37 protein-coding genes and 3 tRNA genes are annotated in these 49,805 nt (G+C 68.1%); 29 read left to right on the forward strand and 11 right to left on the reverse strand.

Annotated features, from left to right (window positions below):
• Positions 1 to 7,097: type I polyketide synthase (locus A5787_RS02905; protein ID WP_156763728.1), on the forward strand; the 7,097-nt coding region annotated here is incomplete at its 5' end.
• 245 nt (positions 7,098 to 7,342) lie between these two features.
• A complete protein-coding gene (locus tag A5787_RS02910) occupies positions 7,343 to 8,080 on the forward strand; it encodes a DUF732 domain-containing protein (RefSeq protein WP_066961332.1) in 738 nt (245 codons plus the stop codon).
• A 13-nt stretch (positions 8,081 to 8,093) separates the two neighbouring features.
• Here A5787_RS02910 and A5787_RS02915 read toward each other — a convergent pair whose 3' ends face one another.
• Entirely contained in the window at positions 8,094 to 8,777 is a 684-nt protein-coding gene (locus A5787_RS02915) for a cutinase family protein (protein WP_197506943.1), read from the reverse strand.
• 109 nt (positions 8,778 to 8,886) lie between these two features.
• Between A5787_RS02915 and A5787_RS02920 the strand changes: the two genes are divergently transcribed.
• A complete protein-coding gene (locus A5787_RS02920; RefSeq protein ID WP_066961337.1) occupies positions 8,887 to 9,486 on the forward strand; it encodes a cutinase family protein in 600 nt (199 codons plus the stop codon).
• On the opposite strand, the gene A5787_RS02925 is transcribed toward A5787_RS02920, so the two are convergent.
• Together A5787_RS02925 and A5787_RS02930 are read right to left on the reverse strand one after the other, a co-directional pair.
• Complete coding sequence (locus A5787_RS02925; RefSeq protein WP_369829076.1) at positions 9,483 to 10,178, reverse strand: thioesterase II family protein; 696 nt, start codon at positions 10,176 to 10,178, stop codon at positions 9,483 to 9,485. The genes A5787_RS02920 and A5787_RS02925 overlap by 4 nt on opposite strands.
• Entirely contained in the window at positions 10,175 to 10,594 is a 420-nt protein-coding gene (locus A5787_RS02930; RefSeq protein WP_066961340.1) for a hypothetical protein, read from the reverse strand. The genes A5787_RS02925 and A5787_RS02930 overlap by 4 nt, the downstream gene beginning before the upstream one ends.
• 503 nt (positions 10,595 to 11,097) lie before the next feature.
• On the opposite strand from A5787_RS02930, the gene A5787_RS02935 reads away from it, so the two are divergent.
• The gene (locus A5787_RS02935) at positions 11,098 to 11,442 is read left to right on the forward strand and encodes a hypothetical protein (protein ID WP_066961346.1); all 345 of its coding nucleotides are present in this window, start codon (positions 11,098 to 11,100) and stop codon (positions 11,440 to 11,442) included.
• 23 nt (positions 11,443 to 11,465) lie between these two features.
• Here A5787_RS02935 and A5787_RS02940 read toward each other — a convergent pair whose 3' ends face one another.
• On the reverse strand, positions 11,466 to 11,897 hold the full coding sequence (locus A5787_RS02940) for an Hsp20/alpha crystallin family protein (RefSeq protein WP_066961351.1): 432 nt from the start codon (positions 11,895 to 11,897) through the stop codon (positions 11,466 to 11,468).
• Positions 11,898 to 12,003: 106 nt separating this feature from the next.
• Complete coding sequence (locus A5787_RS02945; RefSeq protein WP_156763729.1) at positions 12,004 to 12,291, reverse strand: hypothetical protein; 288 nt, start codon at positions 12,289 to 12,291, stop codon at positions 12,004 to 12,006.
• A gap of 135 nt (positions 12,292 to 12,426) precedes the next feature.
• On the opposite strand from A5787_RS02945, the gene A5787_RS02950 reads away from it, so the two are divergent.
• On the forward strand, positions 12,427 to 12,759 hold the full coding sequence (locus tag A5787_RS02950; RefSeq protein WP_066961357.1) for a hypothetical protein: 333 nt from the start codon (positions 12,427 to 12,429) through the stop codon (positions 12,757 to 12,759).
• A 68-nt stretch (positions 12,760 to 12,827) separates the two neighbouring features.
• Here the strand turns inward: A5787_RS02950 and A5787_RS02955 are convergent.
• A tRNA-Arg gene (locus A5787_RS02955) sits at positions 12,828 to 12,901 on the reverse strand.
• Positions 12,902 to 13,085: 184 nt separating this feature from the next.
• Between A5787_RS02955 and A5787_RS02960 the strand changes: the two genes are divergently transcribed.
• From A5787_RS02960 to A5787_RS03005, 10 genes are all read left to right on the forward strand, one after another.
• The gene (locus A5787_RS02960) at positions 13,086 to 14,333 is read left to right on the forward strand and encodes an alpha/beta hydrolase (RefSeq protein WP_066961360.1); all 1,248 of its coding nucleotides are present in this window, start codon (positions 13,086 to 13,088) and stop codon (positions 14,331 to 14,333) included.
• Positions 14,334 to 14,472: 139 nt separating this feature from the next.
• Positions 14,473 to 15,942: a wax ester/triacylglycerol synthase family O-acyltransferase gene (locus A5787_RS02965; RefSeq protein WP_066961366.1), complete on the forward strand. Its 1,470-nt coding sequence runs from the start codon at positions 14,473 to 14,475 to the stop codon at positions 15,940 to 15,942.
• Positions 15,939 to 17,630 (forward strand): HAD-IB family hydrolase/lysophospholipid acyltransferase family protein, encoded by a 1,692-nt coding sequence (locus tag A5787_RS02970; protein WP_066961369.1) that lies wholly within the window; start codon positions 15,939 to 15,941, stop codon positions 17,628 to 17,630. Before A5787_RS02965 ends, A5787_RS02970 begins: the two co-directional genes overlap by 4 nt.
• Positions 17,627 to 19,978 (forward strand): glycerol-3-phosphate 1-O-acyltransferase, encoded by a 2,352-nt coding sequence (locus tag A5787_RS02975; RefSeq protein WP_066961371.1) that lies wholly within the window; start codon positions 17,627 to 17,629, stop codon positions 19,976 to 19,978. The genes A5787_RS02970 and A5787_RS02975 overlap by 4 nt, the downstream gene beginning before the upstream one ends.
• A 27-nt stretch (positions 19,979 to 20,005) precedes the next feature.
• Positions 20,006 to 22,039, forward strand: coding sequence for a cytochrome c oxidase assembly protein (locus A5787_RS02980; RefSeq protein ID WP_066961373.1), 2,034 nt, complete (start codon positions 20,006 to 20,008; stop codon positions 22,037 to 22,039).
• Between the two features lie 203 nt (positions 22,040 to 22,242).
• The gene (locus A5787_RS02985; RefSeq protein ID WP_066961376.1) at positions 22,243 to 22,725 is read left to right on the forward strand and encodes a single-stranded DNA-binding protein; all 483 of its coding nucleotides are present in this window, start codon (positions 22,243 to 22,245) and stop codon (positions 22,723 to 22,725) included.
• Positions 22,726 to 22,805: 80 nt separating this feature from the next.
• Positions 22,806 to 24,482: an energy-dependent translational throttle protein EttA gene (ettA, locus tag A5787_RS02990; protein WP_066961379.1), complete on the forward strand. Its 1,677-nt coding sequence runs from the start codon at positions 22,806 to 22,808 to the stop codon at positions 24,480 to 24,482.
• Positions 24,483 to 24,558: 76 nt separating this feature from the next.
• Positions 24,559 to 29,388 (forward strand): NAD-glutamate dehydrogenase, encoded by a 4,830-nt coding sequence (locus tag A5787_RS02995; protein ID WP_066961382.1) that lies wholly within the window; start codon positions 24,559 to 24,561, stop codon positions 29,386 to 29,388.
• Positions 29,385 to 29,801 (forward strand): thioesterase family protein, encoded by a 417-nt coding sequence (locus tag A5787_RS03000; protein WP_066961419.1) that lies wholly within the window; start codon positions 29,385 to 29,387, stop codon positions 29,799 to 29,801. Before A5787_RS02995 ends, A5787_RS03000 begins: the two co-directional genes overlap by 4 nt.
• On the forward strand, positions 29,786 to 30,457 hold the full coding sequence (locus A5787_RS03005) for a hypothetical protein (RefSeq protein ID WP_066961385.1): 672 nt from the start codon (positions 29,786 to 29,788) through the stop codon (positions 30,455 to 30,457). The genes A5787_RS03000 and A5787_RS03005 overlap by 16 nt, the downstream gene beginning before the upstream one ends.
• 11 nt (positions 30,458 to 30,468) lie before the next feature.
• On the opposite strand, the gene A5787_RS03010 is transcribed toward A5787_RS03005, so the two are convergent.
• Both A5787_RS03010 and A5787_RS03015 read right to left on the reverse strand, forming a co-directional pair.
• On the reverse strand, positions 30,469 to 32,037 hold the full coding sequence (locus A5787_RS03010; protein WP_066961388.1) for a glycoside hydrolase family 13 protein: 1,569 nt from the start codon (positions 32,035 to 32,037) through the stop codon (positions 30,469 to 30,471).
• Positions 32,038 to 32,055: 18 nt separating this feature from the next.
• A complete protein-coding gene (locus A5787_RS03015) occupies positions 32,056 to 32,445 on the reverse strand; it encodes a globin (RefSeq protein ID WP_066961420.1) in 390 nt (129 codons plus the stop codon).
• Between the two features lie 133 nt (positions 32,446 to 32,578).
• On the opposite strand from A5787_RS03015, the gene A5787_RS03020 reads away from it, so the two are divergent.
• From A5787_RS03020 to A5787_RS03030, 3 genes are read left to right on the forward strand one after another with little or no spacing between them, the layout of a single operon-like run.
• Positions 32,579 to 33,226 (forward strand): HNH endonuclease, encoded by a 648-nt coding sequence (locus A5787_RS03020; protein WP_066961391.1) that lies wholly within the window; start codon positions 32,579 to 32,581, stop codon positions 33,224 to 33,226.
• Positions 33,227 to 33,281: 55 nt separating this feature from the next.
• On the forward strand, positions 33,282 to 33,518 hold the full coding sequence (locus tag A5787_RS03025; RefSeq protein ID WP_066961422.1) for a hypothetical protein: 237 nt from the start codon (positions 33,282 to 33,284) through the stop codon (positions 33,516 to 33,518).
• Positions 33,505 to 33,972, forward strand: coding sequence for a DUF5130 domain-containing protein (locus A5787_RS03030; protein WP_066961394.1), 468 nt, complete (start codon positions 33,505 to 33,507; stop codon positions 33,970 to 33,972). Before A5787_RS03025 ends, A5787_RS03030 begins: the two co-directional genes overlap by 14 nt.
• Positions 33,973 to 34,041: 69 nt before the next feature.
• Here the strand turns inward: A5787_RS03030 and pepN are convergent, their stop codons facing one another.
• Complete coding sequence (pepN, locus tag A5787_RS03035) at positions 34,042 to 36,615, reverse strand: aminopeptidase N (RefSeq protein WP_066961397.1); 2,574 nt, start codon at positions 36,613 to 36,615, stop codon at positions 34,042 to 34,044.
• 91 nt (positions 36,616 to 36,706) lie between these two features.
• On the opposite strand from pepN, the gene A5787_RS03040 reads away from it, so the two are divergent.
• The 3 genes from A5787_RS03040 (at position 36,707) to A5787_RS03050 (ending at position 38,683) form a co-directional block, all read left to right on the forward strand.
• Entirely contained in the window at positions 36,707 to 37,318 is a 612-nt protein-coding gene (locus A5787_RS03040) for an Rv2466c family mycothiol-dependent reductase (protein ID WP_066961400.1), read from the forward strand.
• A gap of 82 nt (positions 37,319 to 37,400) precedes the next feature.
• On the forward strand, positions 37,401 to 37,880 hold the full coding sequence (locus tag A5787_RS03045; RefSeq protein WP_066961402.1) for a ribose-5-phosphate isomerase: 480 nt from the start codon (positions 37,401 to 37,403) through the stop codon (positions 37,878 to 37,880).
• A gap of 2 nt (positions 37,881 to 37,882) precedes the next feature.
• The gene (locus A5787_RS03050; RefSeq protein ID WP_066961405.1) at positions 37,883 to 38,683 is read left to right on the forward strand and encodes an Fpg/Nei family DNA glycosylase; all 801 of its coding nucleotides are present in this window, start codon (positions 37,883 to 37,885) and stop codon (positions 38,681 to 38,683) included.
• Here A5787_RS03050 and A5787_RS03055 read toward each other — a convergent pair whose 3' ends face one another.
• Entirely contained in the window at positions 38,684 to 39,877 is a 1,194-nt protein-coding gene (locus tag A5787_RS03055) for a serine hydrolase domain-containing protein (RefSeq protein ID WP_156763730.1), read from the reverse strand.
• A gap of 29 nt (positions 39,878 to 39,906) precedes the next feature.
• A tRNA-Gly gene (locus tag A5787_RS03060) sits at positions 39,907 to 39,977 on the reverse strand.
• Between the two features lie 144 nt (positions 39,978 to 40,121).
• Between A5787_RS03060 and A5787_RS03065 the strand changes: the two genes are divergently transcribed.
• The 8 genes from A5787_RS03065 (at position 40,122) to mobA (ending at position 48,738) form a co-directional block, all read left to right on the forward strand.
• Positions 40,122 to 40,198 (forward strand) — tRNA-Pro (locus A5787_RS03065).
• Positions 40,199 to 40,235: 37 nt separating this feature from the next.
• A complete protein-coding gene (gene tig / locus A5787_RS03070; protein ID WP_066961409.1) occupies positions 40,236 to 41,639 on the forward strand; it encodes a trigger factor in 1,404 nt (467 codons plus the stop codon).
• A 126-nt stretch (positions 41,640 to 41,765) separates the two neighbouring features.
• Positions 41,766 to 42,356, forward strand: a complete 591-nt coding sequence (gene clpP1, locus A5787_RS03075; protein ID WP_066961410.1) for an ATP-dependent CLP protease proteolytic subunit ClpP1 — start codon at positions 41,766 to 41,768, stop codon at positions 42,354 to 42,356.
• Complete coding sequence (clpP2, locus tag A5787_RS03080; RefSeq protein ID WP_066961413.1) at positions 42,353 to 42,988, forward strand: ATP-dependent CLP protease proteolytic subunit ClpP2; 636 nt, start codon at positions 42,353 to 42,355, stop codon at positions 42,986 to 42,988. The genes clpP1 and clpP2 overlap by 4 nt, the downstream gene beginning before the upstream one ends.
• A 405-nt stretch (positions 42,989 to 43,393) precedes the next feature.
• Positions 43,394 to 44,677: an ATP-dependent Clp protease ATP-binding subunit ClpX gene (gene clpX / locus A5787_RS03085; RefSeq protein WP_066961415.1), complete on the forward strand. Its 1,284-nt coding sequence runs from the start codon at positions 43,394 to 43,396 to the stop codon at positions 44,675 to 44,677.
• A 413-nt stretch (positions 44,678 to 45,090) separates the two neighbouring features.
• Complete coding sequence (locus A5787_RS03090; RefSeq protein WP_156763731.1) at positions 45,091 to 47,055, forward strand: 2-oxoacid:acceptor oxidoreductase subunit alpha; 1,965 nt, start codon at positions 45,091 to 45,093, stop codon at positions 47,053 to 47,055.
• Positions 47,052 to 48,131 (forward strand): 2-oxoacid:ferredoxin oxidoreductase subunit beta, encoded by a 1,080-nt coding sequence (locus A5787_RS03095; protein ID WP_066961418.1) that lies wholly within the window; start codon positions 47,052 to 47,054, stop codon positions 48,129 to 48,131. The genes A5787_RS03090 and A5787_RS03095 overlap by 4 nt, the downstream gene beginning before the upstream one ends.
• A 13-nt stretch (positions 48,132 to 48,144) precedes the next feature.
• Positions 48,145 to 48,738, forward strand: coding sequence for a molybdenum cofactor guanylyltransferase (mobA, locus tag A5787_RS03100; RefSeq protein ID WP_066961424.1), 594 nt, complete (start codon positions 48,145 to 48,147; stop codon positions 48,736 to 48,738).
• Positions 48,739 to 49,805 lie beyond the last annotated feature (1,067 nt).

The raw sequence follows: 49,805 nt of genomic DNA on the forward strand, positions 1-49,805 counted from the left end.
GGGTGGAGGGGTATGCGCTGACTGGCCTGTCGACCAGTGTGGCGTCGGGGCGGGTGGCCTACGCGTTGGGGTTGCAGGGCCCGGCCATTACGATCGACACGGCGTGTTCGTCGTCGTTGGTGGCCACGCATTTGGCGTGTCAGTCGCTGCGCAACGGCGAGTCGACTCTGGCTCTGGCCGGTGGTGTGACGGTGATGACGACGCCGTCGGTGTTCACCGAGTTCGCCCGCCAGCGCGGGTTGGCCGCTGATGGGCGCTGTAAAGCGTTTTCGGCCGACGCCGATGGCACCGGCTGGGGCGAAGGGGCCGCGGTGCTGGTCCTGGAGCGGCTGGGCGATGCCCAGCGCCACCGCCACCCGGTGTTGGCGGTGATCGCGGGATCGGCGATCAACCAAGACGGCGCGTCGAACGGGTTGACCGCCCCCAACGGGCCCGCCCAACAGCGGGTGATCGCCCAGGCGGCGGCCAACGCCGGTGTGGGGCTTGATCAGGTCGATGTGGTGGAGGCCCACGGCACCGGCACCTCGCTGGGTGATCCGATCGAGGCCGGCGCTCTGCTCGCCACCTACGGCACCGCCCGTGATGCCGGGCAGCCGTTGTGGTTGGGGTCGATCAAATCCAACATCGGGCACACTCAGGCTGCTGCCGGTGTGGCGGGGATGATCAAGATGATCGAGGCGCTGCAGCACGACATGCTGCCCCCGACGCTGAACGTTGATCGTCCCAGCCCGCACGTGGATTGGTCGGCGGGCACGGTGCGCCTGCTCACTGAGGCGGTGCCGTGGCCGGTCACCGATCATCTGCGCACCGCGGCGGTGTCGTCGTTTGGGATCAGCGGCACCAACGCGCACGTGATCCTGCGACAGGCCCCGGAGATCGAACCGGACCGGGCGACCCAGGAGGGTGTCGAGTTCGGGGTGGCGTTGTGGGCGGTGTCGGCGCGTACCGGCGCGGCGTTGAGCGCGCAGGCCGACCGGCTGCACCAACACCTGCTCGGCCACCCCGAGCTGGATCTGAGCGAGGTGGCCTACAGCCTGGGCGCCACCCGCACCCACCACCCGTATCGGGCGACCATCACCGGATCGGCACAGAGTGCTGACCCGCGCCAAGGGCTGCTGGAGGCGCTGGATGCCCTGCGCGACGGCGGGCCGCACCCGCAGCTGACCCGCCACCATTACCTGGCTCACCTGCGGGGTAAGACCGTGTTCGTGTTGCCCGGCCAAGGTGCCCAGTACCCGGGCATGGGGCGGCAGCTTTATGAACACCACCGCGTGTTCGCCGCCACCGTCGACGCCTGCGATGAGGCGTTGCGCCCGTTCACCGACTGGTCGGTGCGCGACGTCTTACGCCAGGACCCGGGCGCTCCGGGGTTGGAGCGCGTCGAGGTGGTGCAGCCGGTGTTGTTCACCCTGATGGTCTCGCTCGCCGAGGTGCTCAGCCACTACGGCATTGTTCCCGACGCGGTGATCGGTCACTCCCAGGGCGAGATCGCCGCGGCGTATATCGCCGGGGTGCTGGCGTTGCCCGAGGCCGCCAAGGTGGTGGCGCTGCGCAGCCAGGCGCTGCGCGACCTGCGCGGCACCGGCGGCATGGCGTCGGTGCTGCTGGCCGCCGAACAACTGCAGCCACGCCTGCAACCCTGGGGCGAAGCGCTGAGCATCGCGGCGATCAACGGCCCCTCGCACACCATCATCAGCGGCGACCCCACCGCGCTCGAGGAGTTCGCCGCGGCCGGTGAGCGCGACGGCCTGCACATCCGCCACATCGCCGTCGACTACGCCTCGCACTCGGCTCAGGTGCAACCGGCACGCGAGCGCCTGCTGGCCGGGCTGGCCGGCCTGACTCCGGTACCCGCACGCATCCCACTGTATTCCACCGTGGGACAAGCAGTTTCGGCCGAACCGCTGGACACCACCACCATGGACGCCGACTACTGGTATCGCAACCTGCGCGAGCCGGTCGGATTCCACGACCGGGTCCTTGAGCGCCTGGGCGCCGGCGAATGCACCTTCGTCGAGCTCTCCCCACACCCGGTGCTCGCCCCGGCGCTCACCGACACCCTGGCCCAGGCCGCCGGGCGGACCCAATCATCGGTGATCATCACCCTGCACCGCGACCGCCCCGACCACGACAGCCTGGCCACCACCCTGGCCCAGCTACACAACCACGGCCACAGCCCATCATGGACGGCCCTCTACCCCCACGCCCACACCGTCGCCCTGCCCACCTACCCCTTCGAGCACCGCCGCTACTGGCTGGCCCCCACTCCGGCCGGCGACGCCGGCGGCCTCGGGCTGGACCGCGCGGAACACCCGTTGTTGGGCGCCGTCGTCGGGCTGGCCGACCAAGACCAGTTCATGGTCAGCGGGCGGCTGTCGACCGGCACCCAGGGCTGGCTGGCCGGCCATCAGGTCAACGACACCGTGCTGTTCCCCGCGACCGGCTTCGTCGAGGTGCTCCTGCGGGCCGGTGAGCTGGCCGGCTGCCCGGCGATCGACGAGCTGGTCCTGCATACCGCCCTGATTCTGTCGGAGCAGGCCCCGGCCGATCTGCAGATCCTCGTGCAACCGCTCGACGAGCAGGGGCGGCGCCCGTTCACCGTGCACTCGCGCACCGGCGGTCAACTTGCCGACGCGTGGACGCTGCACGCCAGCGGCGCGCTGAGCGCCGATCAGCCCGCCGCGGGCCCGCCCACGCCCTCGCCGGGGGTCGAGGCGCTCGACCAGGACGATTTCTACGACAGGCTGGCCCAGCGCGGCTACCACTACGGCGGTCCGTTCCGGTCGGTGCGGGGCATCGGCGCCGACCCGGCCCGGCCCGACGTCGTCTACGCCGAGGTGGCGTTGCCCGCCGGGACCGATGTCGCCGGCTACGGCATCCACCCCGCCCTCCTCGACGCCGCCCTGCACCCGCTGGCCGCCGTGTTGGACCGCACCGACGGGGCGGACCCGGCGTCGCTGCGGGTGCCGTACGCGTTCACCGGGGTCACCCTGTATGCCACCGCCGCCAGCCAGCTCCTTGTGCAGCTGACCCGCACCGCCGAGGACACGTTCGAGCTGCGCGCCACCGACCCCACCGGCGCGCCGGTGATCACCATCGGCGCGTTGACGCTGCGCGCCGTCTCCGACCAGATCGGGCGGCCTTCGATGGCCGGGCTAGCCGACAGCCTGTTCGAGCTGACCTGGCCGCCGGCGCCCGAGCTGGCCGCTGCGTCGACGTCCCAGCCACCGGCGTGGGCGGATAACGACCTCGCCTCGGTGACGGCGCCCCCGGAGCTGGTGATCTGGCCGCTGCCGCACGCCGACGAACGCGATCCGCTGCGGCGCGCGCACACCCTCACCCGCGACGTCCTGGCCCAGCTTCAGGGCTGGCTGGCCCGGCCCGACGCCGCCCACGCTCACCTGGTGGTCGTCACCCGTCGCGCAGTCAGCATCGGCGCGTACGACGGCGTTCCCGATCCGGCGCACGCCGCCGCCTGGGCGTTGATCCACACCGCCCAGAACGAGAACCCCGACCGCATCACCTTGCTCGACACCGACGGCTCCGGGGACATGCTGGCGGCCATCGCCTCGGCTCGACCGGCCGGCGAGCCGCAGCTGGCCCTGCGCAACGGGGCGCTCCACATTCCCCGCCTGGCCCGCACCCCGATCCTGGCGCCGCCGGATACGCCCGACTGGCAGTTGGGTACCGCCCGCAAGGGTGACCTGGCCAACCTGACGCTGCTCCCCACCGACCCACCAAACACGCTGGCGCCGGGGCAGATTCGCGTCCAGGTACGCGCCGCCGGGCTGAACTTCCGGGACGTGGTCGTGGCGTTGGGCGCCATCGCCGACGACGGCCTGGGCAGCGAAGCCGCCGGGGTGGTCCTGGAAGCCGCGCCCGGGGCATCGGTGCGTCGCGGGGATGCGGTGATGGGGCTGTTCCCGCACAACGCGTTCGCGCCCACCGCGATCGCCGACGAGCGCATGGTGGTACCCGTCCCGGCCGGATGGTCGTTCACCCAGGCCGCATCCGCGCCGATCGTCTATCTGACCGCCTACATCGCTTTGGTCGAGATCGCCGGGCTGTCCGCCGGACAGCGGGTGCTCATCCACGCCGGCGCCGGCGGCGTCGGGCAGGCCGCCATCCAGATCGCCCGCCACGTGGGTGCCGAGGTTTTCGCGACCGCGCACCCCGACAAACAGCACGTGCTGACCGGGCTAGGGGTCGACCCGGCTCACATCGCGTCGTCGCGCACGCTGGATTTCGTCGACACCTTCAAGGCGGCCACCGACGGGCAGGGCATGGACGTCGTACTCAACAGCCTCGCCGGGGATTTCGTCGACGCTTCGCTGCAATTGCTGCCCCGCGGAGGCAGTTTCGTCGAAATCGGCAAGACCGACATCCGCGTCGCCGCCGACATCGCCGCAGCCCATCCCGGAGTCGACTACCAGGTCTACGACTTGTCCAGTGCGCCACCGGAATCCCTGCAACCGGCCTGGGCGGCCCTGATGAAGCTGTTCGACGCCGGTGCGCTCAAGCCGTTGCCCACCACCAGCTACGGTCTGGTGAACGCGCCCCAGGCCTTCCGCGACATGAGCCAGGCCCGCCATACCGGGAAGATCGTCCTGATCCCGCCCCCGGTGTTGGATCCCGAGGGCACGGCGCTGATCACCGGTGGCACCGGGATGCTGGGCGCGCTGTTCGCCGAGCATCTGGTCACCCGGTACGGCATCCAGCATCTGCTGCTGCTGTCGCGCAGCGGCCCCGACGCTCCCGGGGCGGGCGAACTGCACGAACGTCTGACCGGGCTGGGTGCCCAGGTTTCGATCATCGCCTGTGACACAGGCAATCCCACCGACCTGGCCGCGGCGCTCGGCACCGTCGCGGACGGCCACCCGTTGACCGCGGTCATCCACGCCGCCGGCGTCCTCGATGACGCCGTCGTGACCGACCTGAGCACCGAGCAACTCGATGCGGTGTTGGTCGCCAAAGCCGACGCCGCCTGGCATCTGGATCGCCTCACCGCCGACCGCGACCTCGCCGCGTTCGTCTTGTTCTCCTCTGCCGCGGGAATACTGGGCAGCGCCGGACAGGCCAATTACGCTGCCGCCAACGCATTCCTGGACGCGCTGGCCCGCCGTCGCCAGCACACCCAACGTGCGGCCACCAGCGTCGCGTGGGGCTATTGGCAAACCCCGTCCGGGATGACCGCCCATCTCACCACGGGCGACCTGACCCGATTGGCCGCCGCCGGTCTGACCCCCATTACGAGCGAGCACGGCCTGACCCTCTTCGACGCCGCGCTGACCAGTCAGCGAGCCAACGTGGTCGCCAGCCCGTTCAACACCGGCGCGTTGACCCGCCAGGCGCGCCACAACACGCTGGACCCGATCCTGTCCGCCCTGACCCACATCCGGCCCCGAGCCGCCACCGCCAGCCCCCGGACACTGGCCGCCCGGCTGGCCGCCGAAACTCCCCGGCAACGGCTCGACACGCTCACCGCGATGGTCACCGCCACCACCGCCGCTGTGTTGGCCCACCCCGACCCCGCCACCCTCGATCCCGACCGTCCGTTCAAGGATCTCGGCATCGACTCGCTGACCGCCCTGGAGCTGCGCAACACCCTCAACCAGCGCACCGGCCTCGTCCTCCCCGCGACCCTGGCGCTGGACCACCCGAGCCCCACGGCGCTCGCGGCCCACCTGGCCGGCCTGCTCACCGACACCGCCGCGCCCGCAGTGCCGGCGGTTCAGGTCAGCACGAATGGCGTTGAGCCGGTGGACGATAGGCTCGCATATCTGGACCAGGCGGCATTTCTCGCGCTGCGAGCGGTGCACGGCGCGCTGATTCAGGTCACGTGGATCTACAACCGGCCCGTCGACGTCGAGGGGTTGCGGCGTTTTCACCGCAATCTCGGACGCGGGTTGCTGGGGCGCAGGATCGAACGGTCCGCGTTGCCGTTCGCGCGCGACCGCTGGGTCATGGCTCCGGCATCGGCCGACATCGATTTCGCCTCGACGCCGCGGCCGCGCGCCGAGGTGAACGCGTGGGCCGACGAACGGGCACGCCTTCCTCTTGACCCGGAGTGGGGACCCGGCTGGCATCTCGGGGTGCTTCCGCTGGAGGACGATGGGACCGCGGTCAGTCTGGTGGCGTCCCACACGATCGTCGACGCGATCGCGTTCGGCCAGGCGATCGAGGACGCCGCCGAGGGCAAGGTACGCGAATTCGGTTATCCGCCTGCGGGATCGCGCACGCTGGGGCGGGCTTTGCGTGAGGATCTTCGGCAGACGGTCAAGGACCTGCCCGACGTGGCGCACGCGTTGGGCGCCGTGGCTCGACGGGCCCGGCGCGACCGCCAAGAGCTCAGATCGTCGATGAAGGCGGCGCCGCCGTCCCCGAAAACGTCCAATGGCGATCAGACGGTCGAGGTGCCGGCGCTCACCGCCTACATCGACCTGGCGGAATGGGATGCTCGCGCGAAAGATCTTGGCGCAAGCAGTAACTCACTGGTGGCGGGAATCGCGTGCAGGCTCGCGGTGCGGGTCGGGCGCGTCCAGGACGACGGAACGGTCACCCTGCGATTCCTGGTATCGCTACGGACCGAGGACGATACCCGCGGCAATGCGCTCACGAGCGTCGACGTCACGGTCGACCCCACGCGGGCGGCGACGGACCTCGCCGGGATCCAGGCCAAGATCACGCAAGGAATCCTCGCCGCGATGGAGGACCCCGACAACGAGTGGCTGGCACCGCTGCCGCTCGCGGCGCTGACACCCGTGTGGGCGGCCAGGAAGGTCGCGGGGATGGCGGCCGGTGGTTCCACCCTTCCCGTCACGTGCTCCAACGTCGGTGATCTGTCCCCGGCGGCGAACCGGCCCGACGGCACTGACGCCGACTACGCGTACCTGAGAAACCTCGAGCCCGATATCAAGAAGAGCACGCTTGAGGCCATGGGCGGACAACTGTTCCTGGGTTCGGGCCGGGGCCAGGGGAAGATGTTTATCAGGATCTCCGCCTATCTGCTGGACCGGCCGAATACCAAAGAAGACCTGCGCGGGAGCGTTTCGGCTGCGTTCGCCGAATTCGATTTGGATGCCGAGATCGACTGCTGAGGGTGTAGCACCGCTCTTGCGCCACAGTGTGTTTGAGCTGATCTGGCTCGGCTGGAGAAATCGGCTATTTACCGCGGAATCGTGTTGAATTATCATGGAAATTCATGGTGAACAAAAGGTGAACGTAAGGTAAACGGATTCGATGCATGGCAGTGCGCCGTGGAACCGGAGGGGCGGCGCACGCACGCGGTGTAGATGCCAATACGCCGTCGGATGACGGCCCTATCCAGAACGGACGCCCCTCCATGTCCATCGGCACCACCGGCCACTCCGGTGCCCTGATCACGGCCATCGCCTTGCTCACTGGCGCTGCAATTCTGCGCGCGGGCGCAGCGACGGCCGACCCAAACCAAGACGACCGGTTCTTGGCGCTGCTCGATCAAGAGGGCATCCCTGCCGTGCAGGGTGTGCCGAACCTCATCGACACCGCCCATGACGTTTGTCGCACGCTCGACGCCGGCATGCCGGCGGCCGGACTCGTTGACGCGATGGTGAACAACGCGTTCGGCATCGATCCGTCCGAGCGTGAATACGCCCCCGGCCGACTCGCGCGCACCGAGGCGCGTTTCATCGCTGCGGCAGTGGGCGCGTACTGCCCACACAATCAGGGCAAGATCGCGTCGATCCGGGCCAATCGCACGGGATGGGAGGCGTCGGCGCGCCGGCTCGTCGTAGTTCCCTGCGGAGAGATCACCGATCCGAACCCGCCGCAGATTCCGACACCACCGCCCGCGGCGCAGATACAGGCGCCGCGCCAGCCGGTGGCGGCGCCGCCTCCACCGAAACGACCGCCACCTCCGGCGCAAAAGCAGCCGCCTCCACCGCAACAGGTGGCTGAGCCTCCACCACAAGAGCCGCCGCCCCCTGCGGTCGGTCCTCAGCCGGGTGGTGCTTCCGGCGGCAATGGCGGTGGTAACACCGGCGGCAGCGCCGGCGCCGTGCAGCCGGATCCATCGCCGGGCTTTGTCAGGCTCGCACCCTAACGGCCCTCAGACGTTACAGGCGGCCCGCCACGAAAGTCGCTGCCTGACCGGGCATTCCGTTGTGCGTATAGGACAGCTGCTCGGGAGAGAACAGCTCGTCATGCGTCGGCAGCGTCAGCAGCGGGCCTGGAGCGCACACCGGATCGCCGGGCGCACACAAGTCGATGGTCTTCGCCCCATACCAGGGGCTGAGTTCCGTTACGGGCGCGCCCAAGAATCTGCCCGTCGGATTCCCGAAGAGGGCGAGTGCCGCGACATGTTCCGCCTCGTCCGCCGTGAGTATGTCGGGGACCAAGCCCGCAATGGGTGCGCGAGAGATGGTGGTCAGATCTATCACGCCGGCCCCTTGGGAATATCCGCCGAGCACCAGCTTCGTGTTCGGACAGGTCGCAACCATGGACCGAACGTGAGCGTGCGCATCGACGGCGCCGGCGGACGCGGATGCGGCGAGATCGTCGCCGGCGGGGTAGTTGACCGGATACACCCCGAGGGAGCGGCCCCCGACCTGCGAGCGCAGCGCATCGATGAATTGTTGTCCGACCGCACCGACACCGGGTGCCTCGTCGGTGCCGCGGGCGAACGTCACCTCGGCATCCGGGCAGGGGGCGGCCGAGGCGGGGGAAATATGGCTCAGCAGTGTTGTCGAGGTGGTCACGACGGTGGCACCCAGCAAACGAGCGAGTTGGCGGGATCTCACGTTCCCATGCTGACACGTACGGCTCCCGCACAACACCCCGGACCACTGGCTAATTGCAACCAATAAACGCCTCGGTGGCCCGCAAAGAATAAGTCCGTAATATCGCGTCATGAGGCTTGTCGCGATAACACCAGGCGCGCATCGTGTCCTCAGCCTGGCGGTCGCCGGCCTGCTCGCGGCGGCATTGGTTGGGGCCCCGGCGGCATCGGCGGCGTGCCCCGACGCCGAAGTGGTCTTTGCTCGCGGGCGAGAGGAGCCGCCCGGCGTCGGCGCAGTCGGCGACGCATTCGTCAATTCGCTGCGCGGCAAGACGCGGATGTCGGTCGGCGTGTACGGGGTGAATTACCCCGCCAACATCACCACCGGCAGCGGAGCGAACGATATCGGCGCGCACGTTGAATCGATGGCCAGAAGTTGTCCGAACACCCGCATAGTGCTGGGCGGCTATTCGCTGGGTGCGGAGGTGGTTGACCGCGCGATGTGGGGTGGGCTGCCGCCGGGCGCGGATCAACACGTCGCGGCGGTCGCGTTGTTCGGTAACGGCACCCACGGGGTGGCCCCCGCGTTCGCCGGTAAGACGATCGACCAGTGCGCCGGCGGCGACCCCATCTGTGGGAGAGGCACGAATTGGCCGTCGCATCTGCAGCCCTCCTACATCGGCTCGGGGCTGGTGGATCAGGCCGCCGGCTTCGTCGCCGGCAGGCTTTAGGCCGCGATCGTCGACATCAGCGGACGCAGCGTCGCAAACAGCGCCTGCCGATCACGAAGATAGAAGTGGCCGCCCCGAAGGATCTGCACCGAAAAATCCGCCGTTGTGCGCGAACGCCATTCGCGCAAGTCGGCTTCACTCACAAGCGGGTCTTCGCTGCCGCCAAAGACATGAATCGGGCACGGCAGTTCCGCGGTGTCGCCTTCCTCGTCCGTCATGCACAACCGCAAGTCGTGTCGAGTGGCGGTGAGGGCCCGCTCGTGCAGCGTGGGCCAGCGCGTCAGTTGCGAAGGCAGTCCGCCCAGATCGCAGAGGAGCGCTGCGAGCTGTTGGTCGTCGAGTAGATCCACGACATGCAGTGGCGGCGGCACGTGTGGCGCACCGTACGCGGACAGGAACACCGCCCGTGGCACCGGAGAACCCTGCGCCGCGCGCATGCACGCCAACCGGTATGCCAGCAGGGCGCCGAAACTGTGGCCGAAGAAGATATGTGGCTGATCGAGGGCGGATCGCAGCTGATCATCCACCTCGTCGACGAGCTGCCGCAGCGTGGTGAAGCGCTGCCGATCGGTGACCTCGACCGGAATCACCTCGACGGCCGGGCTCAGCGCCTTGTTCCAGGCGTTGAATGCCAACCCGCCGCCTCCGGCATGGTGAAAGCAGAACAACCGCATGGCAGTCGCATTTCTCATCGTGGCTCACCGAAATCGCTGTCCCGCAAGCCCTTTGCGTTCAGCAGTCTCAGCTCCTCGGCCAGGACGTTCACCGTGAAGCGGATCTGTTCGGATGTGTGACAGCTGGTCACTAAGAAGCGCAGACGCGCTTGGTCTTCCGGTACGGCGGGGAAACGGACCGCGTCGGCATAGATGCCGTGCCGCAGCAAAGCGCCCGACAGTCGCAGCGCCGTACTCGAGCTGCCGACGATGCAGGCGATCGTATTGGTGCCCTCGCTGTCGGCGGTGTCGATGCCGGCTTCCCGGGCCAGGCTCACGAAGAGCGCGGCGTTCACGCGCAGCCGTCGCAGATGTTCAACCAGTGCGGGGCGCCCGGTGGCCCGTTGTTTTGGCGCCGCGGGGGCGACCACGTCGAGGCCGCGGGTGGTGTTCATGTCGTGCTCCGTTTCCGTCGTGGGTTGCGACCCGAGCGGGCCGCGCTCACGGGTAGGAGCGTCACGCGGGTCTCACACGGACACTTTTTGTGAGACTTTTTCCAACCAGCGACGAGGCGACAGTCTCGACTGCAGATTGCTCAGACGTCTATCGGCTTTGTCACTGGGGCGTTTCGAGGCGAATTGGAAGACCGATTGTTTCCCTGCGGCCATTGCGCCCAACAATGGGTTTCGACAGGTCCGCGGCATGGCAAAGGCCCTAGCCGTGAGGACACGCCTCACCGCAACACGAGCCGTCCGGCAGCACCCGAAAATATACCTTTTCCTCAACCGGCTCTGAACAGGACTGACTTCATGGCCCGCTCTGGGGTCACGCAGAGTTGACATCGCCAATCCGCGGCGTCGTAAACTACCCAAAGAAGCTCGTAGCTAACTGTCGACTCTTGATCAGAACGAATTGGTTTCAGATTGTCTGTGTTGATTCAACGGTTAAGGGAGTCGGAATGAAGTTCACGCTCACCCGCCTTGGCGCTGCGATCGTGGGTTGTGCCGCGGCGTGTGTGTTTTCCACCGCGGTTGCCACAGCTGACCCGCCTGACCCGCACCAGCCGGACATGACGAAGGGCTTCTGCCCGGGTGGTCGTTGGGGTTACGGCAATCTGGCCGTGTGCGACGGCGAGAAGTACCCCGACGGGTCGTTTTGGCACCAGTGGATGAAGACCTGGATCGTCGGCCCTCAGTTTTATTACGACTGCGTCGGCGGCGACGAACCCCTCCCGGGCCCGCCACCGCCGGGCGGCTGCAACGGGGCGATTTCTCCCGATCAGCCCGCCCCGCCCCCAACCTGATTCGCGGCGCAGCGGTCGCGAAATCACTCCCGAGTTTCGACCTCGATGCGTTTGGCCGCCGGCGCACCATTGGGCACCGGTACCGAGATCGCCAAAATGCCCTTTTCGTAGGTGGCACGGACGTCGTCGACGTCGGCTCCGGCCGGCAGTGGGACGGAGCGAGCGAAGGCTCCATAGCTGAATTCGGACCGGCCGCGGGATTCGACAGCCTGGCTGCGCACGGCCTTGATGGTGAGCATCCCGTCGTGCACGGTGATGTCGATGTCCTTCGCGGGGTCGACGCCGGGAATCTCGGCGCGCACCTCGTAGCGGCCGTCGTCGATCTCGTCCTCGACCCGAAGGAGGTTGCGGTCGAAGAGCGGGCGAAGGCCGGCCAACAGGGGACTACCACTGAAGAGCTCGGAGAGATCGGGCACGAGGGTTCTGGGTTGACGCTGGACTGGCAGAGTTGCCATGAATTCTCCTGAAATCGTTGCATCTCTTTCGATTTCGATCGAACCACTGTGGCGCCGCCGCGGCTAGACGGTACCCGCCGATGTTGCCGGGAGATTCATTGCCTGTTCAACCCACCTGCTTCAGCGTGTAGTGAGCCGTCGTCCGCTTAGGGTCATCGGCGAGCCTGGTCACCTCTTGGCGGATGGGATCCACGGCACCGCCCAACACACCGGGGCAGCCGTCGGGACACCGGACTTCCCACCACGAATCCGACCGGTGCGGCGGCCACGCGCCGACCAGTCCACCCCTCGGCTGGTAGCCGATCTCGGCCGCAAACTTCCTGAGGTTGCCGACGTGGTGGTGTGCCGGGCAGAAGAGCGATACATCGATAGCGAGGTTGTCCGTGTCGTTCATGGCCGTCATTCTCCCTCCCGGCAGCGTGATCACAATCACGGAGCGCACACGAAGATACTTGAGTGTAGTCGGTTGACTACACTACGCGTGCTGTGGTGTAGTCAACTGACTACACCACTCAAGGAGAACGGAACCATGACCACAGCCCGCGCGCGGGATCTCGTCAACCATCTAGCCACCGACCTTGCGGCGCCCAGCGGGGCAACCTGGGTCGACGAATGGGAGAGCATCGAGGCGGCCTTCAGGGTGTTCGACGGCCCGGAGTGGCGAATCATCCGGGTCGCCAACCACGGGCGATGCGCCGGTGTCGGCGATATCGTGGTGTCCGTTGTCGGGCGGCAGTACGCCGATGGGCACGCCGAACGCGAGATCATCATTGACGGCGCCTGCACCCCGGTCGTCACGCCCGCCGAAGCGCGGATGCTGGGCAGCGCGTTGATCGCCGCCGCCGACGCGGCTGACGGGTGACTTAAGGGCCACGCCCAGCCTGCCTGGGCTCTGAGCTGGCCACCGCCGCCGCAAAATCTTGCTTGCAGTGCCCCCGGCACGACTCGAACGTGCGACCTAGGGATTAGAAGGCCCTTGCTCTATCCACCTGAGCTACGGAGGCAATGTGCAGGTCAGTCTATCGAACGCGACACGCCCGAAGGACTCGCCGAGCGCGACGCGCCCGAAAAGTCTTCCAGCGGAGCGCTTATCGGTTATCGTGTGAGCCTCGACACACGTACAACATCGGTTGATAAACAGCCGTTAACCGCAACGACGCGTGTGCATAACGTCGAGGGGTGCGTTGAATGAGCGTGGCCTTGAACCTGACTTCGCGGTGCTCGCAGGCCGGTACGCAGGCATTGCGCCTGGCGGCCGACGCCAGGGATACCTGCCGAGCCGGCGCGTTGCTGCTGCGTGGTTCGCCGTCGGCGGTCGGCTGGGTTGCCGGCTGGCTCTCCACCGAATTTCCCCCGCACGTGGTGACCGGCCACGCGTTGTCGCGGGTCACGCCGCCGGCCATTGGCCGCGTCGGCACCTCGTGGGCCGCGCAGAAAGCCGATCAGGCCCTCACCGCAGCCCTGGAAGGGTGCTTCGGGCCGGACTTCCCTGACCTGGTGCGCCACCCCGCCTGCGCCCCGTCCGAGTGCGCCTCGCACGGGGGTCTCCTGCGCAGGCAAGGGCGGCACTCCCGCTACGCGGCGCAAACCTCAGACATCCGCTACGGTCCGGGGGGCGTCGAACACCTGCTCGACATCTGGCGGCGTCACGACATGGCGCCCGGCCGCCGCGCACCGGTCCTGATCCAGGTTCCCGGGGGCGCGTGGTCCGTCAATGGCAAACGCCATCAGGCCTACACGCTGATGAGCCACATGGCCGAACTCGGCTGGATCTGCGTCTCGATCAACTACAGCAGGAGCCCGCGCTGCACCTTTCCGACGCACCTCGTCGACGTGAAGAGGGCGATCGCGTGGGTCCGCGAGAACATCGCCGACTACGGCGGCGATCCCGACTTCATCGCGATCACCGGCGGGTCGGCGGGCGGGCACCTGGCGTCGCTGGCCGCGCTCACCCCGAACGACCCAACGTTCCAGCCCGGCTTCGAGGGCGCCGACACCACCGTCCAGGCCGTCGCGCCGTACTACGGCGTCTACGACTTCACCGACGCCGAGAACATGCACGAGTTGATGCTGCCGTTCCTCGAGCAGTTCGTCCTGAAGACCCGTTACAGCGAAAACCCCGACCGGTTCCGGTCGGCGTCGCCGATCACGTACGTGCACAACGAGGCGCCGCCGTTCTTCGTGCTGCACGGCGAGAAGGACGAACTGGTGCCCAGCGGCCAGGCTCGCGCCTTCTGCGCCGCGCTGCGCGACGCCGGTGCCGCCACGGTCGCCTATGCCGAACTCGCCAACGCCCACCACGCCTTCGACATCACCCCGACGGTCCGATCGCAGCTGGCCGCCGGCGCCGTCGCCGACTTCCTGGGCGTCGTCTACGGGCGCCGCGCCTACCCGCTGACGGATTCGGTGCCGATGCCGACAACGTCCGCCAGCTGAGCGGGCGCCACGTTTCGCGCAGCGGGTCGCGCCTTTCACCCCCGCGGCATCCCGACTAGCGTTGGGTGGGCAATCCGGTACGCGGGTCCGAGGCAGGAGGCTTGGTCGGCGGTGACAACGTTGGCGCGTCGAGTTCATCATGGCTAAGTCCGTCGGGGCCGTTAAGTTGTCCGACGAGCTCGGACCCGTCGACTATCTGATGCATCGGGGTGAAGCCAATCCCCGGACCCGGTCGGGGATCATGGCGCTCGAACTCCTCGATTCGACGCCGGACTGGGATCGGTTTCGCACCCGATTCGAAAACGCCTCACGGCGGGTGCTGCGGCTGCGGCAGAAGGTCGTCGTTCCGACGCTGCCGACGGCATCCCCGCGTTGGGTGGTCGATCCCGACTTCAACCTGGACTTCCACGTGCGCCGGGTGCGCGTGTCCGGATCCGGCACGCTGCGCGAGGTGTTCGACCTCGCCGAGCTGATCCTGCAGTCGCCGATGGACATCTCGCGGCCGCTGTGGACCGCCACGCTGGTGGAGGGCCTGGCCGACGGCAAGGCCGCGACGCTGCTGCACGTCAGCCACGCCGTCACCGACGGCGTCGGTGGCGTCGAGATGTTCGCCGAGATCTATGACCTCGAGCGCGACCCACCACCCAGGGCGACGCCCCCGCAACCCATTCCGCAGGACCTGACGCCCAACGACCTGATGCGGCAAGGCATCAACCGCCTGCCCTTCGCCATCGTCAACGGCGTCGTGGGCGCCGTGGCCGGGGCGGTGTCGGCGGCGGGCAAGGCGGTGCTCGATCCCGTGTCCACGGTCGGGGGCGCCGTCGGTTATGCCATATCCGGCATGCGGGTGATGAACCGTGCCGCGGAGCCGTCGCCGCTACTGCGCCGGCGCAGCCTGGCCAGCCGCACCGAGGCGATCGACATCCCGCTCGCCGACCTGCACAAGGCCGCCAAGGCCGGCGGCGGATCGATCAACGACGCCTACCTCGCCGGCCTGTCGGGCGCCCTGCGGCGCTACCACACGGCGCTCGGTGTGCCGATCAGCACGCTGCCGATGGCGGTGCCGGTCAGCCTGCGGGCCGACGCCGACACCGCCGGCGGCAACCGGTTCACCGGCGTCAACCTGGCGGCGCCGCTGGGCACCGCCGACCCCGTCTCGCGGATGAAGAAGATCCGCGCCCAGATGACGCAGCGGCGCGACGAGCCGGCCATGAACATCGTCGGATCGATCGCGCCGGTGCTCAGCGTGTTGCCCACGGCGGTGCTGGAGGGTCTGACCGGCTCGGTGATCGGCTCGGACGTGCAGGCCAGCAACGTCCCGGTCTATCCGGGTGACACCTACATCGCCGGCGCAAAGGTGTTGCGGCAGTACGGCATCGGACCGCTGCCCGGCGTGGCGATGATGGTGGTGCTGATCTCGCGCGGCGGTTGGTGCACGATCACCGTGCGCTACGACAGGGCGGCGGTGCGCAACGAGGCGTTGTTCGCCCAGTGCCTGCTGGAGGGCTTCGACGAGATCCTGGCGCTGGCCGACGACCCGGTGCCCCGCGCGGTGCCCGCCTCGTTCATCGAACCGGCCGTTTCGTCGCGATCGGCGGCGGGCTCATGAGCCCGTCCCAGGAGCGCGGCACCCCGAAGCCGGGGCAGGACTTGCGGCTGCCCGGCTCGGTCGCCGAGATCATGGCCAGCCCACCGGGGCCGAAGATCGGCGCGTTCTTCGACCTGGACGGCACCCTGGTCGCCGGCTTCACCGCCGTCATCCTGACCCAGGAGCGCCTCCTGCGCCGCGACATGGGGGTGGGGGAGCTGCTCAGCATGGTGCAGGCCGGCCTGAGCCACACCCTGGGCCGCATCGAATTCGAAGACCTCATCGGCAAGGCCGCCGCCGCGCTGACCGCCCGCCTGCTCGACGACCTGGAGGAGATCGGCGAACGGCTGTTCGTGCAACGGATCGAGTCGCGGATCTATCCCGAAATGCGCGAGCTGGTGCGGGCCCACGTGGCCCGCGGCCACACCGTGGTGCTCAGCTCGTCGGCGCTGACCATCCAGGTCAACCCGGTGGCGCGCTTCCTCGGCATCTCCAACATGCTCACCAACAAGTTCGAGACCAACGAGGACGGGATGCTCACCGGCGGCGTGCAGAAGCCGATCCTGTGGGGGCCGGGCAAAGCCGCTGCCGTGCAACGCTTTGCGGCCGAGAACGGCATCGACCTCAAGGACAGCTACTTCTACGCCGACGGCGACGAGGACGTCGCCCTGATGTATTTGGTCGGTAATCCGAGGCCGACCAACCCCGAGGGGAAGATGGCCGCCGTGGCCAAGCGCCGCGGCTGGCCGATCCTGCGGTTCGACAGCCGGGGACGCCTGGGCCTGCGGCGCCAGATACGAACGCTCGCCGGCTTCGGCTCGATGTTCCCGGTCGCCGCCGGCGCGGTGGGAATCGGCGTGCTGACCCGCAACCGGCGTCGCGGCGTGAACTTCTTCACCTCGACCTTCTCCCAGCTGTCACTGGCGATCGCCGGGGTGCAGCTCAACGTCATCGGCGAGGAGAACCTCAACGCGCAGCGCCCGGCGGTGTTTATCTTCAACCACCGCAACCAGGTTGACCCCGTCATCGCGGGCGCGCTGGTGCGCGACAACTGGGTCGCCGTGGGCAAGAAGGAGTTGCAGAAAGACCCGATCATGGGCACGCTGGGCAAGCTGCTCGACGGCGTGTTCATCGACCGCGACGATCCGGTCGCCGCGGTGGAGACGATGCACACGGTCGAAGACCGGGCCCGCAAAGGGCTTTCGATCGTGATCGCCCCGGAGGGCACTCGGGTGGATACCACCGAAGTCGGGCCGTTCAAGAAGGGGCCCTTCCGCATCGCGATGGCGGTGGGCATCCCGATCGTGCCGATCGTCATCCGCAACGCCGAGATCGTCGCCGCCCGAAACTCCACCGTGATCAACCCCGGCACGGTCGACGTCGCGGTGTTCCCCCCGATTTCGGTGCGGGACTGGACGATTGAGACCCTGCCGGAGCGCATCGCCGAGGTGCGTCAGCTGTACCTGGACACGCTGGCCAACTGGCCGGTCGACGAGTTGCCCGGGGTCGATCTGCACGCCGAGAAGAAGGCGGCGAAGAAAGCTCCGAAGAAGGCCCCGGAAAAGGCCAAAGCCCCCGCGAAGAAAGCGCCCGCGAAGAAGGCGGCGAAGAAGGCCGCGCCCAAGGCCAAGCCGGCGAAGGCCAACACGAACGCGTCCAAAGTCGCGCTGAAAGACGGTGAGGCACAACAGCCTCGAGGGCGGCCGTGACCAAACCGGCCGCGGATGTCAGCGCGATCCTCGCCGCCCAAGATTCGCTGATATTGGCGTCCATGACCTCGCCGGTCGAGAGGGAGCTGGTCATGGGCTGGGTGGGCCAGCAGCGCGCCGGCAACTCCGGGGCCACGTTCGAGGTGTTGGCGCTGCCGCAACCCGAGGCGGCGCCGACGGCGCTGTCCGAGCTTGCCGAACGGCTCGAATCCGAATCGAACGACGACCGATCGGTCGTGCCGGTGCGCGTGTTCTGGCTGCCGCCGGCCCAGCGCGGCAGGGTCGCCCAGTTGGCCGGGCTGCTTCCCGGCCAGGATCCCTACCACCCCAACCAGCGTCAGCAACGACGCATCGCGCGCGACGATCCGCAACGCGCGCGGGTAGTGGCCGGCGAACCCGCCAAGGTCTCCGAACTCCGTCAGCAGTGGCGCGACACCACCGTCGGTGACCACAAGCACGACTTCGCGCACTTCGTCACCCGCCGCGCCATCCTGGCGCTGGAACGCGCCGAATACCGAATCCTTGGACCGCAATACAAGTCGCCGCGGCTGGTCAAACCGGAAATCCTGGCATCCACGCGGTTTCGCGCGGGCCTGAAAAGGATCCCGGGCGCCACCGTCGAGGAAGCCGCGAAGATGCTCGACGAGCTCGCCACCGGCTGGAGCCGGGTGTCCGTCGACCTCGTCGGCGTCCTCGGCAGGGCACTGAGCCGAGGGTTCGATCCCGACATCGACTACGACGAGTATCAAATCGCCGCCATGCGCGCCGCGCTGGAAACCCATCCCGCGGTGTTGCTGTTCTCGCACCGCTCCTACATCGACGGCGCGGTGGTGCCGGTGGCGATGCAGGAGAACCGGCTCCCGCCGGTGCACGTGTTCGCCGGCATCAACCTGTCGTTCGGGGTGATGGGGCCGCTCATGCGCCGCTCCGGCGTCATCTTCATCCGCCGCAACATCGGCAGCGACCCGCTTTACAAGTACGTGCTGCGCGAGTACGTCGGCTACATCGTCGAGAAACGCTTCAACCTGAGCTGGTCCATCGAAGGGACGCGCTCGCGGACCGGAAAGATGTTGCCGCCCAAGCTCGGTCTGCTGTCCTATGTGGCCGACGCATACCTGGACGGCCGCAGCGAAGACATCCTGCTGCAGCCGGTGTCGATCGGATTCGACCAGCTGCACGAGACGGCCGAATACGCCGCCTACGCCCGCGGCGGCGAGAAGACACCCGAAGGCGCCGTATGGCTCTACAACTTCATCAGGGCGCAGGGCGAACGCAACTACGGCAAGATCTATGTCCGCTTCCCCGAGGCGGTCTCGATGCGGCAGTACCTCGGTCCGCCGCACAGCCCGCTCGCGCAGGATCCGGACGCCAAACGGCTTGCACTGCACAAGATGTCGTTCGAGGTGGCATGGCGGATCTTGCAGGCGACGCCCGTGACGGCGACGGGTTTGGTGTGCGCGCTGCTGCTGACCACCCGCGGCGCGGCGTTGACGCTCGGTCAGCTGCACCACACCTTGCAGGACTCGCTGGACTATCTCGAGCGCAAGCACAACCCGATGTCGACGAGCGCGTTGCGGCTGCGCACCCGCGACGGGGTGCTCGCCGCCGTCGACACGTTGTCCAACGGGCACCCCATCACCCGGGTCGACGGTGGCCGGGAGCCGGTGTGGCTCATCGGGCCCAGCGAGCAACACGCCGCGGCGTTCTACCGGAACTCGGTGATCCACGCCTTCTTGGAGACCTCGATCGTCGAACTCGCGCTCGCGTACGCCAGACGAGCGGAGGGCGATCGCCTCGAGGCCTTCTGGACGCAAGCGATGCGGCTGCGCGATCTGTTGAAGTTCGATTTCTATTTCGCCGACTCGGCGACGTTCCGCGACAACATCGCCGAAGAGATGACGTGGCACGACGACTGGGAAGCCCACGTCGCCGCCGGCGGTGACGAGATCGACGCGATGCTGTTCGCCAAGCGCCCGTTGATGTCGGACGCAATGTTGCGGGTGTTCTTCGAGGCGTACGAGATCGTCGCCGACGTGTTGCGCGACGCGCCGGCCGGCGTCGCCCAAAAGGAGTTGACGGCCTTGGCGCTGGGGGTGGGCCGGCAACATGTCGCCCAATCCCGCGTCCGCAGCAGCGAATCGGTGTCGACGCTGCTGTTCGCCACCGCGTATCAGGTGGTGGTCGACCAGGATCTGATCGAGCCCGCCGACGATCTCGCCGACCGGCGGACCGCCTTCCGGCGGGAAATGCGGGACATCCTGCATGATTCCGATCACGTCGGGCGGATCGCGCGGACGCAGTTCGTCGCCCGCGAGGCCAAAGCCCGTCTGGACAGCCAGGCTCGGTAGGCGCGGTGCGCCCCATACGCTGGGTGCATGACGGTCGACCAGCCTGTAGCCGTGCGCCGCGCGTTGGTGTGGCCGGTGCTGATCGGCGTCGCCGTGCTGGCGGGCTGCACGGCCGCCGGCATCGGCGCGCTGTCGCTGGCGGACGCGCTGTCGGCCACCGGCCTACCCGATCCGGGCCCGGCCACCACGCTGGGGCTGCCCTTCATCCGGGCGGCGGGGGAGATCGCCGCGGTCCTGGCCGTCGGGTCGTTTCTTTTCGCCGCGTTCCTGGTGCCGCCGCAGACCAGCGGGGTCCTCGACGCCGACGGGTACCGCGCGCTGCGCACCGGGACGGTGGCCTTGGGCGCCTGGGCGGTGTGTGCCGCTCTGCTGGTCCCGCTGACCATCTCCGACGTATCCGGTCATCGGCTGGCCGACCTCGACCCGGGCACCATCTGGTCGCTGGCCGGCCTGGTCAACACCGCCTCCGCCTGGCGCTGGACCGCGATCGTGGCCGCGGTGGTCACGCTGGCGAGCCTGTCGGTGCTGCGCTGGTCCTGGACGCCGGCGCTGGTCGCCGCCTCGTTGGTGACGCTGCTTCCGCTCGGGCTGACCGGTCACTCGTCGGCCGGCGGTTCGCACGACCTCGCGACCAACAGCCTGCTGATCCACCTCGTCGCCGCCAGCCTGTGGGCGGGTGGTCTGCTCGCCCTGCTCGCACACGCGCTGCGCCGCGGCGACCACACCGGGCTGGCGGCACGGCGGTTCTCGATGGTGGCCCTATGGTGCTGGGTCGCGATGGCGCTGAGCGGATCGGTCAACGCCCTGGTGCGCGTGTTGCCGTCCGACCTGCTGACCACCGAGTACGGGCGGCTGGTGGTCGCCAAGTTCGTCGCGCTGTGCACGCTGGGAGTACTGGGGTGGCGCCAGCGTCGCTCCGCGGTAGCCGCGTTGCAGGCCGACGCGAGCAGGTCGGGCGCGCGCAGGGCGCTGGTCGGGCTGGCGCTGATCGAGGCCGCGGTATTCGGCCTCACCTTCGGCATCGCCGTCGGGCTGGGCCGGACGCCACCGCCGCCGCCTCCAGCCCGGCCGCCCACGATTCCCGAAGCCGAGATCGGCTACGACTTCGACGGCCCGCCCACCGTGGCGCGCATCCTGTTCGACTGGCGCTTCGACCTGATCTTCGGCACCGCCGCCATCGTCCTCGCCGCGCTGTACGTGGCGGGGGTGGTGCGGCTGCGCCGCCGCGGCGATCGCTGGCCGCCGGGGCGGACCGTGGCCTGGCTGCTGGGCTGCCTGGCGTTGCTGTTCGTGACCTCGTCGGGCGTCGGGCGGTACATGCCGGCGATGTTCAGCATGCACATGGTCGCGCACATGGGCCTGTCGATGCTGGTGCCGATTCTGCTGGTACTGGGCGCCCCGGTCACCCTGGCGTTGCGGGCGCTGCCCGCCACCGGCCGCGCCGATCCGCCCGGCATGCGGGAATGGCTGCTGGCCGCGCTGCACAGCCGCCTGTCGCGGTTCCTGACCAACCCGGTGGTCGCGACCGTGCTGTTTGTCGCCGGCTTCTACGGGCTGTATTTGTCCAACCTCTTCGACACCACGGTGAGCAGTCACGCCGGGCATCTGGCGATGAACGTGCATTTCCTGCTCAGCGGCTACCTGTTCTATTGGGTCGTCATCGGGGTGGACCCGACGCCGCGGCCCATCCCGCCGCTGGCCAAGGTCGGCGTGGTGTTCGCGTCGCTGCCGCTGCACGCGTTCTTCGGCGTGGTGCTGATGGGCACCCGACAGGTGCTCGGCGGCGACTACTACCGCTCGCTCGGCCTGCCCTGGCACACCGACCTGATCGGCGATCAACACTTGGGCGGCGGAATCGCCTGGGCCGCAGGCGAAGTGCCGCTCGTGGTCGTGATGATCGCGCTGCTGGTGCAGTGGGCGCGCAGCGACAGGCGCACCGCCCGGCGGCTGGACCGGGCGGCCGAACTCGACGACGACGCCGAGCTGACCGCCTACAACGCGATGCTGGCGCAACTGGCGCGCGGGGAAACGCCGGGGCGTAGCGGGAGTCCGCGAGCGTAACGCCACTGCGAAATCCCCGGCGAATGTTCGCAGTGCGGTTACGCTCGCGCGCCGGCACGCCGAAAGCGCGCCCTTGTGCACAGTCGCGACTCTCTCCACAGGGTCGCCTCGTCGCCAGCGGGATGCCGGTGACCTGTCGGCGCAGCCGGGCTGAATGGCCACCAGACACGAGCGCTGACTGCGAATGAAAGGAAATTGAGTCAATGTTTGAAACACCGCTAACGGTCGTCGGCCACATCGTCAACAACCCCGAACGCCGACAGGTCGGCACCCAGGAGGTCATCAAGTTTCGCGTCGCCAGCAATTCCCGGCGGCGCACCGCGGACGGCGGCTGGGAGCCGGGCAATTCGCTGTTCATCAATGTCAATTGCTGGGGCAGGTTGGTCACCGGCGTGGGCGCCGCGCTGGGCAAGGGTGCACCGGTGATCGTGGTGGGCCACGTCTACACCAGCGAGTACGAAGACCGTGATGGCAACCGCCGCTCGTCGCTGGAGATGCGTGCGACCTCCGTCGGACCCGATGTGTCCCGCGCGATCGTGCGCATCGAGCGGCCGGGCTATACCGGCCCGACCGCCGGGGAGGCCGCCGCGCCCGCGGCGGACGCGACCGACGCCGCTGGTGAGGACGCCGACGCCGGCGACAGCGCCGAGTCCGCCGAAACGGGGCCGCTGCCGCTGTCGGCTTAGCTGCGGGATCCCGCCTCCCGCGCGGTGCCTAGGATGGTCCGCGAGAACTCTCTCAAAGACCAGAAAGGCACAACCGCGGCATGGCTGAGTTCATCTACACGATGAAGAAGGTCCGCAAGGCGCACGGCGACAAGGTCATCCTGGACGACGTCACGTTGAGCTTCTTCCCGGGCGCCAAGATCGGTGTCGTCGGGCCCAACGGCGCCGGCAAGTCGAGCGTCTTGCGGATCATGGCCGGTCTGGACAAGGCGAACAACGGCGAAGCCTTCCTGGCCCCCGGCGCCACCGTCGGCATCCTGCAGCAGGAGCCGCCGCTGAACGAGGAGAAGACTGTCCGCGGCAACGTGGAAGAGGGCCTGGGCGACATCAAGGTCAAGCTCGACCGCTTCAACGAGGTCGCCGAATTGATGGCCACGGACTACTCCGACGAGCTGATGGAGGAGATGGGCCGGCTGCAGGAGGACCTCGACCACGCCGACGCGTGGGACCTCGACTCCCAACTGGAGCAGGCGATGGACGCGCTGCGCTGCCCGCCGCCCGACGAGCCGGTCACCAACCTGTCCGGCGGGGAGCGCCGCCGGGTGGCGCTGTGCAAGCTGCTGCTGTCCAAGCCGGACCTGCTGCTGCTCGACGAGCCGACCAACCACCTGGACGCCGAAAGCGTGCAGTGGCTCGAACAGCACCTGGCCGCCTACCCGGGCGCAATCCTGGCGGTGACCCACGACCGGTACTTCCTGGACAACGTCGCCGAGTGGATCCTCGAGCTCGACCGCGGCCGCGCCTACCCCTACGAGGGCAACTACTCGACCTACCTGGAGAAAAAGGCCGAGCGGCTGGCGGTGCAGGGCCGCAAGGACGCCAAGCTGCAAAAGCGGCTGACCGACGAGCTGGCCTGGGTCCGGTCCGGGGCCAAGGCGCGCCAGGCCAAGAGCAAGGCGCGCCTGCAGCGCTACGAGGAGATGGCCGCCGAGGCCGAGAAGACGCGCAAGCTCGACTTCGAGGAAATCCAGATCCCGGTCGGACCGCGACTGGGCAGCGTCGTCGTCGAGGTGGAACACCTCGACAAGGGCTTCGACGGTCGCACCCTGATCAAGGACCTGTCGTTCACCCTGCCGCGCAACGGCATCGTCGGGGTCATCGGCCCCAACGGGGTCGGCAAGACCACGCTGTTCAAAACCATCGTCGGGCTCGAGGCGCCGGACAGCGGCACGGTCAAGGTCGGGGAGACGGTCAAGCTGAGCTACGTGGACCAGTCCCGCGCCGGTATCGACCCGAAGAAAACCGTGTGGGAGGTGGTCTCCGACGGGCTGGACTACATCGAGGTCGGCCAGAACGAGATCCCGTCGCGGGCCTACGTGTCGGCATTCGGTTTCAAAGGTCCCGACCAGCAGAAGCCGGCCGGGGTGCTGTCCGGCGGTGAGCGCAACCGGCTGAACCTCGCGCTCACGCTGAAGGAGGGCGGCAACCTCATCCTGCTCGACGAGCCGACCAACGACTTGGACGTCGAGACGCTGAGCTCGCTGGAGAACGCGCTGGAGAAGTTTCCCGGTTGCGCGGTGGTGATTTCGCACGACCGCTGGTTCCTCGACCGCACGTGTACGCACATCCTGGCGTGGGAAGGCGACGAGGACAACGAGGCCAAGTGGTTCTGGTTCGAGGGCAACTTCGGCGCGTACGAAGAAAACAAGGTGGAACGGCTCGGCGTCGACGCCGCCAGGCCGCACAGAGTGACCCACCGCAAGCTGACCCGCGACTAGTGTCAGGGCTGCCCCGCTAAGCAGCGGGGCAACCGGACGCAGAGCCCCGCGACGATGCGAGTTGGGAGCAATCGGCATGGCGATCGATCCCGGTGCCAAGCAGGACCTCAAGCCGTGGACCACGTTCAGCAAGAGTGACGACGTTCCCGACTGGATCGCCAACGCCTACATCGAGAGCTACCGCGGTCCGCGCGGCGACGAAGCGGGCGCCGCGGGATCCGTTCACGTCGACCCCGCGGCCCTGGTGACCCCCGCCATGCTGCGCGCACACTATCGGCTCGGCGAGTGCCGCCCGGAACGCGGAAGCTGCGTGTGCGTCCACCCGGCCGACGATCCCGAGGGATTCGGGCCCGCCCTGCAGGTCGTCACCGCCCACGGCAGCATGCTGCTGGACTCCGTCACGGTGCTGCTGCACCGGCTCGGCGTCGGCTACGGCGGCATCATGACCCCGGTGTTCGACGTCCACCGCAGCCCGACCGGGGACCTGCTCAGCGTCGAACCCATAGCGCCCGGCACGTCGCAATTCGACGGCGAGGCCTGGATATACGTTCCGCTGTCGCCGTCGGTCGACGGCAAGGCCCTCGCCGAGGTGGAGCGGCTGCTGCCCAAGGTGCTAACGGACGTCGAGCAGGTCGCCACCGACGCCGCGGCCATGATCGCCGCCCTGGGCGATCTGGAAGCGGCGGTCCAGACCAACGCCGACGACCGCTATGCGGCGCCGGACCGCGAGGACGTCGCGGAGCTGCTGCGCTGGCTGGGCAACGGAAACTTCCTGCTGCTGGGCTACCAGCGCTGCCACGTGCACGACACCGTGATTTCCCCGGACGGATCACCCGGCCTCGGGGTGCTGCGCACGCGCACCGGGACGCGGCCCCGGCTGACCGACGACGACCACCTGCTGGTCCTGGCGCAGTCCGTCGTCGGTAGCTACCTGCGCTACGGCGCCTACCCGTACGTGATCGCCGTTCGCGAAAACGGCGACGGGGGAGCCGTCATCGAGCACCGCTTCGTGGGACTCTTCACCGTCGCGGCCATGAACGCCGACGTCCTGGAAATCCCGATGATTTCGCGTCGGGTCCGCGACGCGCTCACGATGGCCGACAGCGACCCCATCCATCCGGGCCAGCTGCTGCTCGACGTCATCCAGACCGTTCCACGCTCGGAGCTGTTCACGCTCAGCGCCGATCGGCTGCTGGCGATGGCCGAGGCGGTGGTGGATCTTGGAACCCAGCGGCGCGCGTTGCTGTTCCTGCGCGCCGACCGGCTCCAATACTTCGTCTCGTGCCTGGTCTATGTGCCCCGCGACCGCTACACCACCCCGGTGCGGTTGCAGATCGAGGACATCCTGGTCCGCGAATTCGGCGGCACGCGATTGGAATTCACCGCTCGCGTCAGTGAATCGCCTTGGGCGCTGATGCATTTCATGGTCCGGCTGCCCGAATCCGATGCACCGGTTGATGTTTCGGAAGAGACCCGCGTGCGGCTCCAGGGGTTGCTGAGTGAGGCCGCGCGAACCTGGGGCGACCGCCTGATCGCCGCCACCGCGGCCGGCACGCCCGCGCACGGCGACGCCGAGCACTACGCGATCGCGTTCTCCGAGGTGTACAAGCAGGCCATCACACCCGAGGACGCCATCGAGCACATCGCGATCATCAATGAGCTGTCCGATGATTCGGTCAAGTTGGTGTTCTCCGACCGCGGCGAGGACGGCGCCGCCCAGCTGACCTGGTTCCTCGGCGGGCACACCGCGTCGCTGAGCCAGCTGCTGCCGATGCTGCAGAGCATGGGCGTCGTCGTGCTCGAGGAGCGGCCGTTCACCGTCACCCGGCCGGACGGGCTGCCGGTGTGGATCTACCAGTTCAAGATCCAGCCGCACCCGACGATCCCGTTTGCCACGTCGGTGGCCGAACGTAGCTCCACCGCAGAACGATTCGCCGACGCGGTCACCGCCATCTGGCAGGGCCGCGTCGAGATCGACCGGTTCAACGAGCTGGTGATGCGGGCGAGGCTGACCTGGCAGCAGGTCGTGCTCATCCGCGCCTACGCGAAATACCTGCGGCAGGCGGGCTTTCCGTACAGCCAGTCCTACATCGAATCGGTGCTCAACGATCACCCGTCGACCGTGCGGTCGCTGGTCACGCTGTTCGAGGCGCTGTTCGACCCCAGGGTGTCGGGATCGCCGACCAGTCGCGACGCGCAGGCGGCCGCCGCCGCCGTCGCCGCGGACATCGATGCGCTGGTGAGCCTGGACACCGACCGCATTCTGCGCGCGTTCGCGTCGCTGGTTCAGGCCACCTTGCGCACCAATTACTTTGTGACGCGCGAGGGTTCGGCGCGGGCCCGTAATGTGTTGGCGCTCAAGCTGGATGCGCAGCTGATCGACGAGCTTCCGCTGCCGCGGCCCAAGTACGAGATCTTCGTGTACTCGCCCCGGGTGGAAGGCGTGCACCTGAGGTTCGGACCGGTGGCGCGCGGGGGGCTGCGATGGTCGGACCGCCGCGACGATTTCCGCACCGAGATCCTGGGCCTGGTCAAGGCGCAAGCGGTGAAGAACGCCGTCATCGTGCCGGTCGGCGCCAAGGGGGGCTTCGTCGTCAAGCGGCCGCCGCTGCCCTCCGGCGAGGCCGCCGCCGACCGCGACGCCAGCCGTTCCGAGGGCGTCGCCTGCTATCAGCTGTTCATCTCGGGGCTCCTCGACGTCACCGACAACGTCGACCACGCAACGAAAAAGGTCAGCCCGCCCCCGGAGGTGATACGCCGCGACGGCGACGACGCCTACCTGGTGGTGGCCGCGGACAAGGGCACCGCCACGTTCTCCGACATCGCCAACGACGTCGCCAAGTCCTACGGGTTCTGGCTGGGCGACGCGTTCGCGTCCGGCGGATCGGTGGGCTACGACCACAAAGCCATGGGCATCACCGCCAGGGGCGCCTGGGAGGCCGTCAAGCGCCACTTCCGGGAGATGGGCGTCGACACCCAGACCGAGGACTTCACCGTCGTCGGCGTCGGCGACATGAGCGGCGACGTGTTCGGCAACGGCATGCTGCTCAGCGAGCACATCAGGCTGCTCGCCGCCTTCGACCACCGGCACATCTTCCTCGACCCCGACCCCGACGCGGCGTCGTCGTGGCGCGAGCGCAAGCGGATGTTCGAGCTGCCGCGGTCCAGCTGGGACGACTACGACAAATCGCTGATCAGCGAGGGCGGCGGGGTGTACAGCCGTGAGCACAAGGCGATTCCGGTCAGCCCGCAGGTCCGCGAGTCCCTCGGCATTAACGGTGACGCCACCGAAATGTCGCCGCCGGACCTGATGAAGGCGATCCTGCAGGCGCCGGTCGGCCTGCTGTTCAACGGCGGCATCGGCACCTACATCAAGGCCGAATCGGAGTCAGACGCCGACGTCGGCGACCGCGCCAACGACCCGGTGCGGGTGAATGCAAACCAGGTGCGCGCCAAGGTGATCGGCGAGGGCGGCAATCTCGGGGTAACCGCGCTCGGGCGCGTCGAGTTCGATCTGTCCGGCGGACGCATCAACACCGACGCGATGGACAACTCCGCCGGCGTGGATTGTTCCGACCACGAGGTCAACATCAAGATCCTGATCGACTCGCTGGTCACCGCGGGCAAGGTCGAGGCCGGGGAGCGTAAGGAGCTGCTGGAGTCGATGACCGACGAGGTCGCGCAGCTGGTGCTCAAGGACAACGAGGACCAGAACGACCTGATCGGCACCAGCCGCGCCAACGCGGCCAGCCTGTTGCCGGTGCACGCGATGCAGATCAAGTACCTCGAAGACCGCGGCCTCAACCGGGAATTGGAGGCGCTGCCGTCGGAAAAGGAGATCCATCGCCGCACCGACGTCGGCATCGGGCTCACCTCTCCCGAGCTGTGCACCCTGATGGCTCACGTCAAGCTCGCGCTCAAAGAGGACGTGCTCACCACCGAGCTTCCGGAGCAGGACGTCTTCGCGTCCCGGCTGCCGCTGTATTTCCCGAAGCCGCTGCGCCACCGGTTCACCCCGGAGATCCGGACCCACCAGTTGCGCCGGGAAATCGTCACCACCATGCTGATCAACGATCTGGTCGATGCCGCGGGCATCAGCTACGCGTTCCGGATCAACGAGGACGTCGGCGTCGGGCCGATCGACGCGGTGCGCACCTACGTCGCCACCGACGCCATCTTCGGGGTGAGCGAGATCTGGCGCAACATCCGCGCGGCGGACATACCCGTGGCGCTGTCGGACCGCCTCACGCTGGATACCCGGCGGCTGATCGATCGCGCCGGCCGCTGGCTGCTCAACTACCGTCCGCAGCCGCTGGCCGTGGGCGCCGAAATCAACCGATTCGCCGCGAAGGTCAAGGAACTCACGCCACGCATGTCGCAGTGGCTGCGCGGGGATGACAAAGCGATCGTCGAAAAGGAAGCGGCGGAATTCGCGGCGGAGGGCACCCCGGAAGACCTGGCGTACATGGTCGCCGCGGGCCTGTACCGCTTCAGCCTGCTCGACATCATCGACGTCGGCGACATCACCGAGATCGAGACCGCAGACGTCGCGGACACCTATTTCGCCCTGATGGACCGGCTGGGCACCGACGGCCTGCTGACCGCGGTCTCCGAGTTGCCCCGGCACGACCGCTGGCAATCGCTGGCACGCTTAGCGATTCGCGACGACATCTACTCCTCGCTGCGGTCGCTGACCTTCGACGTGCTGGCCGTCGGGGAGCCCGACGAAAGCGGCGAGGAGAAGATCGGTGAGTGGGAACAGATAAGCGCGTCGCGGGTGGAACGGGCGCGTCGCACGCTCAGCGAGATTCAGGAAAGCGGGGCAAAGGATCTCGCGACGCTATCGGTGGCGGCCCGGCAGATTCGCCGCATGACCCGCACCAGCGGACGGGGATCGTCGAGTTGAGCGTCGGGTACGTCGCGCCGGTGCCGGTGCGCTGGTCGGACATCGACATGTACCAGCACATCAACCACGCCACCATGGTCACCATCCTCGAGGAGGCGCGGGTGCTGTTCCTCCAGGAGCCGTTCGCGGCCGACATCACGACCATCGGGCTGCTGATCGCCGACGTTCGGGTCACCTATCGAGGGCAGCTGCGGCTGACCGATTCACCTCTGCAGGTGACCATCTGGACCAAACGGGTGCGGACGGTGGACTTCACGCTGGGCTATGACGTGCGATCGGTCAACGCCGACCCGGCGTCGAAGCCCGCCGTCATCGCCGAGACACAGTTGGCCGCTGTCCATATCGAGGAACAGCGGCTGGTGCGACTCTCGCCGCACCACCGGGAGTATTTGCAACGATGGCTGAGGGACTAACAGTCGAGCGCGGACTGTGGTTGCGTGACGCCGCGCACCGCGGGGACCTGGCCACGTTCGTCGATCACGCGATGCGCCTCGACGACGCCGCGGTCGTCCGGCTGCGCGCCCGGTCGGCCGGGCTGCTGACCGCTTGGGTGGCAACGGGTTTCGATGTGTTGGCCAGCCGGGTGGTCGTCGGTAGGGTGCGGCCCGACGATTTGTCGGTGGCCGCCGACGCGCTGGCTCGCGGCCTGTCGGCGATGGACGCCTCGGGCTACGTCGATCCGGGCTTCGCGATGGACTCGGCGTGGCGGGGCGCGCTGCCCCCCGAATCAGGCTTCACTCACCTCGACGACCTGCCGGCCCAGGTGCTGCTGGACCTGGCGCAGCGCGGCGCGCGACTCGCCAAGGAGCGCGGCAGTTCGCACGGTCCGCCGGTCTCGCTGCTCGACCAGGAGGTCATCCGGGTCAGCTCGGCCGATGTCAGCGTCGGGCTTCCGATGCGCTGCGTATTCGCCTTGACCGCAATGGGTTTCCTGCCGCAGTCGCCCGCTGAGGGCGCTCCCGCCGACGAGCTGGTGCGGGTGCGGATATCGCCGTCGTGGCTGCGCGTCGACGCCAGGTTCGGCTCGGTGTACCGGCGCCGCGCTCACGCGGCGCTGGTGTTGCGCTGACGCGCCTGGGGTCAGACGAGCCAGGCCGCCGCGTCGGGCGGCAGTTTGCCGTCGACCAACGGCGCGCTGGCCAAGATGAGCTCTCCCGGTGGCAACGCCATGGCGCGGCGGCCGGCATTCAGCGCGCACAGCAGGCCCCCGCCGCGGCGCCGGAAGATCAGCGCGTCGCGCGTCGCCGCCTGCCAATCCAAGCCGTCACCGGTGAATTCGGCTCGCTCCCTGCGTATTTCCAGCGCACGCCGAAAGAACGACAGCGTCGAGTCGGGGTCGTCGCGCTGCTTTTCGACGGTCAGCGCCGCCCAGTCCGCGGGCATCGGCAGCCAGGTGTCGCCAGTGGTCGAGAACCCGAACGGTGGCGCATTACCCGACCACGGAATCGGGACACGGCACTTGTCGCGGCCGCGTTCGGTATGCCCGGAGCGTTCCCACGTCGGGTCCTGCAGCACCTCCTCGGGCAGGTCGAGGACATCGGGCAGCCCCAATTCCTCGCCGTTGTAGACGAACACCGCGCCCGGCAGGGCGAGCATCACCATCGCCATGGCCCGCGCCCGGCGCAGCCCGGCCTCGCCGCCGCCGTACCGGGTGACCTCGCGGCCCACGTCGTGGTTGGACAGCGTCCACGTGGGGGTGGCGTTCTCGAGGGCGGTGGCCGCCAGCGAGTTGTCGATCGCGTCGTGGATTTCGGTGGCGTCGAAGTCGATCTTCGTCAGCCGGAAGTTGAAGCCCAGATGCAGCTCGTCGGCCCGCAGGTACTCGGCCCAGCGGGCGTTGTCCATCACCCACACCTCCCCGATGGTCACCGCGCCGGGATAGTCGTCGACGATCGCGCGGATGCCGCGGTGGATCTCATGCACGCTCGGGTGGTTGAAGCGCGGATCGTCATCGCTGTGACTCAGCACCTTGACGTCGTCCTTGGCATCGGGCAGGTCGGACGGCTTGGCCATCCCGTGCGCGACGTCGATGCGGAAGCCGTCCACGCCGCGTTCCAGCCAGAAGCGCAGCGTCTTCTCGAAGTCATCGAAGACCTCGGGATGCTCCCAGTTCAGATCGGGTTGCTCGGCGTCGAACAGATGCAGGTACCACTGGCCCGGATTGCCGTCCGGCTCGACGATCCGCGTCCACGCCGGCCCGCCGAACACCGACGTCCAGTTGTTCGGCGGCAGTTCGCCGAGGGGACCGCGGCCGTCGCGAAAGTAGTAGCGCTCCCGCGCGTCGGTGCCCGGGCCGGCGGCCAGCGCCGCCTGAAACCAGGGGTGCTGCGAACTGCTGTGGTTGGGCACCACGTCCATCGTGATCTTGATGCCGCGCTGGTGTGCCGCCGCGATCAATCGCTCGATGGCGGCCATCCCGCCGAACACCGGGTCGATGTCGCGGGGGTCCGCCACGTCGTAGCCGTGGTCGGCCATCGGCGAGACGGTGACCGGGTTGAGCCAGATCGCGTCGACACCCAGATACGTCAGGTCTTCCAGCCGGGCGGTCAGCCCGTCCAGGTCGCCGATCCCGTCACCGTTGCTGTCGGCGAACGACCGCGGATAGACCTGGTAGAAGACCGCGTTTGACCACCACGGCTCGTGGCTCATACTGCTCCGTTCGGTTTGTTAGAACGATGAATTGACCAGTGAGTTCGCGGCCATCTCCAGGTAGTCGAGCAACTCGCGCCGATGCTCGTCGTCCAGGGTTTGCGAATCGATGGAAGCGACGGCGGTGTGCATGCACCGCAGCCAGGCGTCGCGCTCGATGGGGGTGATCCGGAACGGGGCATGCCGCATCCGCAGCCGCGGATGCCCGCGCCGGTCGGAGTAGGTGCGCGGGCCGCCCCAGTACTGCTCGAGGAACATCCGCAGCCGCTCCTCGGCGCCCTCGAGGTCGTCCGCGGGATACAGCTGACTGAGAATCTCGTCCTCCGGCACCTGCGCGTAAAACCGCGACACGATCGCATCGAAGGTTTCGGCACCGCCGACGGCGTCGTAAAAGCTCACCTGATCCATCGCCTCCATTGTGGTGCATCGCCCCGGCGGCAAGGTCGGGCCTACCCGGCTGTTCACCGGAACGACACGGCGCGCACCAGCAATAAGGGTGCGTTTGGCGGCGAATCATGGTGGACTATTCCGCGGAGGATCTATGGCGCATGGCAAGAGACGCCGCAGCCACCGCAGTTCCGGTGCCGCGGCAGGGTTGACCGGGCCCCCGACCGCGTCGGGCCTGCATAGCGTCGAAACCCATCCACCCACCCGCCACGAGAGCGCCTCGATTTGGAGTCGCCGACGGGTGCTGCTGCTGAATTCCACCTACGAGCCGCTGACCGCGCTGCCCATGCGGCGGGCCATTGTCATGGTGATCTGCGGCAAGGCCGACGTGGTGCACGACGACCCGGCGGGGCCGGTCATCCACTCCGCGACCAGGTCGATCGTGGTGCCGTCGGTGATCCAGCTGCGGTCCTATGTGCGGGTTCCGTATCGGGCCCGCGTGCCCATGACCCGCGCCGCGCTCATGCACCGCGACCGCTTCTGCTGCGCCTACTGCGGGGCCAAGGCCGATACCGTCGACCACGTGGTGCCCCGCAGCCGCGGCGGCGACCACTCCTGGGAGAACTGCGTCGCGTGCTGTTCGACCTGCAACCACCGCAAGGGCGACAAGCTGCTCGCCGAGCTCGGCTGGACCCTGCGCCGGGCGCCGCTGCCGCCGACGGGGCAGCACTGGCGCCTGCTGTCGACGGTCAAGGAACTGGACCCGGCCTGGGCCCGATACCTCGACGAAGGCGCGGCCTGAGCGATCCCGTGTCCGCGTGTGCGGGCAGCTCACCCGGTGGGATACGGTTTGCGTCGTGAGCCTTGCAGAGATTCACCTGTACTTCATCGGAATCCCGCTGGCGCTGGTTGCCCTGCTGTCCCTGCTAATCTGGCGGCGCAAGGGACCCCACCCAGCGACCTACCAGATGTCGGAGAAGTGGACCCACCCGCCGATCCTGTGGGCCGCGACCGACGAGGACGTCGGCCGTGCCCACGGCGGACACGGTGCGGCGGAGTTCTCGGTTGGAGGTGGCGCCAGTGGCACGTGGTGAGGTCGCAACGATCGAGCCTAGCGGGCTGCCCAGGGGGTCGGCGATCACCACCAGCGGACGGGTCTCGGGCGTGACCGAGCCCGGCGAGCTGTCGGTGCACTACCCCTTCCCGACCAAGGACCTGGTCGCCATCGACGACGCGCTGAAGTACGGCTCGCGGGCGTCGCTGGCGCGGTTCGCCATCTACCTGGGTGACCTGGGTAGCGACACCGCCGCGCGGGCCCGCGAAATCTTGGCCCAGGTGCCGACACCCGACAACGCGGTGTTGCTCGCGGTTTCGCCCGGCCAGTGTGCCATCGAGGTGGTCTACGGCTCGGCGGTCAGGGGCCGCGGCGCCGAGTCGGCCGCGCCGCTGGGAGTGGCCGCCGCCTCGTCGGCGTTCGAGCAGGGCCATTTGGTCGACGGGTTGGTCAGCGCCATCCGCGTGCTGAGCGCGGGGATCTCACCGGCCTAGTTTTCCGGCGCCGAGACTGCAACCCGAGCGAGGGTTAACTCCGTCTCGACGCGCTGAGCGCAGGCTCGATCAGGACGCGTCGAACTTCCGCGCCTTCAGCGACCGCTTGATGCCGGCCTGGCCTTCCAGCACCAGGCGCCGCAGGGCCGGCGGAATGTCCGGGTCGCCGAGGAACTGGTCGGCGGCCGCGATGGCGGCCTCGCTGATGTCCCAGTGGGGGTACAGCCCGATCACCACCGTCTGGGCGACCTCGCTGGATCGCCGCGCCCACACTCCGGCGATCGCGTCGAAGTAGCGCGCGGTGAACGGCTTGAGCAGTTCGTGCTGTCCGGGCGCCGCGATGCCGGCGATCATCGAGCGCGCCGAGATGTTGGCCAGGGTGTCGTCCTCGACCACGGTGGTCCAGGCCTGCTCCTTGACCGGCAGCTGAGGTCGTGCGGCGACCGCCTGGGCGCCGTGCCGCTTCCCGGCGGCGGTCGGATCGCGCTGCACCTCGGCGTCGATGAAAGGCGTCGCGAGCCCGTCGGCGTCGATCTCGCCGGCGGCGGCCAGCGCGGTCACCAGCCGCCAACGCAGGTCGGTGTCGACCTGCAGGCCCGCCAGCCCGAGGTCGGCCGGGTCGTGGTCGAGCAGGTCGGCCAGCACCACGATGTGCCGGGTCGACAACACCGACGAGCACAGCGTGTTGACGAACGTGAGCTGGTGATCCGATCCGGGCTGCGCCGCGCGCGCCAGCTCGAGCAGCCGGTCGGCGAACTGCGGCCAGCCGTGCTCGCGCGCCCACCCCGGCTCGGCGTAGGACGCCAGCGCGGTCTGGGCCTGCAGCAGCAGCCGCTGCGCCACCCCCACCTCGGTTTCGGCCTGCACCCCGCCGGAGACCAGTGCCACGAAGTCGCGGGCGCGCAGTTCGGCCTCGCGGGTCATCTCCCACGCCGCCGACCACACCAGCGAGCGGGGCAGCGGCTCGGCGATGTCGGCGATGCGTTCCAGCGCGGTCTGCAGCGACTGGGCGTCCAGCCGCAGCGAGCAATAGGTCAGGTCGTCGTCGTTGACCAGGATCAGCTTGCCGCGCGAAACCCCCACCAGCGCAGGCACTTCCGTTTGCAGCCCCTCGACGTCGAGCTCCTCGCGGTGCGCCCGCACCAGCTTGCCGGCGCCGTCGTCGTCATAGATGCCGACGGCCAGCCGGTGCACCCGCGTCTCACCCGCACCGGGCGCGGCGCCGCTCTGGGTCACCGCGAACCGGGTGAGCCTGCCGTCGGCGTCGACGTCGAAGTCGGGTCGCAGCGTGTTCAGCCCGGTGGTCTTCAGCCACTGCTGGCCCCAGTCGGACAGGTCGCGGCCGGACGCCTGCTCGAGCGCGGCGATCAGATCGCCGAACGTGGCATTGCCGTAGGCGTGCGTGCGGAAGTAGTCGCGCAGCCCGGCCAGGAAGTGCTCCAGCCCGACGTAGGCGACGAGCTGCTTGAGCACCGAAGCGCCCTTGGCGTAGGTGATTCCGTCGAAGTTCACCTCGACGGCGGCCAGGTCGGGGATCTCCGCGGCGATCGGGTGCGTCGACGGCAACTGGTCCTGACGGTACGCCCACGACTTCTCGACCGTGGCGAACGTCGTCCAGGCCTCGGTGAATTCGGTTGCCTCGCTTTGGCACAACACCGATGCGAAGGTCGCGAACGACTCGTTGAGCCACAGGTCGTCCCACCACGTCATGGTGACCAGGTCCCCGAACCACATGTGCGCCATCTCGTGCAGCACCGTCTCGGCGCGCCGCTCGTAGGAGGCGCGGGTGACCTTGCTGCGAAAGACGTAATCCTCGAGGAAGGTCACCGCCCCGGCGTTTTCCATGGCTCCGGCGTTGAACTCCGGAACGAACAGCTGATCGTACTTGCCGAACGCGTAGGGCAGGCCGAAGTTCTTGTGGTAGAAGCCAAATCCCTGCTTGGTCTGGGTGAAGAGCCGCTCGGCGTCCATGTGCGGCGCGAGCGAGGCGCGGCAGTAGATGCCCAGCGGGATCTCGCCGTGCTCGTCGGTGTAGGCGTCCTTCCACTCGGCGTACGGGCCGGCGATCAGGGCCACCAGGTAGGTGCTCATCCGCGGCGTGGTGGCAAACGTGTGTACGCCGTCTTGCACCGAGTGGGGCGCGCCGTTGGAAATCACCTTCCAGTGCTTGGGGGCGACGACCCGCACGTCGAACGTCGCCTTGAGGTCGGGCTGGTCGAAGCAGGCGAACATGCGCTTGGCGTCGGCGGTTTCGAATTGCGAATACAGGTAGGTCTCGTCGTCCACCGGATCGACGAAGCGGTGCAGTCCCTCGCCGGTGTTGGAGTAGCGGCGGTCGGCGTCGACGACGAGGGTGTTCCGCTTCTCGAGCGCGCGCAGCGGGACACCGGTCGATTCGTCATACCCGGACACGTCGAGTTCGCGGCCGTTGAGGGTGGCGCCGCGCACCGTCTCCGCGGCGAGGTCGATGTACGTGTCGGCGCCGGGCAGCGCGTCGAACACGACGGTCGTGGTGGAGCGGAAGGTACGTTCGCCGGGCGCGCCCTTGCCGTCGGTGACGTCGAGGCTGATCTGGTAACTGTCGACGGTGATCAGGGCGGCGCGCTCGACGGCCTGGTCGCGGGTGAGGTTAGGAAGGACCACGCGTCCAACTTACGTGCCGAGCAGGCCGGGAACAGCCGCGAGAGGCCTACGGTTGTGCTGAAGGTGTCTTGACCGACGAAAGGACTGCGCTATGCCCGAGAAGAACCGAGCCGACTTCTGGTTCGATCCGCTGTGCCCGTGGTGCTGGATCACGTCGCGCTGGATACTTGAGGTCGAGAAGGTGCGCGACATCGAAGTGCACTTCCACGTCATGAGTCTCGCGATCCTCAACGAGAACCGCGAAGGCCTGCCCGACAACTACCGCGAGATGATGAAGCACGCGTGGGGGCCGGTGCGGGTGGCTATCGCCGCCGAGCAGGCGCACGGCGCCAAGGTCCTGGACCCGCTGTACACCGCCATGGGCACCCGGATCCACAACGAGGACAACAAGAACCTCGAGGAGGTCATCAAGCTGTCGCTGGCCGACGCCGGCCTGCCCGCGGAGCTCGCCGAGGCGGCGCACAGCGAGGACTATGACGACGCGCTGCGCAAGAGCCACCACGCCGGGATGGACGCCGTCGGCGACGACGTCGGCACGCCGACCATTCACGTCAACGGGGTGGCGTTCTTCGGCCCGGTGTTGTCGAAGATCCCGCGCGGCGAGGAAGCCGGCAAGCTGTGGGACGCGTCGGTGACCTTCGCGTCCTACCCACACTTCTTCGAACTCAAGCGGACCCGCACCGAGAAGCCCGAGTTCGACTAGATCGTCGGGCGGCGACCCGCCGCGCCCGACTTCGCCGCCCTTGCGATCGCCGCGGCGACCAGCCCGTGTAAGGATTGCGGCCATGCGCGTCTACCTCGGCTCTGACCACGCCGGATTCGAGCTCAAGCAGCAGGTCATCGCCCACCTCAAACAGGCCGGGCACGAGCCGATCGATTGCGGCGCCTACACGTACGACGCCGAGGACGACTACCCCGCGTTCTGCATCGCCGCCGCGACGCGCACCGTGGCCGACCCGGACAGCCTGGGCATCGTGCTGGGCGGGTCGGGCAACGGTGAGCAGATCGCGGCCAACAAGGTTCCGGGTGCCCGCTGCGCGCTGGCGTGGAGCGTCGAGACCGCGACGCTGGCCCGCGAGCACAACAACGCGCAGCTCATCGGCATCGGTGGCCGCATGCACACCGTGGCCGAGGCGCTGGCGATCGTCGACGCGTTCCTCGGTGCGCAGTGGTCGAAAGCCGAACGCCACCAACGCCGCATCGACATCCTCGCCGAGTACGAACGCACCCACCAGGCGCCGCCGGTGCCCGGCGCCCAGGGCTGAAGGTGCCCGAAGGGCACACCCTGCACCGGCTGGCCCGGTTGCATCAGCGCCGATACGGTCGGGCACCGGTCGCGGTCTCCAGCCCGCAGGGCCGGTTCGCGGCGGCGGTGGTGGACGGCCGGGTGCTGCGAGGCACCAGCGCGTGGGGCAAGCACCTGTTTCATCACTACGACGGCGGCCCGATCGTGCACGTGCATCTCGGCCTCTACGGCGCGTTCACCGAGTGGGAGCGCCCCGACGGCGCGCCGCTACCCGAACCCGTCGGGCAGGTGCGGATGCGGATGGTCGGGGAGGGCTACGGCACCGACCTGCGCGGCCCTACCGTGTGCGAGGTCATCGACGAGGGTCAGGTCAGCGACGTGCTGGCCAGGCTCGGCCCCGACCCGCTGCGCAGCGACGCCGACCCGGCGGGGGCGTGGGCGCGAATCGCCAAGTCGCGCAGGCCCATCGGGGCGCTGCTGATGGACCAGACCGTCATCGCCGGCGTGGGCAACGTCTACCGCAACGAGCTGCTGTTCCGCCACCGCATCGATCCGTTCCGGCCGGGCCGGGGGATCGGGAAGGCGGAGTTCGACGCGGCGTGGACCGATCTGGTGGCGTTGATGAAGGTCGGCTTGCGCCGCGGCAAGATCGTCGTGGTGCTGCGCGAACACGACCACGGCCCGCCGTCGTACCGCCCCGGGCGGCCGCGAACGTACGTCTACCGGCGTGCGGGGGAGGCGTGCCGGGTGTGCGGTGGGCCGGTCCGCACGGAAGTGTTGGAGGGCCGAAACGTGTTCTGGTGCCCGGCCTGCCAGAAGTGATCAAGCCTGGACGGGCTCGATGAGGCCCAGCGCGGCGTAGACCTCGTTGCTCAACGCGAGGCTGCGCGGGTCCGCGTTGGACTTGGTGGCGTCGAAACGGTTCGCCACGTACGCGTAGCCGATCCGGTGCTCCAGGTCGACGAACCCGAACGAGCCGCCCAGCCCACCGTGACCGAAGATCCGCGGGTTCGGTCCGTTGACGCAGCGCTGGTTCAGCATGTAGCCCAGACCCCAGCCGTGGTCGGCGACGCGCGGTCCCAGCACCAGATCGGTGTCGAAACCGCCCTGCGAGACCCGGACCCGTTCCATGTGCTCGCGACTGAGGAGCTTCTCCTGCGCGAGCGCGTTGTAGAAGGTCGCCAAGCCCAACGCCGACACCTGGCCGTTGGTGCCGGGGAACTCCAGCTCGCGCCACAACCGCAGGTCGTGCGAGCCCAGTTCGTCGTCGGGCGCGAATCCCATCGCGATGGACAACCCCGCCTTGGGGTGTTCGGCCACGCTGGTCGGGTAGCCGGGGGCCTGCGCCTCGGCCAGCAGGTCCCTGGCGTGCGGCTTGTTCACGCGCTCGGCGCACCGGCGCTGCTCGGCGGCGGACAGGCCGATGTGGACGTCGGCGCCCAGCGGCTCGGCCATCTCGGTGCGCAGGTACTGGCCGATGGTGCGCCCGGTGACGCGGCGGAACACCTCGCCGAGGATGAAGCCGAACGTGGTCATGTGATAGCCCTGCGCGGTGCCTGGCTCCCACCAGGGTTCGGCGGCGGCGAGCTGCTCGCAGACGAAGTTCCAGTCGGCGACGTCTTCCCAGCGCATCCTGGTGCGCGGGCCGATGACACCGGAGCGGTGACTCATCACCATGGCCAGCGTGATGGCTTCCTTGCCCGCCTGCCCGAACTCGGGCCAGTAGCGTGCTACCGGCGCGTGCAGGTCCAGCTCGCCGCGGTCGGCCAGCTGGTGCACGCAGGTGGCCGAGAGGGCCTTGGTGCCGGACAGCACCGTCGTCAGGGTGTTCTGTCGCCAGGGCCGGGTGCCGGCGGCGTTGGCCCAGCCGCCCCAGAGGTTGACGACGAGGTCTCCCTCGACCCACACCGCCACGGCTGCGCCGACCTCTTTGCCCAGCTCGAAGTTGCGCTCGAACGCATCGCGGACGCCGACGAATTTCGACGCGCACGAGCCGTAGATGTCGGCGTGGCTCATGGCCCCCCTGTCGGACAGGCAGTTACCCGAGCGGGCGACGGGAATCGAACCCGCGTAGCTAGTTTGGAAGACTAGGGCTCTACCATTGAGCTACGCCCGCAAGCTTTAGTCGAGCGAGACTGTATCTGGCGGCGAACTTCAAATCTAATCGAAGCGGTTTCGTGATGCCTCCGTGAGGTCCCACTGGTCTTGACGGTCCCCTGCGAGGCCAATGCCCCCGGGCCGTAGGATTTCGAGGTCAGCGCGGGGTGTAGCGCAGCTTGGTAGCGCATCCGCTTTGGGAGCGGAAGGCCGCAGGTTCAAATCCTGTCACCCCGACCACACTGGCCCGATCCACCGAACACCGAGGAGCAAACCCGTGAAGAGCAGCGTCGAGCAGTTGAGCCCCACTCGGGTGCGCATCAACGTGGAGGTGCCGTTCACCGAACTCGAGCCCGATTTCCAGCGGGCCTACCAGGAGCTGGCCAAGCAGGTCCGGCTGCCCGGGTTCCGGCCCGGCAAGGCGCCGGCCAAGCTGCTCGAGGCCCGGTTCGGCCGTGAGGCGATGCTCGACCAGGTCGTCAACGAGGCGTTGCCCGCCCGCTACGGCCAGGCGGTCGCCGAGGCGGAAGTCCACCCGGTCGGACAGCCCGACATCGAGGTCACCAAGAAGGAGTACGGCGAGGAGCTGGCGTTCACCGCCGAGGTCGACATCCGCCCGAAGATCGCCCTTCCGGACCTGAGCGCGCTGCAGGTCTCGGTCGACCCGATCGAGGTCAGCGACGACGACGTCGACGCCGAACTGGAGTCGCTGCGCGCCCGGTTCGGGACCCTTAAGGGCGTCGAGCGGCCGGTCGCCGACGGTGACTTCGTCTCGATCGATCTGTCGGCCACGGTCGACGGCGAGGAGGTGCCGGGCGCGGCCGCGGAGGGACTGTCCCACGAGGTCGGCTCCGGCCGGCTCATCGCGGGACTGGACGACGCGCTGGTCGGCCTGTCCGTCGACGAGGCCAAGGAATTCACCGCGCAGCTGGCGACCGGCGAGCACGCGGGCAAGGACGCGCAGGTCACCGTGACCGTCAGGTCGATAAAGGAGCGTGAGCTTCCCGAGCCCGACGACGAGTTCGCCCAGTTGGCAAGCGAATTCGACACCATCGACGAGTTGCGGTCCAACCTGCGCGAGCAGGTGGGCCGCGTCAAGCGCGCCCAGCAGGCGGAGCAGATCCGCGACGCCACGATCGACGCCCTGCTCGAGCAGGTCGACGTGCCGCTGCCGGAGTCCGTCGTCAAGGCCCAGGTCGACAGCGCCGTGCACAACGCGCTGCATGGCTTCGACCACGACGAAGCCAAGCTCGCGGAGGCGCTCCACGAGCAGGGTAAGTCGCGCCAGCAGTTCGAGGTCGATGCGCACAACGCCGCCGAGTCCGACGTCAAGAAGCAGCTGTTGCTCGATGCGCTGGCCGACGAGCTGGAAATCCAGGTCGGCCAGGACGACCTGACCGAGCGGCTGGTGATGACCTCCCGGCAGTACGGCATCGAGCCGCAGCAGCTGTTCGCGTATCTGCAGGAGAACAACCAGCTGCCGGCGATGTTCGCCGACGTGCGACGCGGGCTGGCCGTCGCCGCCGCGGTCGAGGCGGCGACCGTCACCGACACCGACGGCAACACCGTCGACACCAGTGAGTTCTTCGGCAAGCGCCCGCAGGAATCCGACGAGGCCGAGGATGTCGACGTGGCCGAGGAGGCGGAGGGGGCGGACGCCCCCGACGACGAAGCGGAGTGACCCGCCGTGACGCTGTGAGCGAACGCGCCCACTTCAGGGGCGCCGCGGCCGCCACGCAGCGGGACGGTTGGCTAGGGTCGGTGCATAGAAGAACTCGAGAAAGCAGGTAACCCAGTCGTGACTGACATGCGTTCGAACTCGCAGGGTCTCAACCTCACGGACTCCGTCTATGAGCGCTTGCTCTCCGAGCGCATCATCTTCCTGGGTTCGGAGGTCAGCGACGAGATCGCCAACCGGCTGTGCGCGCAGATTCTGCTGCTCGCCGCCGAGGACGCGACCAAGGACATTTCGCTCTACATCAACTCGCCCGGGGGATCGATCAGCGCCGGAATGGCGATCTACGACACCATGGTTCTGGCGCCCTGCGACATCGCCACCTACGCGATGGGCATGGCCGCCTCGATGGGTGAATTCCTGTTGGCGGCGGGCACCAAGGGCAAGCGCTACGCGCTGCCGCACGCCCGCATCCTGATGCACCAGCCGCTGGGCGGGGTGACCGGTAGCGCGGCCGACATCGCGATCCAGGCCGAGCAGTTCGCGGTGATCAAGAAGGAGATGTTCCGGCTGAACGCCGAATTCACCGGCCAGCCGATCGAGCGCATCGAGGCCGACTCCGACCGCGACCGCTGGTTCACCGCCCCGGAGGCCCTGGAATACGGGTTCGTCGACCACATCATCACCCGCGCCGCCCACATCACCAACGGAGAAGCCCAATGAACCCCGAAACCCAGCCCCAGGCGCGGTACATCCTGCCGTCGTTCATCGAGCACTCCAGCTTCGGTGTCAAGGAGTCGAACCCCTACAACAAGCTGTTCGAGGAGCGCATCATCTTCCTCGGTGTCCAGGTGGACGACGCGTCGGCGAACGACATCATGGCGCAGCTGCTGGTGCTGGAGTCGCTGGACCCCGACCGCGACATCACCATGTACATCAACTCGCCCGGCGGGGGGTTCACGTCGCTGATGGCGATTTACGACACCATGCAGTACGTGCGCGCCGACATCCAGACGGTGTGCCTGGGCCAGGCCGCCTCGGCCGCGGCGGTGCTGCTGGCGGCGGGGACGCCGGGCAAGCGGATGGCGCTGCCCAACGCGCGCGTGCTCATTCATCAGCCTTCGCTGTCAGGTGTGATCCAGGGACAGTTCTCCGATCTGGAGATCCAGGCCGCCGAGATCGAGCGGATGCGCACGCTGATGGAGACCACGCTGGCCCACCACACCGGCAGGGACGCCGCGACGATCCGCAAGGACACGGACCGGGACAAGATCCTGACCGCGGAAGAGGCCAAAGACTACGGGATCATCGACACCGTTCTCGAGTACCGCAAGCTCTCCGCGCAGACGGCGTAACGCCTCGCCGAACTGGGGCACTCGCCCAGAGAGGCGCCCCCACCCGCGTGCTCCAGCTCGGCGGCCGGGCCGCCGTCGCTGATCAGTACGGATTCGCCGGCCCCCGGAAAACCCGACTGCCAATCCCACTCGGTAAATGTAGGGTTGGTGCAGCGGACCGGACTCGCTCGGGTAACGACCGCGACACGCCAAGGCACGGATTGCGCGTCTCGGCGAGTGAGGGGGGCCGTCTGGCTATATGTTTCATTCAGACGGAAGAGCATGAACGTCCCAGGAACTCCCTCGAATATCAAAGACGCGATTCGGCGGTAATGGTCGCGGGGGGCCCGAGCAAGCGGGTAGCGTCGGGGAAACACATGCGGGACAGCAAGACGGACGGCGAACAGGAAGTAGGCCCTCAGCACCATGGCGCGCATCGGAGACGGCGGCGACCTGCTTAAGTGCTCGTTCTGCGGGAAGAGCCAAAAGCAGGTAAAGAAACTCATTGCCGGCCCCGGTGTGTACATCTGCGATGAGTGCATTGATCTCTGTAACGAGATCATCGAAGAGGAGCTCGCCGACGCCGACGACGTCAAGCTCGACGAACTGCCCAAGCCCGCCGAGATCCGGGAATTCCTGGAGGGATATGTCATCGGGCAGGACACCGCCAAGCGCACGCTGGCCGTCGCGGTCTACAACCACTACAAGCGCATCCAGGCCGGCGAGAAGGGCGGCCGCGACTCGCGGTCCGAGCCGGTGGAGCTGACCAAGTCCAACATCCTGATGCTCGGGCCCACCGGCTGCGGCAAGACCTACCTGGCCCAGACGCTGGCCAAGATGCTCAACGTGCCGTTCGCCATCGCCGACGCCACGGCGCTGACCGAGGCCGGCTACGTCGGCGAGGACGTCGAGAACATCCTCCTCAAACTCATCCAGGCCGCCGACTACGACGTCAAGCGCGCCGAGACCGGCATCATCTACATCGACGAGGTCGACAAGATCGCGCGCAAGAGCGAGAACCCGTCGATCACCCGTGACGTCTCCGGGGAGGGCGTGCAGCAGGCCCTGCTGAAGATCCTGGAGGGCACCCAGGCGTCGGTTCCGCCGCAGGGCGGCCGCAAGCACCCGCATCAGGAGTTCATCCAGATCGACACCACCAATGTGCTGTTCATCGTCGCGGGTGCGTTCGCCGGGCTGGAGAAGATCATCTACGAACGCGTCGGCAAGCGCGGTCTGGGCTTCGGCGCCGAGGTGCGCTCCAAGGCCGAGATCGACACCACCGACCACTTCGCCGACGTGATGCCCGAGGACCTCATCAAGTTCGGCTTGATCCCCGAATTCATCGGCCGGCTGCCCGTCGTCGCGTCGGTCACCAACCTGGACATGGATTCGTTGGTCAAGATCCTGTCCGAGCCGAAGAACGCTCTGGTCAAGCAGTACACGCGACTGTTCGAAATGGACGGCGTGGAACTGGAATTCACCGACGACGCGCTGGAGGCGATCGCCGATCAGGCGATCCACCGCGGCACGGGCGCCCGCGGCCTGCGGGCGATCATGGAGGAAGTCCTGCTGCCGGTGATGTACGACATCCCGAGCCGCGACGACGTCGCCAAGGTCGTGGTGACCAAGGAGACCGTGCAGGACAACGTGTTGCCGACGATCGTGCCGCGCAAGCCGTCGCGCGGCGAGCGGCGCGACAAGACCGCCTAGCGCAAGTCCTATTGGCTGGTCGGCGTCCAACCGCTCGACGGCGCGGGGGCGGTGTGCTCGGGGCGCTGTTGCCCCACCGTTTCTCGGCTCCCTGGCCGCCGCGGGCTTCGTCCTGTATCTCGTGGCGATGACCGAGACGGCCCCGCAAGAGCGCGGTACCCCGTCCGCACCGCGGACGTGACCAATACCACAGTTTTGCATTATCCGCACCGCTGCCCTTCGCTGACTTCGGCGTTGGGGGCAAAGCCGCTGCATGCAACGCTTTCGAGACGCCCATGCTCGCCTAAAAGGAGTGCCATAATTGGTACTACTAGTGACACACAAGCTTCGGCGCGCAGGAGCGGTCTCTACGGCGCGTAACCTAAAGCTCCAGCGCGCAGTGCCTATCCGGGTAACGAATGGAAGGCGGATACGTGGATCCGAACGGCAGCGGAGCCGGGTCTGATTCTCATAATGGCTCCTCTGGGAATGGGTCGGCCGGCCGTCAACGTATAGAACAGGTTGTCATTCGATTCGCCGGAGACTCCGGCGATGGCATGCAGCTGACCGGCGACCGGTTCACCTCGGAGGCGGCGCTTTTCGGAAACGACCTCGCGACCCAGCCGAACTACCCCGCGGAGATCCGTGCCCCCGCAGGCACGCTGCCCGGGGTGTCTTCCTTCCAGATTCAGATCGCCGATTACGACATCCTGACCGCCGGCGACCGCCCCGATGTCCTCGTCGCCATGAATCCCGCGGCGCTGAAGGCCAACATCGGCGACTTGCCGCGCGGCGGCATGGTCATCGCGAATTCCGACGAGTTCACCAAGCGCAACCTGACGAAGGTGGGTTACATAACGAACCCGCTGGAGTCCGACGAGTTGTCCGACTACGTCGTGCAGTCCGTCGCGATGACGACGCTGACGCTCGGGGCCGTCGAGGCGATCGGGGCGTCGAAGAAGGACGGCCAGCGCGCCAAGAACATGTTCGCGCTCGGCCTCTTGTCGTGGATGTACGGGCGGCCGATCGAAGCCAGCGAGAAATTCATCCGGGAGAAGTTCGCCCGCAAGCCCGACATCGCCGAGGCCAACGTGCTCGCGCTGAAGGCGGGCTGGAACTACGGCGAAACCACCGAGGCGTTCGGCACCACCTACGAGGTCTCCCGGGCGTCCCTGCCGTCGGGCGAATACCGCCAGATCTCCGGCAACACCGCGCTGTCCTACGGCATCGTCACCGCCGGTCAGCTGGCCGGCATCCAGGTCGTCCTCGGCAGCTACCCGATCACGCCGGCGTCGGACATCCTGCACGAGCTGTCCAAGCACAAGAACTTCAACGTGATCACCTTCCAGGCCGAGGACGAGATCGGCGGCATCTGCGCGGCGATCGGCGCCTCCTACGGTGGCGCCCTCGGCGTCACCAGCACGTCCGGACCCGGCATCTCGCTGAAGTCAGAGGCGCTGGGCCTCGCGGTGATGACCGAGCTACCGCTGCTGGTCATCGACGTCCAGCGGGGCGGTCCGTCGACGGGGCTGCCCACCAAGACCGAGCAGGCCGACCTGCTGCAGGCGCTGTACGGCCGCAACGGGGAATCGCCCGTCGCGGTGGTGGCGCCGCGGTCGCCGTCGGACTGCTTCGAGACCGCCATCGAGGCGGTGCGCATCGCGGTGTCGTACCACACCCCGGTGATCGTGCTGTCCGACGGCGCGATCGCCAACGGCTCGGAGCCGTGGCGCATCCCCGACGTCAGCTCGCTGCAGCCGATCACGCACACCTTCGCCAAACCCGACGAGCCCTTCCAGCCGTACAACCGGGACCCGGAGACGCTGGCCCGCCAGTTCGCCGTTCCGGGCACGCCGGGGCTCGAGCACCGCATCGGTGGCCTGGAGGCCGCCAACGGCTCCGGCAACATCTCCTACGAGCCGGTCAACCACGACCTCATGGTCCGCATCCGCCAGGCCAAGATCGACGGCATCGCCGTCCCCGACCTGGAGGTCGACGACCCGACCGGGGACGCCGAACTGCTGCTGATCGGTTGGGGCAGCTCGTACGGTCCCATCGGCGAAGCCTGCCGGCGCGCGCGGCGCAAGGGCATCAAGGTCGCCCACGCCCACCTGCGCCACCTCAGCCCGTTCCCGCCGAATCTGGGCGACGTGCTGCGGCGCTACCCGATGGTGGTGTGCCCGGAGATGAACCTGGGCCAGCTGGCGCTGATCCTGCGCGGCAAGTACCTGGTCGACGTGCAGTCCGTCACTAAGGTTCAGGGTGTCGCGTTTCTCGCCGACGAGATCGGGCGCCTCATCCGCGCCGCGCTCGGCGGCACACTGGCCGAAGTCGAGCAAGACAAGAAAATGGTCGCCAGAATGGCGGCAGCAACGGTTGGAGCGGGAGCTAGCGAATGACCGACCTGGTTGGCGCAGACCTCGGGGTCACCCCGAGGCTGACCAAGAACGACGGGGTTCCGACGACGGACCAGCCGCAGAAGGCCAAGGACTTCACCAGCGACCAGGAGGTGCGCTGGTGCCCGGGCTGCGGTGACTACGTCATCCTCAACACCATCCGCCAATTCCTGCCCGAACTGGGGCTGCGCCGCGAGAACATCGTCTTCATCAGCGGCATCGGCTGCTCGAGCCGGTTCCCGTACTACCTCGAGACCTACGGGTTCCACTCGATCCACGGCCGCGCGCCGGCGATCGCCACCGGTCTGGCTCTGGCCCGCGAGGACCTTTCGGTGTGGGTGGTGACCGGCGACGGTGACGCCTTGTCGATCGGCGGCAACCACCTGATCCACGCGCTGCGCCGCAACGTCAACATCACCATCCTGCTGTTCAACAACCGGATCTACGGCCTGACCAAGGGCCAGTACTCGCCGACGTCCGAGGTCGGCAAGGTCACCAAGTCGACGCCGATGGGTTCGCTCGACCAGCCGTTCAACCCGGTGTCACTGGCGCTGGGCGCCGAGGCGACCTTCGTCGGTCGCGCGCTGGACTCCGACCGCACCGGGCTGACCGAGGTACTGCGCGCCGCGGCCGAACACCGGGGCGCCGCCGTCGTCGAAATCCTGCAGGACTGCCCGATCTTCAATGACGGCTCGTTCGACGCGCTGCGCAAGGAGGGCGCCGAGGAGCGGGTGATCAACGTCCACCACGGCGAGCCAATTGTGTTCGGCGCCAACGGCGAATACTGCGTGGTGAAGTCCGGCTTCAGCCTCGAGGTGGCCAAGACCGCCGACGTGAGCGTCGACGAGATCGTCGTCCACGACGCGCACGCCGACGACTCGGCCTACGCGTTCGCGCTGTCGCGGCTGTCGGATCAGAACCTCGACCACACCGTGCTGGGCATCTTCCGCAACATCAGCCGGGCCACCTACGACGACGCGGCTCGCTCCCAGGTCCGCGCCGCGCAGGCATCGAAGCCGTTCGATTCCGCCGCCCTGCAGTCGCTGCTGACCGGGCGCGACACCTGGACCGTCGACTGACGTGGCCGAGCAGATGCCCGACGCAGTGTCACTGGCCGGGGTAATAGTCGCTGGGGGAGAGTCGCGGCGCATGGGCCGCGACAAGGCGACCTTGCCGGGCCCCGGGGGAGCCGCCACGATGGCTGAGTATGTGGTCGGCATCGTCGCGCAGCGCTGCGAACCGGTTCTCGTGATGGCCGCCCCGGGACAGCCGTTGCCGGCGCTGCAGGCCCGCGTCATCCGCGACGACGTGCGCGGGCTGGGACCGCTGCCGGCAACCGGACGGGGACTGCGCGCCGCCGCGGAGGCGGGCGCGCGGTACGCGTTCGTCTGCGCCGTCGACATGCCGCTGCTGAACGCCGATGTGATCGACGATCTGGTCCGCCTCGCCACCGAGACCGATGCCGAGGTGGTGTTGCCGTGGGACGGTCGCAGCCACTACCTGACGGCGGTGTACCGCACCGATCTGGCCGATCGGATCGAGGCGCTGGTCGCAGCCGGCGAGCGCAAGATGAGCGCCCTGATCGACGCCTCCGACGCCCAGCAGATTGTGCTGCCGGATTCGCGCCCGCTGACCAACGTCAACACGGACGCCGAACTTCGCGCGGTGGTGCGGCCCGGCGCCTGAGGGCGAACGCGCGCATTTTTAATTGGTCCCCGCGGCCGATTAATTAATTGATTTCAACCATTCTTTATATATTGAATAATTGGCGCCGTCCATTTGCGCATCCGTTTGGGATTGTCCGCCGATAGCGAGGCCGGGGTCGCTTGGGGTTGCGGGTCTCGGATGGCCTTGGCGCAGCGCGACATTCGGTTGCGTGCCGGGAAACCCCGGCGATTTCCCGCCACGGAATGCCATCCGGCCGCGGGCAAATCGCCAGTCTGATGCGAAAGTCATTGGAGTGGCGAGTATCCCGTCTGAGTTGAACGAAATGCCTTGCGGCACTGCCTTGTTCGCTTTTAACGGGATCGAATCTCGTTCACGTCGGGCGCGTCGCTCGGCAAGCGTGCGTATCTTGTTGTATTGTGCGCCGGTTCGCCCCCGGCGCCGGGGAGTGGGCCACGGGGCCGCGCAGCCGCGCCCCGGTCTCGAAGGCGCGTGTGCCAGCTCACAAAATCGCCGTGATTCGGCTCACGATTTGGTTGTTCAGCCGGTGGCTGGGCACCGCCGGAAAAGGCGCGGTTGACCTGCAGAGATGATTAAGCGATCGCGGCGTGATCGGCTCGTTACCGAACCGAGATATCCGTTTTCTGAAGATGACGAACGCCGCCGGGTTTCGTACGGTCCGTGTTAGCCCGAAAACGGGTTAACGGAAAAGTAATCGACAATCGAATCACGGACCCGCGTGTGAGCGGGGCTGCGGGCGGCAGAGCCGCGTCGCGGCCCGGGGTTTGTACCTCGCCGGGCAGATCGAGCGCCCGCCGCTGGCGTGCCTGAACGAGACGGCACGTCCCAGAGCACCTTCGAGCACCAATCAACGACCTTCGACCCACTCCGGTGGGTCTGCTTTGGCGCGCGCACCGCGAAAGGAAGAAATTTGAAGAACGTCCGCAAGACGCTCATCCTCGCCGCGATCAGCGGCACCCTGGTGACGTTGCCTTCCGCCACCGCCACCGCGGAACCGATGGGCTTTGACCCGAACGTTCCCCCCGCCGGGCTCGCCCCCGACCCGCCCCCGCCGCCGGCCCCGGACG

The sequence above is a fragment of the Mycobacterium sp. 852002-50816_SCH5313054-b genome (assembly GCF_001667185.1).
Lineage (GTDB): Bacteria > Actinomycetota > Actinomycetes > Mycobacteriales > Mycobacteriaceae > Mycobacterium.

Coding starts and splice junctions, on each gene's coding strand:
- A5787_RS02910 (WP_066961332.1), top strand. CDS start 7,343: ATGTCCATCGGCACCACCGGCCACTCCGGTGCCCTGATCACGGCCATC.
- A5787_RS02920 (WP_066961337.1), top strand. CDS start 8,887: ATGAGGCTTGTCGCGATAACACCAGGCGCGCATCGTGTCCTCAGCCTG.
- A5787_RS02925 (WP_369829076.1), bottom strand. CDS start 10,178: ATGAGAAATGCGACTGCCATGCGGTTGTTCTGCTTTCACCATGCCGGA.
- A5787_RS02930 (WP_066961340.1), bottom strand. CDS start 10,594: ATGAACACCACCCGCGGCCTCGACGTGGTCGCCCCCGCGGCGCCAAAA.
- A5787_RS02935 (WP_066961346.1), top strand. CDS start 11,098: ATGAAGTTCACGCTCACCCGCCTTGGCGCTGCGATCGTGGGTTGTGCC.
- A5787_RS02940 (WP_066961351.1), bottom strand. CDS start 11,897: ATGGCAACTCTGCCAGTCCAGCGTCAACCCAGAACCCTCGTGCCCGAT.
- A5787_RS02945 (WP_156763729.1), bottom strand. CDS start 12,291: ATGAACGACACGGACAACCTCGCTATCGATGTATCGCTCTTCTGCCCG.
- A5787_RS02950 (WP_066961357.1), top strand. CDS start 12,427: ATGACCACAGCCCGCGCGCGGGATCTCGTCAACCATCTAGCCACCGAC.
- A5787_RS02960 (WP_066961360.1), top strand. CDS start 13,086: ATGAGCGTGGCCTTGAACCTGACTTCGCGGTGCTCGCAGGCCGGTACG.
- A5787_RS02965 (WP_066961366.1), top strand. CDS start 14,473: ATGGCTAAGTCCGTCGGGGCCGTTAAGTTGTCCGACGAGCTCGGACCC.
- A5787_RS02970 (WP_066961369.1), top strand. CDS start 15,939: ATGAGCCCGTCCCAGGAGCGCGGCACCCCGAAGCCGGGGCAGGACTTG.
- A5787_RS02980 (WP_066961373.1), top strand. CDS start 20,006: ATGACGGTCGACCAGCCTGTAGCCGTGCGCCGCGCGTTGGTGTGGCCG.
- A5787_RS02985 (WP_066961376.1), top strand. CDS start 22,243: ATGTTTGAAACACCGCTAACGGTCGTCGGCCACATCGTCAACAACCCC.
- ettA (WP_066961379.1), top strand. CDS start 22,806: ATGGCTGAGTTCATCTACACGATGAAGAAGGTCCGCAAGGCGCACGGC.
- A5787_RS02995 (WP_066961382.1), top strand. CDS start 24,559: ATGGCGATCGATCCCGGTGCCAAGCAGGACCTCAAGCCGTGGACCACG.
- A5787_RS03005 (WP_066961385.1), top strand. CDS start 29,786: ATGGCTGAGGGACTAACAGTCGAGCGCGGACTGTGGTTGCGTGACGCC.
- A5787_RS03010 (WP_066961388.1), bottom strand. CDS start 32,037: ATGAGCCACGAGCCGTGGTGGTCAAACGCGGTCTTCTACCAGGTCTAT.
- A5787_RS03015 (WP_066961420.1), bottom strand. CDS start 32,445: ATGGATCAGGTGAGCTTTTACGACGCCGTCGGCGGTGCCGAAACCTTC.
- A5787_RS03020 (WP_066961391.1), top strand. CDS start 32,579: ATGGCGCATGGCAAGAGACGCCGCAGCCACCGCAGTTCCGGTGCCGCG.
- A5787_RS03040 (WP_066961400.1), top strand. CDS start 36,707: ATGCCCGAGAAGAACCGAGCCGACTTCTGGTTCGATCCGCTGTGCCCG.
- A5787_RS03045 (WP_066961402.1), top strand. CDS start 37,401: ATGCGCGTCTACCTCGGCTCTGACCACGCCGGATTCGAGCTCAAGCAG.
- A5787_RS03055 (WP_156763730.1), bottom strand. CDS start 39,877: ATGAGCCACGCCGACATCTACGGCTCGTGCGCGTCGAAATTCGTCGGC.
- clpP1 (WP_066961410.1), top strand. CDS start 41,766: ATGCGTTCGAACTCGCAGGGTCTCAACCTCACGGACTCCGTCTATGAG.
- clpP2 (WP_066961413.1), top strand. CDS start 42,353: ATGAACCCCGAAACCCAGCCCCAGGCGCGGTACATCCTGCCGTCGTTC.
- clpX (WP_066961415.1), top strand. CDS start 43,394: ATGGCGCGCATCGGAGACGGCGGCGACCTGCTTAAGTGCTCGTTCTGC.
- A5787_RS03095 (WP_066961418.1), top strand. CDS start 47,052: ATGACCGACCTGGTTGGCGCAGACCTCGGGGTCACCCCGAGGCTGACC.
- mobA (WP_066961424.1), top strand. CDS start 48,145: ATGCCCGACGCAGTGTCACTGGCCGGGGTAATAGTCGCTGGGGGAGAG.